Genomic DNA, 57,671 nt, shown 5'->3' with positions numbered 1-57,671 from the left:
GCTTAGATGCTTCTGGTGCTTCTGGTGCTTCTGATGTAATTGTTGCCGTTACTTTTTTAGCATTTGATACAACTGTATCTGCTACTGTCTCTGCTACTTTCTTTGCGTTCGATGCTACTTCTTTCGCAGCATCTTTAGCAGCATCTTTGGCTTCGTCCAATTCCATGAAGTAGCCGTTGCTTTTCTTCTTCCCTGGTAACAGTCCGGTAATGAAACCAAGAATACCCGAAATTAACTTTTTGATAAAATCCATTACAATTACTCCTGCCTTTTACCTTTTATATTTGAAACTCGACCGTAATTGTTAAAAATTACGACAAAATGTTACATTTTCTAGTTTGTGCCACCCCATTGTGGTGACAACCCTTATAGGTTTGTGCTTAATCAACATTTTAGTAAAACCACAAGGCAAATGTTTTTTTTGCAAGCACTTGCACCTGTATACACCGAGAACTAATTATTAAATTTTACTGTAACTAAGAGCAAGATTCTAAAAGCAGGCTTTACAAAAATTAACATTTCTTTGTTTTAAAATTGCTGATTGAAGAAAACAACCACTGAGGAGAGTGTCATAGACTGTTAGCAAATAGTGCTATCTATAAGTTAAATTTTATACAATCTCTCTTTGGGAGCATTTCAGTTTTGCAAAAATGTCTTTTAACAGTAAACCAAAAAGCAACAGCTTCAGTTTGTAAAGTAGTATGTACCTACAAAAGTGAAATACACCCCTTAATTTAGCCAGATTTTGTAAATGAACATTGAAAATCAACAACGTAATCCCGTTTTGTTAATACATGGGATTGACGACACAGAGGCAGTTTTCTATAAAATGGCGGCTCAGTTAAGATTACAGGGTTGGTCTGTATATTCCCTGGATCTCGTACCTAATAATGGTAATGTGGGTCTTGATGAGTTGGCAAAGCAAGTAGCAGATTATGTTAAAGCCACCTTTGCACCAGAACAACATCTGGATTTAGTAGGCTTCAGCATGGGAGGAATTGTTAGCCGTTACTATGTCCAGCGACTGGGAGGAATTAACCGCGTTCAGAGGTTTATCACAATATCTTCGCCCCATCATGGAACTGTGGTTGCTTATGGTTCCTGGCGTCCTGGTTGCTTACAAATGCGCCCTGAGAGCGTTTTTCTCAAGGATTTAAATTCTGATGCTGTAATGTTGGGGCAGCTAAATTTTACATCTATCTGGACACCTTATGATTTGATGATTGTCCCAGCCAATAGTTCACAAATGTCTGTAGGAAGCGAAGTCATAGTACCAGTTGCTCTACACCCTTGGATGCTGACAGACCCCAGGAGTTTAGCAGTAGTAAAAGCAGCTTTAACAGAGCCTATTAAGTTACCATTACTGAATAAAAAATCCAGTCAGTAGCTAGTACTGTAAGGCAAAAGTCACGCATTCACCCATTCAAAAGTTGAAAGAATTGTATTCCAAGCTCTTGCGCCATTTGAAATGGTATGTTTATTTCCACGTTCGCTCTACTATAGGACTAATATTTAATTTCTCAAAAAGCTCGGTACAACTCGAAAAGCCTAATTTCCTATTTCCTACTCTCTACTGCTGCCTCTAGTGCTTGCGTTGTGCTTCTGTGCGAGACGCTTCTCTTTGCAGAGAGGCTTGTCTGCGACACGCTACTTGCGTTCGCCAACGCGAACGCGCACCACATAAATAATTTCAAAAATCAAATACAATTCTTATAGAATGCTTGCCACGCTCGATTCATCTTTAATTACAAATTACGAATTTTTCAAGTCCTATCCCCAATTTGCGTATGTTCATAACTCCCAAAAATCGCCTCTGGGTGACGATAATACTTGAACTCCATGAGGTTATAAAAAGGATCTTCTAAAAAGAAAGTGCGATGCTCAAGAGGAGAACTAACAAAGCGGTTTTTAGTTTCCTCACGAAAAAGTAGCTCTTGTTGTTGTGCCCTTTCTAGTAAGTCTTGCCAGTCACGTTCTTGGGTAAAAATTAGCCCAAAGTGTCTAGGATATATACTGTGTTGCAGTGTCAAGGGTTCTTTGGTGACGTGAGCCACTAATTGATGACCGTAGAGATTCAGAATCAGGGCGTGATGGTTTTCACGACCAGGAATACAGCCCAAGCCATCCACATAATATGCTTTTGTTTGGGCAATGTCAGTTACAGGGAAAGCAAGATGGAATAAAGTTTTGCTCATAGGTTGTCTGGAAAAGACTAGTAGTTGATGCTATCTACAATTTCTGCTGTTAAATCTTCATTATGGTCAACTTGAACACAGTTTTAATTGACATTAACTTATATTCTTTATCTTTATGACTAAGATTGGAGACTGAGTACCACTTTAGCTCCTGCACCCTGCACCTGTAGAATTTGCCCTGCATCTAGATAATTTACACTTAATTATTTAGTCTTGTGCAGCTATACTAATTTAGATTTGCATGGGTACAGACTTAGGAACGTAGATTTAATAACTTACGACTTTCGCTACGTTGTATTCATTTTAATTTTTGACTTCCGCCTTGGGGTACTAGGGGTAACAAATTAGTTATTCTGTTGATATTCAGACAAAATTACTCATTGATTAATTGCTGATGTCATCCTTAATTGATTCTGTTAATCCGTGGTTGGTGGCGGTAGTATTAAACACAATTCTATTGGGTTTAGCTTGGATTGCTCCGAAAAAGCTGCTTACCCCTGTTGGATTATTCCATGCCTGGTTTTTGGCCATCCTAATTTGGGTAACTTTAGGCTGGCAAGGATATGCAGTCGTAATGTTCTATTTTCTTGTTGGTTCTGGCGTTACCCGCATCGGAATGGCGCAGAAGGAGGCTGAAGGAATTGCCGAAAAACGTTCTGGGGCAAGAGGCCCAGAAAATGTTTGGGGTTCGGCTTTGACTGGGGCGCTGTGTGCTTTGGGAGTAGGGATAATAAATTCGGGATTTATTGTATTTAATCCACAATCTGTAGTACCCAATACTTCGGTTTTGCTCAGTACAAGTCCCCAGTCCCTATTGTTGTTAGCCTATGTAGCGAGTTTCAGTACCAAGCTGGCTGACACCACTGCTAGTGAAGTCGGTAAAGCCTATGGTAAAAGCACCTTTTTAATTACCACACTCCAACCAGTGCCTCGCGGTACAGAAGGAGCGGTAAGCTTGGAAGGGACTTTAGCTGGGATTGTCGCTTCTGTAGCGATCGCATTTGTTAGTTGGAGAGTTGGTTTAATTGATCTATTGGGAGTAACTTGGTGTGTACTAGCAGCATTTATTGCCACTAACTTAGAAAGCGTGATTGGGGCAACATTGCAATCTAAGTATACTTGGCTGACCAATGAAGTCGTAAATATTTTTAATACGTTAATCGGTGCGATCACAGCTGTTCTACTTGCCTGGACATGGATAAGTATAATTCAGTAGACAGGTGAGAATAAAAGATTACTTATTAAGATTACGCCCTTAGCTGATACAACTTTGGTTATGTTAAGCAACTGACAAGAAACAATTCTTAATATGTTTTACTCTATTTTCACCTATCTAAACTAATCATCATTCATTTTTCTAGAACGATTAGCTTCTGGTGAGTTAGCGCGGTGTTCTCCCAAAGGCAGAGGCTAGCGCCAAGGGGTTTTCCCCCCATGAACGATTAACTGTCTTCGCAGCATAAAGCCTTCTCTACGAGAGGCAACGAACGCCTCCGGCATAGCAACTCTTAGAGACGCTACGCGTAGCTTGCTTCTTTGTTCGCGCAGCGTCTCGTAGGCAAAAAGTACGCTTAGAGCGACAGCGCAGCGTTAGGGACTTCCAATTAAAAAAATAATCAATCGCTGTGTAGGCAGAGGAGCAGGGAGCTATTAGCTGGGGGAAAATAAAAATATCATCTGAATAAATTGAGTATTTTATTCTCTGGAAGTCCCTTAGCGATAGCGCAGCATCGGTAGGAGCGTCACTTAAAGGGTAAATGGCTCTAACCCTGCTTTTATGCAACTTAAATGTCATTAGCTGATCTACCTGATTATTTCTCTGAATTTATAAAGATTTGGTTATACAACTGGTTTTGCCTTATAACTGATATTTTAAATCCTGTTCTGTCCCCGCTAGACCGTAAAAGTAATTATGAGAAATTATTTTATTTACTAGGTATATGATTTTTTGCTCATTTAGATGTAATTAGTTTATAAAATCTTTATCATATTTAATCCTCAATAACCAAATAATTTTTATATGATTTAATTTAAAAGTCTTATAAGTTCTTAATCATTTTTACATAGCTAGTTCATGGAATCTTTATCATTTTTGACAATCAATGACAAAATAATTTCTATTGAGTCAGCAGTAAAATACCTGCAAGCCTCTGGAAAATTGGGACAGTTCATTGGCGATATTCTCCGTCAGTACGTAATTGAAGAAGAAATTCAAACACGAGACGATATTGAGGTTGGTACAGCAATAACTGAACAGGCAATTATTGACTTTAGGTTAAAAAACCAACTGATTGACCCCCAAAGTTTTCAAGAATGGTTAAAGGTCAACAACACAGATTACACTACCTTTCAGACATCGGTGGCTTTTGGTTACAAGTTAGAAAAGCTAAAAACTGTAGTGACGGAAGCAAAAGTCCCAGAATATTTTATTGAACGCAAAATTTTTTTAGATCGGGTGGTACTTTCTCGGATCGTTGTTGATAATCGAGAATTGGCAGACGAACTACACACCCAAATTGAAGAAGGAGGTAGTTTTGAGCAACTAGCTAAAGAGTATTCCCTTTCAGATGACCGAATTGTGAACGGCATGATGGGAATAGTCAGTCGAGGAACTATGCCGGATATATTACGGGCAGCTATTGATGTGGCCAGTCCTGGACAATTGATCGGGCCAATAGAAATCGTTGGCAAAGACTCTCCCCAAGGAGAAGGACCTTATGGTTTGTTTCGAGTAGAACAATTTCTGCCAGCGTCTTTAGAAGATACTCAACTAAAACAAGCACTACAAAATGAGTTATTTGAGAAATGGCTAGCAGAGAAAATTCAAAAACTGACAGTCAAATTACAAGTGAGTTAAATATTCTGGATAATGAATCTTTACGATTAAAAGTGCTAGCTTCTTTGCCTTGGCATCAGCCACCATTATGCTGGCTGACTCCCGAACAACAATCCCGATTAGAAAAGGAGTCCGAAACTCGTCAGTATCGTCTTGGAGAGAAAATCTGGTCAAACGATGTTGGCGGTTACCAATTCTTAATTGTGGCTGGGAAAGTCCGCTTACGAGAGGATAGTCGCTACAAGTCGGCAAAGCCGTCCAACGCGCTGTCTCAAGAGGGAGTTGGTAAATCTTTAGCAGCCCTACTAGATGTAGGGGATTGGTTTGGTGACTTCCAAAAGCTATCTGCGGATTTTAAAGCTGTAGCTGCTAGTAAAGAAGTAGTAATAGTATGTTGGCACACAGCGCTGTGGGCAGAATTTTCTAACCCACAAATTCAGGAATTCTGGCAAGTGTTACCAGTAGACATGGAGAGAAAGAAAGACACATTTTCCTTCTCTTCTACTTCTTCACTGGCACCAGCCTCAGAGGGAACTTCCAGCCCCCACAGCCTCCAACCCCAAAGAGGACTTCCAACCACCAATCAGATCGTCTCAAGTTATCCCTTTGTTGCTAGCTGGAATACTGCTGCTGCTTGTTTAACAATGGTGGCGCAACAGTTAGAAAATTCTGTGCAACTGGAATGGGTGCAGCGCCAACTCAGAGGACAACACCCAAAACAGGTTGTGGAAGCAGGAGAAAAGTTAGGGTTAGTGTTGCGGCGGTTACAAGTGAGTTGGGGTGAGTTGCGACAGTTGTCATTCCCAGCTTTACTACTGTGGAATTCTGATTCACCCCAGAGTCCTTCTTGGGTGGTAGCTTATGGAGTTAAAGGCGATCGCCTGATTATCGCTAACCCTCTAAATCCCGATCGCATTTGTGAAAGCTTACCGCAGTCGATAGTTGAGGCATCTTGGGATGGACGATTGTGGCAAGTAGAACTCATATCCCAGCAAGAAAAATTTAACCTTAGTTGGTTCACCCCAGCAGTTTGGAAGTATAAGGAATTGCTCACAGAAGTACTGGTAGCATCTTTTACCTTGCAGCTTTTGGGTTTAACAACACCACTAATTACACAAGTTGTCATTGATAAAGTAATGGTGCAAGAGAGTTTGCCGACTCTCGATGTCATGGCGATCGCACTTTTTTGCGTAGCCATATTTGAGTCCATACTTGGCATTCTGCGCCTATTCATCTTTACCCATACAGCTCGTCGTCTGGATTTAAGTTTATCAGCACAGCTATTTCGTCATCTGATGCGACTGCCATTAGCTTATTTTGAGTCGCGGCGCGTTGGAGACACAGTAGCACGAGTTCAGGAACTCGAACAAATACGTCAGTTTCTCACAGGTACAGCATTAACTGTGATTCTAGATAGCATCTTTGCTGTGGTATACCTAGCATTGATGTTTTACTATAATATTCCACTTACCTTTGTCGCCTTAGCAGTACTGCCGCTATTTGCGACTTTAACAATAGTTGCAACACCAATTCTGCGTAACTGGCTCAACGAGACTTTTAACCGGAGTGCCGATAGTCAATCGTTTCTAGTAGAGACAATCACCGGAATTCACTCCGTTAAAGCCCATGCAGCAGAACCAGTAGCCCGCGATCGCTGGGAAGGTTTATTTGCTCGCTTCATTCGCACAGGTTTTAAAGCTTCTACCACTTCCAATATCAGTAGCAATATTGGTGACTTTCTCACCAATTTTTCCACGATGCTGATTCTCTGGTATGGAGCCAAATTAGTCATCGAACAAAAGCTCACAGTCGGACAGCTTGTTGCCTTTCAAATGCTGTCTGGTAGAGTCACAGGCCCACTTTTGCGCTTAGTACAGTTGTGGCAAACCCTCCAACAAGTGCTACTTTCTGTAGATCGCATTGGTGATATTCTCAACGTCTCCCCTGAAGCTGAACTGGGAACTGGTTTAGTTTTACCACCCCTGAAAGGACAAGTCACCTTCGAGCAAGTCTTTTTCCGCTATCAGCCGAACTTTGAAGCAATTCTGCGGGGAATATCTTTCAATGCCGAACCAGGGCAATTTGTTGGCATTGTCGGACGTAGCGGTTCTGGGAAAAGTACCCTGTCTAAACTATTGCAACGCCTCTATCAAATTGAATCAGGACGCATCCTCATTGATGGTTTTGATGTAAAAAGTGCCGATTTAGCTTCATTGCGACAACAAGTTAGTGTAGTTCTCCAAGAAGACTTTTTATTTAACGGTTCCATTCTAGAAAATATTACTCTCGGTAGTCCCGACATTACCGCAGAGCAAGTAGTAGAGGCGGCAAGATTAGCAGTAGCACACGATTTTATCAGTCAATTACCCTACGGTTACGAAACCAATGTTGGCGAACGCGGTACCGCTTTATCTGGTGGACAGAGACAACGTATTGCCCTGGCAAGGTTATTTCTTTCCCAAGCACCAATTTTAGTTTTGGATGAAGCTACCAGCGCTTTGGATAGTGAAACCGAACAACAAGTACTGCAAAACCTACAAAAAATTTCTGCTAATCGTACCGTGTTCTTAATTGCTCACCGCTTTGCCCCTCTCAAACGTGCTGATTTGATTTTGGTGTTGGAGCAAGGCGTAATTGCCGAACGTGGTACTCACTCCCAATTGTTGCAACAAAAGGGTTTGTATTGGTCATTATATCAACGGCAGCAGGCAAATATTTAACTAACTCAATGCTTCTAGTTACATAAAAGATAAACGTCTGGAAAGCCTCTTAATAATAGTTTTTGGCGAATTGAGCTATACTCAATTCGCCATTTTAATTTTTAGCAATCATTTTAATAATTATACCGATTGGAAAAATAATTAATACAGATGGATTAATTTAACTCGCAAATAGAAAGCGATTTCCAATCAAAAATCTAAAATATAAAATCCAAAATTGTCTTACCCTCGCTTGCAATACGGTTTGGTTAGCTTGTTTATCGAGTGATTATCTTTAGCCTATTAGCCTTGCTCCAGTTTGAGTAGCGTAAATACTTTTATAGGTAGCGATCGCAGTAGTTTGAATATTAGTAACATTCATAACATTTTTATCATTGCATTAGTCTCAATTAATACATTTAAAATATCTAAGATTCATTTGAGAAATTTACTCTTAATAAAAACCATAGTTTTCAGAAGGTTTTTTGGTAATAAACTTAGCATTTTATTAGAAAATTTCATAGTAATTATGACAATAGAGCTTATTCACATATTGAATTTTTCTGAGCGATATTTTAAGCTTCAAACTGTCAATAAACGATTGCTATCTTTTAAAAGAAATACTTATGCTCATAGATGATGTTAAGAACAGTATGTTATCAAATCAACAGCTAAATGTCACTTCAATTTCCTCATTAGATAGCTTTAAAACGAAAGATAACCATAGCCTCAACTTCAGCAGACCTAGTAGCTATAATTCAGGTGATGCTGATGTGCAGTTGCTAAATCACGGTGACTTTGAAAATAGTAATAATGCTACTGCTAATACTTTTAGCGCTCAAAATTATAACTCCACTAATGGCTATGGCTTAATTAATGGAGCGGCAGCAGTGGCTAGAGCTATTAATCAGAATACCTTTGCTGATGTTCCTGATCTTGGTGGCAATAACTGGGGAGCAGACCTGGTTAAAGCACCGGAAGTCTGGGCACATGGATACACGGGTAAAGGTGTAGTTGTTGCTGTTGTAGATACTGGGGTTGACTATAACCACGAGGATTTAAAAAACAATATCTGGACAAATACCAAGGAAATTGCAGGTAACGGTATAGATGATGATGGCAATGGCTATATTGATGATACTTACGGCTGGAACTTTGCTGATAAAAATAACAACACCTTAGATGACAACGGTCATGGCACTCATGTTTCTGGCACGATCGCAGGAGAAAATAATAACTATGGAGTCACTGGTATTGCCTATGATGCCAAGATTATGCCTGTCAAAGCTTTAGATAGCTCTGGCTCTGGTTCCTATAGTTCCATTGCTAAGGGCATTCGCTACGCTGTGGATAATGGAGCTAATGTGATTAACCTGAGTTTAGGAGGCACATCTTCTAATCGCACTGTAGAGTCAGCTATTGACTATGCCAGCAGTAAAGGAGTAATTGTCGTTATGGCAGCAGGCAATGATGGTGGCTCATCACCAGAATATCCCGCCCGCTATGCATCCAAGTCAGGAATTGCTGTTGGAGCAGTAGATAAGAATAATAATTTAGCTGACTTCTCTAACCGCTCTGGAACAAATGAAATCGCTTACGTCACAGCTCCAGGAGTCAAGATTTATTCATCAGTTCCGAATAATCAGTATGCAACTTATAGCGGCACATCTATGGCTACTCCCCATGTTGCTGGTATCGTTGCTCTGATGCTTAGTGCTAATCCCAACTTGACTGATGCCCAAGTCCGTCAGATTGTCACAGAAACCGCAGGAAATAGTACACAAAGTACAACCTCTAATTTGAATATTTCTCATGTCAGTTCTCTGTCGAGTCAGACGATTACAAAAACAGGAGAATATTTTACAGCACAAGGTATTTCTAGTTACAATAATTTCGATTTTGGTTCTACAACAAATCAGGTAATTACACCAAATGCAAAATATTTGACACCAACGACTATTTCTAGTTTAAATAATTTAGATGTTGCTTCTGTAATTGGTCAGAAAATTACAGAAACAACAAAATATCTAACATCATCTGAAGGTAATGATACATTAGTTAATCCAGAATTATGGTCTTCACCTCTAGACTACAATAGGATATTCAGTGGCATCAATATCGATAGTAGTGAGAATAATCTTGATTTTGACAACCTAAGAGAGCAAATCCAAAAACAATTAAAACAATTAGAACAGGTTAGAAAATATTTGGGTCTCGGTTGAAAATTATAGTGATTTAACGTGAGTTTGACAAACTTCTCCCTTAGAGCAAACGCATTTAAATATTGACAAGCCTGAATCAGGAGGAATAGTTAAATTCGATACAGATACAATAGTATCCAATACTACATAGGTTTTGAAAATTTGTAGGTTGGGTTGCAATACTGCTCGCTTAAGGGACTTCCAACAAATAAATTATCCAATCTTGTGGGGTGGACATCTTGTCACTGGTGTCAACTTAAGAAAAAATCTGCTTTGCGAGGGCGTTTTGCCCTCATCCCCTAACCCCTTCTCCCAACTTGGGAGAAGGGGAACTAAAGAATTTGCTTCCCTCTAGTAAAATTGCCAGAGCAGAGGAGCATACTTCGACACTTCGGTAAGCTCAGTGCATCGCTGCGCTCAGTAACCGGGGGAGCAGGGGAGGAAGAATCTAAAGATCGTTTTTGTTATCAAAATTGGATAATTTATTTTCTGGAAGTCCTTAATACAAAACTACCTGACTGAAAATGCCTCACTGAACCGCCGTGTCACAGGCTCAGTGATGAATGTCAAAATCGACTTTTTCCGAGTGACAATTTCACCTGTAGCAGACATACCTGGCGTAAATTCTACTTCTTGACCCCGAACATTAACTGAGTGTTTATTTAGCTTAATTCTGGTGGGAAAAACTAAGCCTAATTCTTTATCAACAATTGCATTCGGACTGACTTGCATAACTTCTCCATTCACAGTGCCAAATTCCTGGAAGGGGAAAGTTGCCATTTTTACTTTTGCCTTCATTCCTTGACGAATAAACCCAATATCGCGGTTGAGAACTTTCACCTCTAGGAGCATTTCTTCCCCTTCTGGCAAAATTGACAGCAATTCTTCACCTGATTGCACTGGTCCCTTGGTGGCTTTAACTCTGTAAATTGTACCGGCAACAGGAGCCTCAATCGTTTCTAAAGCTTGCTGCTTCCTCGCCTGCTCTAATTGACCTTGAATAGTTGTTAGTTCTTCTTTACGCTTGTTGTACTGGGTCAAAATTTCACTTTGGCGTTCTGATGCTACACGCTGGGCCTGGCTGCGTGCAGCATTGTAAGCTTGTTCTGCTTGGCGAATTTCTTGGACTTGGGCAGCAACATCTTTTTCTAATGATGTAACTTTATCTTGAGCCTCTGTTATTTTATTTTGGGCGTTAGTCACTTCATCTTGCGATTTAGTGATTTCTGTCTTTGCACGAGTTAATCTTTCTTGGGCATCCAAGTAATCGACACGAGGTACAGCGCCAGGAGTAATTAGGGTGCGTAGGCTTTTTTCCCTTTCTTGGGCAAGTGCCAAATTACTTTCAATTTTAACTCGGATGCTATCTGCGTTGGCAAGGTTGGTTTTGGCATTGACAACGCTGCTTTTGGCATTAACTAAGTTGTCTTGCAACCGAGTCAAACGGACTTTAGCTTGATCTATGAGTGCTTGTTGGCGATTTGCTTCTGCTTCTGCTGCTGCTTGACGCGCTTGGAAGTCTTGCAGACGGGAGCTTAAAAGTTCATCTTGCAGTTTCGTCCCAGCAGTTTTGCCTCCGGTGCGTTCTGCATCTAAACGTTGCAAATCGTCCTGAATCAATCTACTAGATTTGGCTAGGCGGGATACATCAGTTATTTGCAAGTCTGGATCTTTTTGAATCAGAACTTGACCTTTAGTAACGCGATCGCCTTCTCTGACTTTAACACCAACAATTGACCCCCCACCCAAGGATGTCACCGGTCTTACCTGTGTGGAAGCAATTAATTCCCCTGGAGCTGTTGCTACTTCATCGATTTGCGAAAAGTACGCCCAGGCGAGCGTTCCAAATACAATGACGCTTATCGTTCCTGCTAATAATCTTGTATACAGGGGTGGCAATTCCTGTACTGCTTTCCCCAACTCATAAGTAAGTTGTTCCTCTGGTTGGGCGAATCGCTCTTTTGTTTGACGTGCTTGAGCAGCATTTACCATATATTTTTTGTCCTTTGTGCTTTGTCATTTGTCATTTGTCATTTGTTCTTAGTTATTGACTAACGACCAATATTTCTCTACCAGAGGCTACGCCAATGACTACGCTCAGTACAAGTGACTAATGACTAATGACTATTCAAACTGCTAGATAACGCCGCAAAAAACCTTCTAATGTTTCCAACTGGAAGTTATAAGTTGCTTCTAAATTGGCAATTTCATCTTTTGTACAGAAAAATTCATTTGCTAGCAATGTGCGATAAGTTCCCAAAGCTTTTTGGATTTGGGGATTAATTAAACCTAATGCATTCTGTAACCCATCAATAGCAAATAGTGGTGAGTTAATTATTACTGGCTGTTTGTTGAAGATCCGACCAAAAATCCGGGGAATATCTTCTCGTAATAAAATGTCTGGCCCTCCCACTGGTAAAATCTGGTTACGAGCGCCTTCAACTGTCACAGAATCTACTACTATCCTTGCCAAATCATCGGTACTGACAATTGAGGTACGGTTTTTGCGATCGCCAATGAGCAAATACAATCCCGTTTCCCGAAATTGTTCTACTAGTGGCAGCAAGTTAGATGCTAATCCAGATGGGCGTAAAATAGTGTAATTTAAGCCACTAGCTGACAAATATCGCTCTACTGCTCGTTTGGCTTTGAACACAGGAGCATCTTCATATCCGCGCTCGGCTCCTAGTACGGAAATGAAGACAAAATGCTCTACACCATTGGCTTTCGCCTGGTCGATGAGTTCAATATTAGCGCGGTAATCTAAAGATAAGGCATCACTATCAGAACCGTGGGCGCTGATAATATACTTGACACCCCGACTAGCTTTCTGGATATCTTTTTCTTCTAGCAAGTCACCGATAAAGATTTCTGCACCCCGGTGTTCTAACTCGCTGTAGCGCGATGTCAGGCGGACAAATGCCCTCACAGACTGTTCTCTTTGTCGTAGGAGTCGCACAACTCTGCGACCAATTCCTCCCGTTGCACCAGTTACCAGAAACATATAAATACCTAGATTGAATAGTTACAGGGTTTATATAGCGATGTCTACGATGGGCTACGCCTACGCTCGTTTGTATGCAATACACTTTGACCTCACTTCCATTCCTCTCTCGTAAAAGGAGAGAGGCTTTGAATCTTACTCCTCTTCCCTGGTAGGGAAGCGGTTGGGGGTTAGGTCTTTATTAGCCAATAAGTCACACCTTATTTATCTTAATCTCAAAAAATTATCCCCTACATCTTTGTAGATGCAGGGGATGGGGTAATGGGATTAGTTTTACTGGCTCAATAAGTCAACAGCTTGTTCAAGCGACATCTTAGCCTTGTGCAAATTTAGCAGGTTTTCTTGGTCGTATCGGTCAGGATAACTCATTTTCCTGCCCTCAAGCGTTATCCGAATTAGTGCTGCTTGCTCATCTGTGGGTGAATTCATCTCATCTATAGCACAATTGATTACCTGGATAGCGTTAAAGTTAGGGAATTTTAACCCTTTACCTTGGTTCATTTGTTGCAGGGCTAAAAGTGGAAATGCCATTAGAGTTACCATGTACGAGGTTTTGTATTCTGCATTCCCAGTTTGTTTGATGCCGTATCTACGACACAAGTCGCGTAATTCCTTAATAGTTTTGATTTCAAGTTCGGAACGCGTGAACATAAAATCGTAGTGTCCATTTTTGAAATTGGATATTAGTGGTTGTACTTCCGGCAAGTTGGAGTAAGTCAAATGCCATTTTGCTTATTAAATTCGACTCCACACGTCCGCCTCAGAATAAATTCTGCGGCTCATAGCGAAAGTCATCTGAAGCTGACTGAAATTCTTGTTTTACCTGCATTTCCTGCCAGAGCCTAGAAAGGAGTCTGGAAAAAGCTTTTCCAATTTAAAATCCCCCCACATTTTTGTAAATGTAGAGGGAGTATTAACAATTCAAAATGACGCTAGCAGACTCGCTCTAAGCGTTGACGCAGCCTCTGGTAGAGAAGCTATGTTGAAGGCTTTACGCTGTACTAACAAAATTCAAAATTGTTTCAGATGGGGATTTAAATGCTTTGTACAAGCAGCCCATCTCAAAACTATTCAGAAGCTTTGTTATTAGCTCTATTAGCACGCGCCTCAGCCGAAGCCATTACCTCTTCCATATTCTCCAGCACTTCGCCAGGGAAGTTTTCCAAAACTCTAGTAGAAAGAGCAACCCGCCCTTTACCTTCATCCAAGTCAATAATTACAGCTTTAATTGGCTGACCAACTTGAAATACCTTTTCTAATGAGTCGATGAATTTTTGGCTTACCTGCTTGATATGAAGCAAAGCCCCTATACCATTTACATCAACAAACACACCGAAAGGTTTGATACCAGTAACTCTACCTTCCACCAGTTGACCTAGTTCTAATAAGCTGAAATTGCTAGAACGAGTTGCTAATCGCTGGGAAAGGATGAGTTTGTTGGTGCTTTTATTAATTTCTAAAAAGCCTACAGTCAGATTTTGACCTTTAAGTGCTTCTAAATTATCACGCTCTGCCAGGTGCGATCGCGGAATAAATCCCCGCAAGGAGAGGATATCAACGGTGATACCACCTTTGTTCACACCCATAACCTTTACTTGCACAGTCTGAGCATTTTCCTGCATTTCGGCTAGTCGTTCCCAGATGTGCTGAATTTCCAACTGCTTTCGAGAAAGGGTGACTTGACCTTCTGCATCCTGATCTCGGATAATCAAAAACTGCATTTCCTCTTGTAATGGCAGCACCTCCGATAAATCGGTAACTGCTCTCAAAGAAGCCTCATCGCGCGGTAGAAAAGCTGACGACTTGCCGCCAATATCGACATAAGCTCCATCATGGTCAAGTTGGAACACTTTGCCATGTACAACCTGTCCCTTTTGAAACTGGTAGTCGTGTTTTTCTAGTGCTTTGGCAAAATCATCCATCGTAAACGACGAATTGGCTGTTTGAGAAAGTTTCGATTCGGAATTCATGACTTTTGAAGATTAATTGTTATTTGATATGGTGCAACTGGAGTTTAGATTGTCATTTGTCACTTGTCATTTGTCATTCGTCAGTTGTCCTTTATTATTCACTAATGACTAATGACTAATGACAAACTTGATTGTGTATCCTTCAGTTCAGTTGACCAAAGAGTTGTTTTACCTGCTCCCAAGCATCAGCAGCAGCTTTAGGATTATAACTGCCACGATGGTCACAGAAAAATCCGTGGTCAGCTCCATCGTAGCGAAACACACGATGAGGAATTTTATATTTTTCTAACTCTGCTTCAATTTCCTTTACTTGTTCGGGTGGAATGCTAGCATCTTCTTTGCCAAAGAAGGCATAGAGAGTGCCTGGAATTTCTTTAGTGCGGGTAACAGTGGGAGCGCCACCTCCTGGTGTGCGAGTGGTAATTCCAGCGCCGTAGAAGGAAGCCGTAGCTTTAATATCTGGCAAGGTGGCTGCAAGATATGCAACGTGACCACCAAAACAGAAACCAATACAGCCAAAACTATCTTTTTTTACTTGGGGCAGATTTTTGAGGTAGTCAATTGCTAATTGAATATCACTCAATAACTCTGAGGCTTTAGTTTGCATAGCGTAGCCTCTGCCCGTTTCAATATCTTCGGGTGTGTATCCGGTTTCAAAGCCAGGAGCAGTCCGTTGAAAAAGTGCAGGTGCAATCGCTACATACCCAAGTTTGGCAATTCGTTCTGTAACATCCCGAATGTGAACGTTGATACCAAAAATCTCTTGTAATACTACCACTCCAGGATAAGATCCAGCTTCTTTTGGCTCTGCCAGATAAGCGGAAATTTGAATATTATCTTGCAAAAGATTAACTGTTGTGGTAATTATTGCTTGCTCTGTCATAATAATTTTTACCAGTGCTGTATGATTAGCCGTGTGTTTATTTGATATAACTATGCCAGTATGACCAGGTTATTTCCATTGAAATTATCAATTGTCAATAGGAGCGCATTAGAAATTTGTACCAGAAAAACTTTATATGTAAATAAAATATTTGACATGTAGCAAATGCAGCTGGTCAGTAAAAGAGTGTTGAGTTAAAAGTGCTGAGTAGGAAAGCAACACTTAAATACTCCCCACTCCTTACAGATGCGATCAATCGCGTCTCTCCCCACTCAGTATTCAGGAGGTTTGCTGATGATTCAATTCCGTATTCAGCCAGACAGCGAAATTCCCGCATCAACTCAGCTGTTTAATCAAATCCGGTTTGCGATCGCTTCTCGACAATATCCCCCTGCTTACAAATTGCCAAGCACAAGGGCATTAGCAATGCAAACTGGGTTACACCGTAACACCATTAGCAAAGTTTACCGTCAACTAGAAGAAGACGGATTTGTTGAAAGTATGGCTGGTTCAGGAATTTATGTTCGTGCCCAAGGTCATGAGGGCGGTAGCAGGCTACAATCACCAATACTCAAACAAAATCCTGATGCATATCAAGTAGTCCAGAAAGCACTTGACGAGTTGCTTTCGCAAGGATGTTCGCTCAATCAAGCCAGAGAGCTATTTTTAGCAGAAATTGACTGGCGCTTGCGTTGTAGTGCGCGGGTACTGGTTGCAGTTCCATCTTATGATATGGGTGCTGGTGAGTTGATGGTGTATGAATTAGAGCGATCGCTAAAAATCCCAGTCCAGTTGGTAGCAATGGAAGAATTAACAGCAGTGTTAGATAAAACTACCTCTGCGACAGTAGTTACAAGTCGATATTTTATCAGTAATGTAGAAGCGATCGCAGCTCCTAAAGCTGCACGGGTAATTCCTCTGGATATCTACGACTACAGCAAAGAACTCAGCCTTTTGAAAACCCTACCAAAAGAAAACTGTGTAGGTATAGTTAGTCTCAGTTCCGGGATTGCACGAGCAGCAGAAGTCATCCTGCACGGTCTGCGAGGAGATGAACTATTAGTGATGACTTCACAACCAAAAGATGCTTATAAACTTCAAGCAATGGTTAAACGGGCTGAGGTAATCATCAGCGATCAAGCCAGTTTTGCAGCAGTGCAAGCAGCCGTGCAAGCATCTGATGAAGATATTATTCGTCCACCAAAGCTGATTAAGGTTGAAAATTATATCGGCACTAACTCGATTAACTTGCTAAAACGAGAACTGGGTTTGGGTTAATCCAAAGATAATTCAACCAAGATTTATAAAGGAGGGATGGGATAGTGCAGATTGTGATTGTAGGCGCAGGCCCAACAGGTGTAACCCTTGCCCTGCTTCTTACAAAACGTGGTATTCCTGTTACGTTAATTGAAGCAGCAAAAGACTTTCATCGTGTTTTTCGCGGTGAAGGATTAATGCCCAGTGGGTTAGATGCACTAGAGCAAATGGGTCTATCGGGATTGTTAGAGCATATTCCCCATCGACAACTCGACGCCTGGGAATTTATTCTGGGTGAAAAGCAGTTGTTTCGAGTTGATGAACCAATGGGAGCAACCCGACCCTGTACCCTGGTTTCACAACCACCGCTACTCAATGCACTGATTTTGGAAGCTCAAACCAGTGATGGGTTTGAATTTATCCAGGGTGTTCCAGTCAAAGATTTACGCTGGAGTAATCAACGTGTCGCAGGTGTAGTACTAAGCGATGGCAGAGAACTAACTGCTGACTTAGTGATTGGGGCAGATGGTCGAAATTCTCTTGTGCGACAACGTATAGGATTGGAATTGGTCCGCCAGCCCAAAAATATTGATATTCTCTGGTTTAAACTTGCCGCCAGTCCTGAGTTTGCAGGCGATAATGTATTTCGTACTATTGTAAATGGCGATCGTGTATTTACCATCTTTCATGGAGCAGAGTCAGGAAAACTGCATCTGGCTTGGGTGATATCCGCAACCGAAAACACCGACTTCAAGCAAGCCAATTGGGCAGAGATTTTTGCCTCACTATCACCCTCATGGCTAGCAGAGCATTTCCGTAATCATGCAGAAACCATCGAATCCCCCATTCGGCTTTCTGTTGTGGTTGGTTATTGCCCACAATGGCACGCACCAGGGGTACTGCTTCTGGGTGACGCTGCACACCCAATGTCTCCTGTCCGCGTTCAAGGAATTAATCTCGCATTCCGTGATGTGATTGTTGCTGCTAATCATCTTGTGCCACTATTGCACAAAAAAACTGGACACCAGGATATTGATATGGCACTATCGCACATCCAAGCAGAACGTGAGCCAGAAATTATCCGCGCCCAGCAACTCCAGTTAGAAGAAGCTAAACAAGGCGAACTACTGCGAAAAAATACACTGCTGCGATCGCTGTTGATTCAACTTGCTCCTTTGCTTGGTAAAATAATTAAAAAGTCTTGGTTAAAGCGACAATATAAAATGCGTCAAGGCATCACACAGGTACACTTAACTGTTTAAACAACCGCTATCAGTTATCCTACTTGTGATTTTGGTGTGTTAATTTGCAAAAACTCTTGTACCCGTTGCAAATAAGTTGGTGCATCTTCCAACATTGGGAAATGCGCTGTGTTGGGAATCATCACAAATTCCACTTTGTCATTCAGTGACGCTGCTTGACGCCCCATCTCGGCTGGAATAATCTTGTCATACTCCCCCGCGACGAGCAGAGTTGGCACTGTCAGCTTGGCAAACTCTTGCGGCATCACTTCAGATTGAGCCTTGCTGACTGAAGTAAAAATTGTCCCTAAAGCCGCATCGTAATCTGCTTCGAGAAAATCTTCCAAAAAAGCTTGTCGCTCAGAATTTGGTATGGAAGTATGCAGAAATCTGGCCATAAACATCCGGTCAACAAATGGAATTTTGCTTAACCACTTAGGACGGAATTTAACTACATAGCCACCAAATTTATGAAAAGCACTAAAGGATTTTTCGTCGTACTCAAAAATGCCGCTACAGGTTAAAATTCCTCGTTCCACTCGTTGGGGGTAGCGGTTAAAAAATAAAGTAGCAACAGATGCGCCCATTGAGTGAGCATTGATATAAACACGCTGAAGATGCAACCCATCTAACAAAGCTGCCAAATCATCAGCGTATTCCTCTAACTCATAGGTTAACTCTCTGATTGCCTCTAATTCTTCCTGAACGGATTCAGATTCAGCAACAGCTTCACTTGCTTCAGCTATGGTTGGCTTCCCCCCAGAACGGCCAAATCCCCGCAAATCGTAGAGTAAACAATCAAATTGCTCTGATAAAGCATTAGCGGTATTTTGCCAATATCTAGCCGAACCAGCCCAACCATGCATGAAAATCATCACTGGTTTTACCAAAGAACCAGATGGTTTTTTCACCCATTCGTAATAATGCTCAACGCCACGAACTTTAATATAAGGCATTAGTCATTAATCCTCTCTTACAAAGTTCTTATCGGAGGAAACCTCCGCTCAGACTTTGCGCTTTGTCAGTTGTCATTAGTCATTTGTCCTTGGTACATAGTTATTATTCCTTAGTTTTTGCCCAATGACTAATGACCAATGACTAATGACTATTAGGCTGATTCTGGCTTCGGTAGTGAAGATGGATGTATTATCAGTTCGGCAGTTGATCGCTTCTCAACCATCTCCCGTGTTACTGTACAGCGTGTCACATCCTTACGGGATGGTAACTCATACATTACATCAAGCATCAATTCTTCGACAATGCCCCTTAATGCTCTGGCACCAGTTTTACGACGGTAGGCTTCTTGAGCGATCGCTCGTAAAGCATCTGGTTTAAAATCTAACTGGACATTATCCATCTTCAGCAGTTTTTGGTACTGCTTGACTAAGGCGCTGCGTGGTTGGGTGAGAATCGCCATCAACGCTTCTTCATCTAGCGGATCTACTACTGCTACCATTGGCACGCGCCCAATAAATTCGGGAATCATGCCAAATTTTACTAGATCGTCCGGCGCTAAATGGCGAAGAGTATCTGCCGCCCGTTTTTCTTTCGATTGGCCTTCTCCAGGTTGCACAAAGCCTATTGCTTTTTTACCAACTCTCTGATCCACAACCTTTTCTAGGCCTACGAAAGCACCACCACAAACGAACAAAATATTACTTGTATCAATCTGGATGCAGTCTTGATAAGGATGCTTACGCCCTCCTTGGGGTGGTACATTGGCGATCGTTCCCTCTAACATTTTCAGTAAGGCTTGCTGTACGCCTTCGCCAGAAACATCGCGGGTAATTGACGGGTTCTCACTTTTGCGAGCAATTTTGTCAATTTCATCAATGTAAATAATTCCTCGTTGCGCTTCCTCTATATCTAAATCTGCCACTTGTAATAGTCGCAGCAAGATATTTTCCACATCTTCTCCCACATACCCAGCTTCTGTCAGCGTCGTAGCATCAGCGACGGCAAAGGGTACATCCAGGATTTTCGCTAGGGTTTGCGCTAAGAGAGTTTTGCCGCAACCAGTTGGACCAATTAACAAAATGTTGGACTTTTGCAGTTCTACAGCATCATCTGCCGCAGCTTTGCCACTGGTTTTAGACTGAATAACCGCCAACCGCTTATAGTGATTGTAAACGGCTACTGACAGCACTTTTTTGGCTTCGTCTTGACCAATAACGTGTTCGTCTAGATACTTTTTAATCTCTCTTGGCTTGGGTATTTGATTAAATGAAATACTAGAAGATTGAGTACGCCGTTTTTGAGGTGGTTCTGCTCTTGGTGTCGGTTGTGCTGCCGCACCATTGGTATCGAGTAACTCCTCGTCTAGTATTTCATTACACAAGTCAACGCATTCATCGCAGATGTAGACTCCCGGCCCCGCGATTAATTTACGCACCTGCTCTTGAGACTTGCCGCAAAATGAACATTTTAAATGGGAGTCGTACTTAGACATACCAGCCTCTTATTTCAGAATGGTGACGTTTTCCCCTGCTGTGGGAAGATTTTGCCTGGAAATGACCTGATCAATCAAACCGTAGTTCTTGGCTTCTTCTGCTGACATGAAAAAGTCGCGCTCAGTATCTGCTTCAATTCTTTCTATGGGTTGACCAGTATGATGAGCCATTAACTGATTCAACTTAGCCTTAATGTAAAGAATTTCTCTGGCTTGAATTTCAATGTCAATGGCTTGACCTTGAGCGCCACCAAGTGGTTGGTGAATCATAATTCGGGAGTCAGGCAGAGACATTCGCTTACCGGCAGCCCCTGCTGTCAACAAAAATGCCCCCATGCTCGCGGCTAATCCAAAACAGATGGTAACAACATCAGGGCGAATTTGTTGTATTGTATCATAGATTGCCATCCCTGCGTAGACTGAGCCGCCGGGAGAATTAACATACAATTGGATGTCTTTTTCTGAGTCTTCGGCGTCTAGGAATAACAACTGAGCCACAATTGAGTTGGCTACAGTATCATCTATTGGCGTTCCCAAAAAGATAATCCGCTCTCGCAGCAGGCGGGAGTAGATGTCGAAAGCCCTTTCTCCCATGCCAGACTGTTCCACCACCATCGGCACGATGTTGCTAGGGCTGTTTAACTGGGAGTTAATCTTGATTCGACTTTGGTTGCTGATGGGGTTATTTCCCGACTGCGATACAAGCATACAAGCTTTCTTTGACGATAATTTTAGGACAAATGTTTCAGCAGCAAATGCTGCCTTTTCGACGAATGGGATTTTTATAGGTACGTGTTAACCATTATGCCTCATATAATTTCCTCTCGTGTAACACAGTATCAAGCTCAGGCGATAACATCTGTCACAATTTGCTGAAAATTTATTCATTCTTTAATTATTCTGCCTTTATCCCTAAGTTTTCAAGAGTTAAGAGTTATAGGGCATTGGGCAGTTGTTTGTACTGAGCGACTTGCCTTGAGCGATTTGTACTGAGCAGCTTGTGCCAAACGTTGCCGAGGTAAGTCGAAGTAAGTCGAAAGCAGCCGAAGTATTGAGCATTTGGGCATTGGGCATTGGACAATAAATAGTTCTTCTCCTGCTTCTCCTGCTCCCTCATCTCCCCCTGCTCCCTGCTCTCTCATCTCTTTTAACTTACCCATTTCACCAGTACTTTAACTCAGAACTGGTGAACTTATGGCTGTGGGATTTTTAATTATCCTTCTGTGACTTCTGTCGAAGCAACGCTTGTTTCTTGCTCTGTCTGAGGTGCATCAGCATCAGCATCCACAACTGCTGCTTCTTTTTCTTCTGCAAGACTTAAGGAACCTTCGGGTACAAGTTCAACTGAGGAGTGTTCTAATAACCAATTAATGGTCTTTTCGGTTAATAGTTCGTTTTCCACGATTGAGCGCAGTCTATCTTCATCAACGTCTTGCTCCTCTGGGTACTGTTCCAAAAGTTCTGTGACTCTGGCTGCGATTTCTTCTGGTGTTACCTCGATAGATTCGCGTTTACCGACTTCGCGCAACGACAAGGAACGTTTGATACGTTCAATTGCCTCAGTGCGCGATCGCTCCCGCAATTGAGGAATAATATCTTGAGTAAACAACTTCCTCACATCCAATCCTTGCTGAGACAGCCGCATTGCTGTTTGCGTTAGCATTGCATCCACTTCTTGCTCAATCATGGTTGCTGGTAAGTCAACTTCTACGTGCTTGAGCAGTTCCGTTAACAACGCTTCCTGTTTATTTGTTTTTGTTTTGTCATCCGCCTCTTTTTGATATTGCTCTACCAAAGAAGCGCGTAACTCCTCTAAGGTTTCAAAATCGCTGATTTCTTGGGCGAAATCGTCATTTACTTCTGGTAATTCCTTTTCCTTCAATTCTTTGAGCGTCACTGTGAAAGTTGCCGCTTTTCCAGCTAAATCTTCATTAGCATAAGGATCTGGGAACTGTGCCGCAATTTCTCTGGTTTCTTCTGGATTCATCCCTACTATTCCCGAAATAAAGCCTGGAATAAACTTATCTTCCTGCAACTCAACTTGAAAATCAGTTGCTTCGGCTCCGGGAATCGGTTCTAGTTCAGCTGTTTCGTCTTGGCCCTCAGTTATGGCGAATGAACCTTTAAAATCGACTACGGCAACATCACCGATTTGGGCTGCACGTCCTTCCACAGGAATCAATGTTGCTAATTCTTGACGTTCTTTATCAAGGGTAGCGTCCACTCGTTCTGGCTCGTACTTGACTTCTTCAGCTTTAGCTTGCAAATCAGTGTACTGAACTAGATTCACTTCTGGTTCTACATCGACAGCAGCCGAAATCGTCAGAGGTTTTCCAGGTTCATAATTCTTAATTAAATCCTCAAAAGAGGAGCGCAATTGTGGCTGGCCTATTGCCGGGATAGCTTCTTGTTTAACCGCTTGCTCAATACCGTCTTGAATTAGTTCTTCCAGCGCTGCTGCCTTGATACGAGTTGTACCCAGCCGTTGTAGCAATATCGGCCGAGGTACCTTGCCTTTACGAAACCCAGGAATATTGGCAGTACTCGCTAAGTTTTTAATGACCTGTTCGTAAGTTTGCTTGGTAATTTCTGGCGTAATCTCTATTTCCAGGCCAATTTGGCTGGCGGGAAGTTTTTCCTGGGTAACTTTCATGCTTCGTCTCTAGTTTTCTGGTATTTTATACTCTAAGTACACACAAGATGCAATAATAATTGTTTGCATTTATGGCTTGATGTGTCTTATAGGAAATGGGATGCCAAAAGGCTTTATGACATCCAAGGATGGATGTTTGTCCTGGGGCAAAGATCCAGTTTACTGCCAATCACTAAGGACTTGACATTTTCCCTTTATAACAATTTAGTTAATGGGGGCATTGGGCATTGAGCATTGAAAAGAGGAGAGGGACGGGACGCTACTCTTGCTGAAGGGAAAATTCTCCCCTGCTCCCCTGCTTTCTGCCTCCCCAGCTCCTTGCCTCCCCACTCCCTCTGAAACTTAGGAATTAATTATTCAGTGGGCTAACATCGTGATATCCTGGTTCTCAGCGACTAGTTAGTACTCCTAAGTTAAAGTTCTAGTGTTGAGTCTAGCTATTATTAAGTTGTGGGACAAGAGCGCATTTATTACTTAACCGTATAGCTCAGTTTTATGCTGTGCTAATTTTATCCACTTTGAGCGTAGTATATTGATAATTTTGGTCAGCAACTTTGAAACTAAGACGTTCAGTCACATTACAAGTGAGATGCCTATGAAACGCCTGAGTGCAGATATCTCCAGTTTTCTGTTGAATGGCTGTTTGTTGTATAATAATATATAGTTGAAATCGATGTAGAAAAGGGATAACCATTGTTGGATAGTGCAACATAACTTAATGTTTCAAATAACCAAGAAAATAAATATATAAAATAATATTTATAAATCAACAAATTATAGACTAAATTACAGAAAAATCTAAATTTATTCAAAATGCATTTAAAGAGTGCGATCGCTATTGAAATATAAGTAAATCTTCAACTGTTCCAAATTGCAAAAAACCTCTTAAAGGAGGAAGTGAGTTTGTCTAAATCCTATCGTGTAGCTATTTTAGGAGCGACTGGTGCCGTTGGTACAGAGTTGCTGGAATTATTAGAAATCCGTAATTTTCCGATTTCTGATTTGAAGCTATTGGCATCAGAGCAAAGTGTCGGACGCTCGCTACGGTTTAAAGGAGAAAATATACCAGTAGAGGCAGTGAGCGATCGCACCTTTGAAAATGTGGATATAGTACTAGCTAGTGCAGGTGGTTCCACATCCAAAGCTTGGGCAGCAATTGCTGTCGAAAAGGGCGCAGTGGTAATTGACAACTCCAGTGCCTTTCGAATGAACCCGGAAGTTCCCTTAGTAGTGCCAGAAGTGAATCCACAAGCAGTAGCCAATCACCAAGGCATTATTGCCAACCCCAATTGCACGACAATTTTAATGAGTGTGGCAGTATGGCCATTGCATAAAATTAAGCCAGTGCAACGCATCGTAGCCTCAACGTACCAATCTGCTAGTGGTGCTGGTGCCAGGGCAATGGCAGAAGTCAAAAGGCAAACAAGCGCTATACTACAAGGACAGCCGCCAGTCGCTGAAATATTGCCTTACCCACTGGCATTTAATTTATTCCCTCATAACTCACCATTAAACGATTTGGGTTATTGTGAGGAAGAAATGAAAATGGTTAACGAAACCCGAAAAATATTTGGTAGGCAGCAAATCAGAATTACTGCAACCTGTATACGGGTTCCTGTACTACGCGCCCATTCAGAAGCCATTAATTTAGAATTTGAGACTCCTTTTAGTGCAGAAGAAGCCAGGAAAATTTTAAATTCCTCCCCTGGAGTGAAGTTGGTAGAAGATTGGAAAACTAACTATTTTCCGATGCCAATTGAAGCAACTGGTAAAGACGAAGTTTTAGTGGGAAGGATTCGGGAAGATATTTCTCATCCCTGTGGCTTGGAATTATGGTTGTCTGGTGACCAAATCCGCAAAGGTGCAGCATTGAATGCAGTACAAATCGCTGAATTGCTAGTAGAAAAAAATCTACTCAAACCTGCTAAAACTTACGTTTCAAGCTAGTCATTAGTAGAAATAAACAACTAATGAAAAAGAGCAAATGTGCAAATCACTGTTGAAAGTAATTTGCATATAGGTTATTACAATAGAGACCACCAAGATATAAAAACATGGGTAATCAGGAGTGAAAAAAGGGTGGGAGATTTTGGCAATGTTTTAACCGCTATGATTACGCCGTTTAAAGCAGACGGTAGTGTAGATTATGATGTAGCGGCAAAACTGGCAGCACATCTAGCTAACAACGGAACAGATACATTGGTGGTGTGCGGCACAACCGGAGAATCCCCTACTTTAACTTGGGATGAGGAATACCAGCTATTTGTTGAAGTATTGCACTCCGTAGCAGGAAAAGCCAAGGTGATCGCAGGTTGTGGTTCAAATTCCACCAAAGAAGCGATTGCAGCCACCCAAAAAGCGTTTAAAATAGGAGTACATGGTTCCTTACAAGTTGTTCCTTATTACAACAAACCGCCACAAGCGGGATTGGAAGCGCACTTTCAGGCTATAGCACAAGCCTGTCCCGACTTACCTTTGTTGTTATATAATGTCCCCGGTCGTACCGGACAAAACCTTCAGCCAGAAACAGTTGCCCGGTTAGCTGAGGTTAGCAATATTGTTGGAATTAAAGAATCCACTGGTAGTGTAGATCAGGCAAGTGAAATTCGTCGCTTGACACCAAAAGAATTCCACATCTATTCTGGTGATGATTACATGACTTTGCCCTTGTTAGCAATCGGAGCAAAGGGCGTGGTAAGTGTGGCTTCTCATCTGGTAGGAAACCAACTACAGCAGATGATCCAAGCTTTTAGTGCGGGGAAAATCGAGGTAGCCAGCAATATTCATCTCCAACTCTTCCCGTTATTTAAAGCTTTATTTCTCACTTCAAATCCCATTCCAGTGAAAAAAGCACTGAAACTTCAAGGTTGGCAAGTTGGTTCAACTCGTCCACCCCTATGTGAACCTGATTTAGAAGTAAGTCAAAAGTTAGAAGCGGTTCTGAAAGAACTTAGTTTAATCTAACCACCATCCGATTAAGCGCTGTTAATCTGTTGCTTTCTAATGATACATATAAACAATGATCATAATTGTTCATAAGTTGCAATTTAAAAATCTGTGTTAGGACTGATAAACATACTATAAATTCTTCAGTGTACAGTCGATTTTATTTAATAAAAAATTGAAATCTTCAATTAAAACTTGATTGCTTTGGGACTGGATTAAGACACAAATGATGTTGTCTTAAATAAAGTTCGTTAACTATCAACTAAATTAACCACAAGTAACAATCTAAGGAGAAAATGGCTAAAAACGAAGCTAATAATTCCGCCTTAAAAATTATTCCTTTGGGCGGTTTGCACGAAATTGGGAAAAATACCTGTCTTTTTGAGTATGACGATGAAATTATCCTGTTAGATGCAGGATTGGCTTTTCCCACAGAGGCGATGCATGGAGTAAATATTGTTCTGCCAGATACGACCTATCTGCGGGAAAATCGCCATAAAATTAAAGGGATGATCGTTACTCACGGTCATGAAGACCATATTGGCGGGATTGCTTTCCATCTCAAGCAATTTGATGTCCCGGTGATTTATGGGCCCAGACTAGCAATGGCAATGCTAGAGGGTAAATTAGAAGAAGCAGGAGTCCGCGATCGCACAGAAATCAGAACAGTTCTACCACGCGATGTGGTGCGGATTGGCAAAAACTTTTTAGTTGAATATATCCGAAACACCCACTCCATTGCTGATAGTTTTACTGTTGCCATTCATACTCCCCTTGGTGTAGTCATTCACACAGGGGATTTTAAAATTGACCATACCCCAGTGGATGGTGAAAAGTTTGACTTGCAACGGTTAGCAGAACATGGTGAAAAAGGCGTTCTTTGCCTGCTAAGTGATTCTACTAACGCTGAAGTACCAGGGTTTACACCTTCTGAACGTTCAGTTTATCCCAATTTGGAGAGAGTATTTAATCAAGCCACTGGACGATTATTTGTCACTACCTTTGCTTCTAGCGTGCATCGCATCAACATGATTTTGGATATTGCGAAGAAGCAGAATCGTGTAGTGACAGTTGTGGGGCGTTCGATGCTGAACTTGATTGCTCATGCCCGCAATTTAGGTTACATCAAGTGTGAAGACAATCTGCTGCAACCATTGCACGCAGTCCGCAATCTGCCTGATGAGAGAGTTTTAATTTTAACTACAGGCTCTCAGGGTGAATCGATGGCAGCAATGACCCGCATTGCCAACAAAGAACATCCTCACATCAAAATCCGCCAAGGAGATACAGTAGTATTCTCTGCTAACCCAATTCCTGGAAATACGATCGCAGTAGTCAACACCATTGATAAATTGATGATTCAGGGGGCAAAAGTGGTCTATGGGCGGGATAAAGGAATTCACGTCTCCGGTCACGGCTGTCAGGAAGAACAAAAGCTGATGATTGCCTTAACTCGACCCAAATTCTTTGTGCCATTTCACGGCGAACATCGGATGCTGGTGAAGCACGCAGAAACGGCTCAGAGTATGGGCATTCCCGCAGAAAACACGATAATTATTGAGAATGGTGATATTATCGAACTGACTGAAGATGCCATTTGCGTCGCTGGTAAAGTGCCATCTGGTATCGAATTGGTGGATACGACTAGTTCGGGTATGGTAAGTGCCAAAGTGCTGCAAGAACGGCAACGCATGGCTTCTGAAGGCATTATTACGATCGCAGCTGCCATTGATTGGAATGGTAAACTGTTGGCAAAACCAGAAATTCACCTCCGGGGTGTAGTGACAAGTGTAGAGCGATCGCTGCTACAAACCTGGGTAAAACAACGAATTGAAGAAATCCTCACTGTGCGCTGGACAGAATTTGCTCCTGGCGAAGGTCAAGCAGCAGATATAGACTGGGGTGGATTGCAAGGAACTTTAGAACGAGAATTGCAACGTTCCATCCGTCGGGAATTGCAATGTCAGCCATCTGTGACTTTGTTGATGCAAATCCCTGATGAGCCACCTGTGAAAGTTGCTGATGGGAGAAGACGGCGGACTCGGACTGCTGCTCAGGTAGCATCATAGAGAATTTAAAATAAAAATCTCACGCTAAAGCGCAGAGACGCAGAGTTTTTCTGAACGTCTTTGCGCTTTGGCGTGAGATATAGTCTTTTATTATGGGTATAGAAATCACAGTAAATAGTACTTGCCTATAGTTAGTTCTTGGAGGCGATCACTATGACTAAAACACCAATAAAAATTAGTACTCTTGAGGAATACATCAATTTTGATGATGGCACAGACAAGCGCTATGAAATTGAGGATGAGGTACTGGTAGAAATGCCTCCTGGTACTGGCAAACATGAGGCGATTATCACCCTACTGTTAGTTCGCTTTTTTTTAGAAATTCAAAAAATGGGACTGCCTTTACAACCGCGCCCTAACGGTACTGAGGTGCTGACCAATAAACAACTTAGAAGACCTGATATTTGTGTGATTACCAACGAACAGGCAAAAAGTATTGAGAGTACTTCGGCTATCCTCAAAACTGCTCCACCTCTTTTAGTTGAAGTGGTAAGCCCTGAATCTATTGACCGGGACTATAATCAAAAAACCTCTGAGTATGCAGCTATGGGTGTGGTCGAATATTGGATTGTTGACCCTCTGGAAAATAAAGTAACTGTGTGTTTGCTAAATCAAGGCAGTTACAAACAATTTGTGTTTGCTGGAAACCAACAGATTGTTTCTCAAATATTTCCAGAATTAAGCCTGGCTGTTCAGCAGATACTTTTAGCTTAATTAATATTTTTCATAAATCTCTCAGTTTTTTATACCTGCGTATACAGAAACGAAAAAATACATTTGAGGTATAAACTTATGTAAATAATTAGCAGATTTAGCGTCAAACCACGTGTTAAAGCTGAATAATATCATGTGTTAGCTTGACGAACACTAATTCTTTTTCATAAGAGGAGAAAATATGTACAACCGACTGACTTATTGGGGTTCTATGTTTTCTGCGTTTCTTTTTTATACCGGACTTACCTTGAATATTCCGATAGCAAATGCACAACTAAAGCAAAATCCATATTCATTGAGAATAACAAATTATTCATCGGTAATCAAAGCGATAGCTCCGGTGAGCGAAGTGCCTTGCTCAACATTTTTCCAACCCTACTTTGATTGGGAAAGGGGAAGTTTTCTCAATTTTGTAACCGCCTCTGTAGTTTTTAACAACGCAGCAAACAATCTAGTTACTTACACCACCGGAACGCTCAATCTAAATGGCAACAACCTCACAGGTGATTTTACACAACTGTTGAGTAACCGATTTCTTAGTTTGCCAGGAGGAGGGCCTCTTGGTGGGCCTTTTCAACCCTTCTCCATCAATCAACCAGCTTCCATCGGTATAACGCTTGCAGCCGATGGTTCAGTAACCTGGGTTGAGCAAAGCAATAATACGAGTTCTAATTACAGGGCAGTTTGTTATTCAAATGATACTGCAATCTTATTGCCTTTATTTAGTGCAGACACTTCATCTGGAGTCATAACGTTTGGAAAGGGGACAGGCCCAAAGTAAACTAGAGTTAGCAACATACACTGAGATAATTTGATTTCGTGACTCACCTTAGTAATTAGAGCGATCGCCCTCAATGAACCCAGAGGTATACTAGAACTAAAGTACACATTGTTAACGGCGCTCCAAAGCGCAAATGTTCCCAAAAAGTTAGCTTGTAACCTAAATTAGTAGCAGCTTCTACAACTATCAAGTTAGCGACTGAACCAAACAAAGTCAAATTACCAGCCAAAGTTGATCCAGCAGCCAACAATAGCCAATACTTAGTGTCACGTGAAGAAACCAGGGGATGCAGCAGAAGTACAGCAGGCACATTAGAAATTAAGTTAGATAAAATAACAGTTACACCCAAAAAACTCGCAGCAGAATTGATTGCATGGGTAAATGGCTCGAGCAAATTCAACTTTTGTGTGACTCGCGTCAGGATAAACAATCCAGAAAACATTACCAGCAAGTTCCAATCGACCTTTTGCAAAATGCGTTGCGGTTTAACCCGGCGAGTGATTAGTAATAAGCTAGCAGCAACTAAAGCAGACTCCGCTAAAGGTAAGCCGATAGTAAATGCAATCAGCAGACTAATTGTGATGACTAATGTTTTTTTTAATAAGGGTTTAAAAATCCGTTGGTTGCTAACTGTTACCTGTTGGCAAGGTTTATCTGAGCGCACATCTGGGTAAAATAGCCACAGTAATATTACCTGAATTACCAAGCCTACTAGGGCAACTGGGGTCAATACACGCAGAAAATCTAGATAGGAGATGCCTGAAAAGGAGCCAATCAGGATATTTTGGGGATTACCGCTCAAAGTTGCTACCGAACCTATATTAGTTGCACCTGCGATCGCTAGTAAATAAGGAATCGGATTTAAGCCCAAAGCTTGAGTCAGGCTCAAAGTTAAAGGTGTGAAAATCAACGCTATAGTGTCATTGAGAAAAAAGGCGGAGAGAATACCACTACCAAAAGTTAAGGCAATTAACAAACCTAGAGGACTGCGAGTGATACTCAATATCACTGATAGCGATCGCCTAAAAAACCCTGCATAGGATAGGTTGGCATTAACTACCATCATGCTCAAGAGAAATACGATGGTATTGGCATCAATAGCCTGCCATGCTTCCTGTAAATTCAGAACACCTAAAGCAATTAAAAAGGCAGAACCGACCAAAGCGATGGTGGCGCGGTTCATGCGTAAACCAGGAATATAGCCGAATGCTAACCCCAGATAAGTTAGCCCTAAGACGCTATAGATTGCAAATTGGAGAAGAATCACTTTCTTTACCAAAACTTTGCGACGACGAAGAAGTAGGGGGAGGAGGACAAGGGGAAAGACTTGTTGCAAGTTCTCATCTCTTGTCCCCTTGTCTCCCCTGCCCCCTTCCTCTTTTTAAATAGACTTTTCTCTGCTTCTACGCCATTGAGCCATTAATAAATAAGGATGCTCTTACCTGGGGAAGTGGGAATACAGGGGTAAAAGACGCCTGTTAGGGTATTACTGATATTTTTACTTAGCAAAAATGCTTTAAAAAATATCTAAGATTAAGTTCTGTAAATGTTACACTAAAACCTATCCAATGATGGATGTCTTTATTAAAATTTAAACTATATCAAGTTATGAACAAGATCGTAATATTACACTACCGATCCCCAAAAAATTGAGATTAACTTGACGTAGTAATCAAGCAGATTCTGACCCAAGTGGCTAATCAGGTATTACATTATATCGTAGTCAGAATGCGATTTTTCCGGGAAATTTCGTTGCCACATTGTATATATTCATCAAAAAGATGAATAGCCTCAATAACACAGAGGATTAACCATGAAGGTATTCGACAATACCACCAAAAAGATTTTTCTAGCAAGCTGGGTATCAATCAATCAAGCAGAGACTATTGACCCTAAAGTAACCCAGCTAAACCCTTCTGTTTCCAAATCTTACTGGAACATTCTCCAACCTCTACGGCAGAGGGTAGAAAACATTCAAGTACGCGATCGCCAACTAGCTCATCGCTTGTGCAAGCTGATTCCATCTCAGTGTCCCTTTGAGCGAGATGTCAAATTATTTGGGAAAACCTTGTTTCACATTCCGCCAATGTGCAAGCTTAACCCCTTATATGAAGAAGTGGTTGGTTTACGTTTCCGAGCGCTGTGCTATCTAGCCGACGAATGCGGCGAAGATATATCGCAGTACTGCTGAGTAGTGAGGAAAAAGTGGAGAGTGAGAAGTGATGAGTGAGGAATTAAAACTTCTAACTTTTAACTCCTAACTCCTAACTATTTATTGGCTATTTTTTCTGCCATTTTTGAATAGCATCTTGAGCATCTTCGTAAGCACCTGTCTCTTCTGGCACTAAAGCAGCAGTCGCAATTGCAGCATTAAGTTCTCCTTCGGCGGCGCGACGCTTGGCCATATCTAAAATTTTCTCACTCCAGTTATTGATCGATTTTTGGGCAGTATCGAAGCCTGGTTGACCCGATGGTACTTTCTTCGCAACTTCGATCGCACGATTGTAGGTAGATGCCTGTCCAGACTTGATTAAGGCATTGGCTGCATCTAAAAGAGTTTTGTTACTTACATACTGTTTACCCTCTAACCGCCACAGGTTAATTGCTGCTTGTGCTTTGGCATAGGAAGCTTCATCTTTGGTGATTAATCGAGCGGCAGCAATAGCGCCAGCATACTGTCTTTGTTTAGCACGTCCTTCTGCTAAATCTAAAATCATTTGGCTCCAAATCTTAATATTCTCCTGAGCTTGATCGTAGAGTGGTTCACCAGGTTGAATTTTCCGAGCTGTAGCAATCGCCATGCTCAAATCGCTAGCCTGAGTTTGTCTGAGCGACATTTTCGCCAGGTCTAATACTGCTTGATTGCGATTTTTTGACTCGGAACTAGAAGTTATTTGGGCGCTAGATTGATTTTTAAGTTTAACTGGTAGAGTGGGATCGCTTGGTAAATTCTGGATAACCTGGCGATCGCTGGCAGCAGCATTGGGTGATGTACTTGATATTTGCTTAATTTTAAAAGTTTCTTGATTACGGAGAAAAACTACGGCGATTAAACCTGCTATTAGCAGGCTGCCTCCACCCCATAAAATAAATTGTTTCCAAAAAGAGATACTTGGCTGATTCGATGGCAATCGAGAGACGTAACCTTTAGAGGAATTGGGGATAAATCTTCCGCTTGGATTCACTCCTAAAGAAGTTTCCGCCATTGGCTGAGAAACTAAGCCTGTGGCTGATTCCTTTCCTTGTTGATTTTTAGATTTTTCGACCTTATTAGCCTTCACCTGTTGGGAGGAGTTCACAGTAGTTTCTCCCCATTTGCCCTGTTCTGCTGAAGTTTTAGAGTAATCATCGAGGGGAGGAGCGGCACGGGCAATAGCAAAAGATTCTTCGGGATAAATCACCGGTTCTGATTGCAAGTCGCTTTCTATTGCCAATTTTGGTAAGATTACCTGCTGCCTTGATGGGATAATAGTGGCAGGGTTTTGCACAGGACGCCAGTGATGGTGACATAATTTTGGCATGAGCAGACTTAGATAGTTTTCTAAATCTGCCAAGTTGTTGCCATTACCAGAACGCAAAGCTTCTAACAAGGCTGCTGTAAAAAATCCGTGACCTAATTCGCTACTTTCATGGGAAAATTGCTCTGGTTGACAAGAAAGAATTGTCGCCAGTTGTAGTTCTTGGGCTAATTCTATTGTTTCTTCACCAACGGGAGCATCCGCTTGAGTGCCAAAAGCGCGGTTGATATCGAGTAGTAGCAATACATTTAGTTCAGCAAGTTGCAGACTTTGCATTAGTGATCGCAATTCTATGCCAGTCTCTTGCACCAGCTCGGGGTTGCCCTCTGCTGGCATTAAGTAATCTTTGCCCTTGTAGTTGACCCCATAACCGCTAAAAAATAACCACAGATAATCTTCTGGTTGCCAACTTGTCGCTGCCAAATCTTCAAGCAGCAACAAAATATTCTCTTTAGTCGGATAAGTTGATCTATCCCCAATCGGCGGGGAGGTATCCGTCATTAGCAGACAGTGTTTGGCGAGAAAACCTGCCTCTGTCACCAAAAAATCCTCTACTGCCTCAGCATCTGCTTGGGCACAACTTAAAGGTTGAAATAACTGATATTGATTGATGCCAATCGCGATCACCCAGTAATTTGCCATCCCGGTATTTGTCAGTTATTGTTTGCTGGTCTTAAAATTGCGGTTGGCTTTGTCCAAAAAACAAAGCTAACCTATGTCTTATAGTCTAGGTGATTCTGATCGAATCTTCAGTTATGATGTAATTTTTATTACGTTATTAAACCGGAAAATACCTTTTACGTAATTTCAATAAAAGATTATTACTAAGGAGATAGAAGGTTATGAGCAAAATTTCTGCTCACCTACCATCATCGATCACTCCCTTTTCAGTTATTAGCCAAATTGCCAGAAGAATCCGGATAATTCCTTTAGTAGTTTTGCTCATATCTACTGTTCCTGCGTGGTTTTTGATGGAAGCGATCGCACCTCAGGTTGTGCGAGCTTACACCGCCAGAGTTGATCTAGCTATTGACCGCCTGCCAAATGAAAACTATGAAACCGTTCTCAGAAGGGCGGAAGCAGCCGCTAGAGCATCTGCTCAACGGAGTTTTGATCAAGATATCTTGGTGACAGATATTTCAATCATTGTCTCCGTACAAAATAATGGAGCGATCGCACCAGTTTTGGCATTAGATGTCAGTCGTCCCCAATGGCGATCGCGTCCCGATGCTCAAATTTGGGCGACTTACTTCAAAACGGCGCAATCACTACTTTTCTTGGAAAATAGCCAGGACTTACCCAAAAAATAGTCGAAACCCTTATTTTCAGTAAGAGCAATTCATGTAGACGCTGCATCGGTGAGGGGGTCGGAGTCTTCTCCCAAGGGGAGACGCTAAGACCGATAGCGCAGCGTTAGCGAGTCCGCGAGCGTCTGGCGGTTCCCGTCGTTAGTGCAGCGTAAAGCCTACGGCATAGCTTCTCTACGAGACGCTACGCGAACGCTTAGAGAGCGTCTTGCGATAGTGAAGCGTAAAGCCTTCAGCATAGCTTCTCTACGAGAGAGACACTACGCGAACGCTTGCGAGTCTTCGAGCATCACCTTGAACCCGGAGGGCTTTTTGCAGAGTATTGCCCTTACTGTTGTCCTTGGCGTCAGTGGATGGCCTAGAATAGTAAGGTTGTCAAGAATTGCGATATCTGCTGACATGGCTGTTCCTAAGAAGAAAACTTCAAAATCAAAACGAGATAAACGTCGAGCTACTTGGAGGCATAAAGCTGTCGTCGAAGCTCAGAAAGCCCTGTCTCTGGGCAAATCAATTTTGACTGGACGTTCTACATTTGTATATCCAGCTGCTGAAGAAGAGGAAGAAGAATCATAATTTCTTAGTTAGGAAAAGCGTGAACAGCACTGATAGATTTGATTGCCAAAGTCACCAATCAAACTTCTTACCACTGGATAAATGCTTTTTTTAGCTTTCCTAATTGCATTATGAATCTTAGATACTCTACACAAGCTCATTAGAGCGAAAAAATTGGTAGTGAGTAATTGAGAATATCTATTACCCATTACCTATCATTTACAAGTAACGATCAAGTAATCATATAAAGAGTTAAACATCTAGGTTCTGTTAACAACTCAGCAAAAAAGCTTGTAAACATTTTGAGAAAACTTATTTTTCTCTAAACTATGCTAGGAAAATTTTTTCAGAAACCAGGGAAGGAAGAGAGCGAACGTGTCCCTCCTGGTCAACACTTAGCTAAAGGTTTCCCCGTATTAACTTACGGTGCAACTCCCGAAGTCAGTATTGAACAATGGGAATTTCGAGTTTGGGGTTTGGCAAAACCTGCTACCTTTTGTTGGTCAGACTTTATGGGGTTGCCTCAACACGAATTTACGGCAGACTTTCACTGTGTAACGCGCTGGTCTAAACTGGATGTCAAATGGACTGGCATAAAAGTTACGGATTTCATGGGTCTGATTGAGCTAGACCCCAAAGTAGCCTACATTATGGAACACTGCTACGGCGGCTACACTACCAATATTTCTATAGAAGATTTTATGCGCGAAGAAAACTTCTTTGCTTTTAAAGTCTTTGGTGAAGACCTTCCATCTGAACACGGTGGCCCGATGCGGCTAGTTGTTCCCCACCTCTACGCTTGGAAAAGTGCTAAGTGGATTAATGGTTTGGAATTTTTAGCTGCTGAAGAACTTGGTTTTTGGGAGCGCAATGGCTACCATCGCCGTGGTGAACCTTGGGCTGAGGAGCGTTACAGCAACGCTTTTGGATTTTAATAATTAATAGTTAAGAGTAGAAACGCGATTAATCGCGTCTGTACAGGAGTTAAGAATTTAGAGTTAAAAATTCATAACTCATAACTCTTAACTCTTAACTCGTAACTTTTTTAACCAAGAAATTTCTTGATTAGAGGCAATTTGCCCTGATATGGAGCGTATCGCCATTTTAAATCGAGCCAGAAAGAGTTTTGCAATACACTTTTGTTATGGGAAAATGTATCAAAACTGGCTTTGCCGTGATAGTTGCCAATACCGCTATCTCCCACCCCACCAAATGGTAAAGAAGAGACACCAAACTGCATCATTGTATCGTTGATACAGACTCCACCAGATGAAGTTTCCTGCAAAACTCGCTTTTGCAGGTTTTTGTTTTGAGAAAATAAGTATAATGCCAAGGGTTTAGGTTTAGAGTTAATCAAAGCGATTGCTTCTGCAATGTCAGTATATTCAATAATAGGTAGAATAGGCCCGAAAATTTCTTCCTGCATTATAGAATATTTTAAGGAAACATTATCAATCACTGTAGGGGCGATATAACGCTCTGAAGGTTGAGTTTCTCCACCAATGAGAACTTCACCATCTTTGAGAAGGTTAACTAATCTATCAAAGTGTTTTTGACTGACAATCCTGGCATAATCAGGACTGTTTACAGGATTATCGCCATAAAATTCTTTTACGCATTTTTCCAGCCCATCTATTAAATCTTTTTTAATTTTTTTATTAACTAAAAGATAGTCAGGGGCAATACAAGTTTGTCCAGCATTAATAAATTTGCCCCAAGTAATTCGTCTGATAGTGTGTTCAAGATTAATGTCACTATCTACTATACAAGGACTTTTACCACCCAATTCTAAAGTAACTGGCGTGAGATATTTTGCTGCTGCTACCATAACGCTTTTGCCGACGGCTGTGCCACCAGTAAAAAAGATATGGTCAAATTTTTCTGCTAGTAGTTTTTGACTTGCATCCACGCCTCCTTCAACTACTGCAAGATAAGCAGGGTCAAAATGTTTGGCAATAATGTTAGCAATGATATCAGACGTATGAGAAGCAATTTCTGAAGGTTTGATAATTGCACAATTTCCAGCTGCGATCGCACCTATTAACGGTGAGATAATTAAGTTAAATGGATAGTTCCAAGGGCCGATAATTAAAACAACCCCCAACGGTTCTGGATGAATTCTAGCTGAGTAAGAAAAAAAATCAAAGGAAACGGCTGCTTTTTTGGGCTTAGTCCAGGTTTTGAGATGTTTTATGGCATAATTTATTTCTTTGATGACACCGATTTCTGTAAGGTAAGTCTCCATTTCTGGTTTATGTAAATCTGCTTGTAATGCCTCGACTATTGACTGTTCATGCTCAATAATTGCTTGCCTAAGATTTTTCAGTTGTTCAATGCGAAAAGTAACATCTTTAGTTTTACCACTATTAAAAAAATCACGCTGATTCTGGATAATATCGCCAACATTAGATAATTCAGTGGTAATCATTATTTTGTCTCCTAAAAAAATAATTATTTTATGTTAACGTTGCTAAATAAGTATATTTTATTTATAATTTTTTAGTATTTAACTTTATTGCTTTAATATTTATTTAAACATTTAGTTAAAGATGAATAAATTTATAAATTATGAATTATCATATCTGCTAAAACTTTTGATAATTCATAATTTATAATTGCTAATTTTCTCATTTTTTAGTGGGTAGAATGACAATAAATACACTCCCTTTGCCCAACTCAGAATTTAGCAAAATAATGCCTTGATGCGCCTCGACAATTCGGCGAGCAAGGTAGAGTCCTAAGCCACTACCAGAACTCTTGTGGCTACCTTGACGAAACCGTTCAAATATGGTTGTTTGTTCTTCAGCAGGAATACCTGGGCCGGTATCCGCTATCTCAATACTAATATATTCAACAAAATTGGATTTTCCTGAGAATTGAGATTGACTATTTTTATCAAACTGGGGTTGAGAAGTTAAACGAATAGTAACAGACCCAGAGTCGGTAAATTTGATCGCATTCCCTATAAGATTGGTGAATAGACGATGCAATTCTAAGCGATCGCCCATCACTGTTTTTGTACTTGACTCCTCAGTAAAGTCTAAATTTAGGGACAGTGTTTTGTCTTGAGCTAGAGGTGCTAATTCTCCAGTCACTTCGTTTAGCAATTGACCCAGATTAACTGGTTGAAATGCCAAACTTTTACGACCTGCTTCAAAACGATAAACTTCCAATAAAGTATTCACCATAGAAAGCAGGTTGATATTGCTACGGGCCATGATGGCGATTACTTCCTGCATTTGCGTTGATAATGTTCCCAATGCACCTTGCTGAAATAGCATTAACATCCGATCGGCGGCTACCAAGGGAGTGCGTAAGTCGTGAGTGAGGCGGGAGACAAAATCTTCTCGCTGGCGGGCAATTTCATCACGTTCATCCATACTATGCTTCAAGCGCAGGAGCGATCGCACTCGTGCCAGCAATTCATCTACTGTTACAGGTTTGCGGATAAAATCATCAGCACCCAAATCTAAACCGTGGGCGACGTTGGGCGCATCGTGGGCAGTTATCAGCAATATGGGGATATATTGCGGCAATTTCATTTCACCGCGAATGTGCTTAGTAACTTCGTACCCATCCATATCTGGCATCATCAGATCCAGTAGAACTAAGTCGCAAGGGGATGCTTTCAATTCTGCCAAGGCGGAAATCCCATTTTCTGCGGTGCTAATGGTGTAACCTTCTTCCTCCAAAATAGTTTTGATCAAAAACACGTTATCAGGAGAGTCATCGACAACCAGAATTTTGTCAGAGCGAGAAGATTGTGAAGTCATATAGATGCAAGGTACGGGGTAAAAGTAAATTTTTGTAAGACTAGCTGTATTTGTAACAATTTGTCTGCCAAGTTTTTTAGTAAGTCTCCCTACCTAAAAAGTCTTTTTTACTATTAAATTATGGCTGGTAAAATTTTAGCTTTGGATACAGCAGATGGTGGAATGACTTATGTTGCCTTTGATGTACCGATTTTCGTAAGTAACTGAAGATATAATTACGTAGGCGATCGCCCAAGAGTTAAGAATGCCTTCTGAGTTATTTAGGACAATATACTTCTTATGGTAGAGCGAACTTTCCCGTATTTAGGATAAGTCCTGTTCAGCATTCTGCACAATTTGTTTTCAAAATTAGAGCATAGAGGAAACTGTTGCCTCCTTCACAACTAGCCACTTGTGTCTGAATTGTTCTCTTTTGCTAGCTCCGGCAGAGATTTTAGAGATGTTTTGATCAAAATCCAATCCAAAGAGAGTACAAAAATCTGCATTTTCAGAAAGTGGTTAAGGCGTTGGAAGCTTTTATCCGTCAACAACCATGCCCAAATTTTTTCCAGTAGTAGTTTTAGGATGACTTCAATAAACTTGTTGATAACGAGGGGGATTAGTGTTTCTAGCATTGCGTTGCGATCGCCTCAGTTGCTTGATTGAGTTCAATGTCGCAATTTTGTTTTGTAGTTATTTATTTGACTTGTAATGACTTAGATTGACTTGTCTTGACATATCTCTATTAGCCGCCAATCTCTGGAAACGCAAGCTAAACTGAACTTTAAGGCAATTTCACATTAGGTATATGTCGTTACCAAGGGACTTCCTGACACAACTAGAGCAATACAGCGAATTGTCAAACCGAGAAAAGGCGGTCTTTTTGGAAATCTTTGGTAATGGCAAGAGTCGAGTTCAAGTTACACAAGTACTAAACATTTCTGACAGCAATCTCAGCAGTTGTCTAACGGGGATTTACAAGAAATTCTGTATCAATGGCAGTGGGCCTGTGAAAGAAACCTGCTTGCGAGAGTATCTCGAAAAGCGATATATACAGCAGAAACCTTGTGGTAACTCAACGGCTGATTTTGCAGAGGATGGTATTGATGTTCTAGTTCAAGAAATCCGCGAAAAGGTCAAATCCAGCATTAAAGAAAAGTGTGGAACGATGCGCGTGCTGGATATGGATCAGCCTATTGAGTTAACCGGAGAGCGAGGCATCTATACTAACGTTAACATTCTGGAGAAAACAACAAAACGCAGGCGACAGAAAATTGAGGAACTGCTGCAAAAGTTTGATCTAGAGGACTTTGATCGTTTTGGACTCAATGGAGCTACTGAAAAGCGAGTGCCAGGACTGGAAGCAGTGCAGCGTCACAAGAAACTAATGGTTTTGGGTAAACCAGGTGCGGGAAAGACCACATTTTTGAAGTATGTGGCGATGCAGTGCATTGAGGGGCAGTTTTTGACAAACCGAGTTCCCGTATTTATCATCTTTAAGGACTTCGCACAAGACCCTAAACAGCTAGATATTTTCCAGTACATTACTCAACAATTATTTATCTGTGGTATCCACAATAGCAGCGTGAAAACTGAGCAATTGTTGAGACAGGGTAAAGTTTTGGTTTTACTGGATGGTCTGGATGAAGTTAGGGAAGAAGATATAAAGCGTATTTTATGGCAAACTCGGGAGATTTCCGAACAGTTCCACACCAATCAATTTGTTATAAGCTGTCGGATAGCTGCTAAAAAATACACATTTGAACAGTTTACTGAAGTGGAAGTGGCAGATTTTGACGAAGAACAGATTGCTATTTTTGCTCACAACTGGTTCCGCTTAAACTACCAACTGAAAGCTGAAATATTTATTGAAAAACTACAAGCTAACAAACGGATTTTTGAACTAGCAACTAATCCATTATTGCTAACCTTGCTGTGTTTGGTATTTGAAGAAAATGCAGATTTTCCAGAAAATCGTTCAGAACTTTATAAAGAAGGGTTAGATATATTGCTTAAGAAGTGGGATGCCAAACGTAGTATTGAGCGCCATCAAGTTTATAAAAATTTATCATTGTACTGTAAAGAAGATTTACTTAGTGAAATTGCTTTTACTACCTTTGAGCAGAAAAACTATTTTTTTAAACAAAAAAATGTAGAGGCATATATCGCCGAGTTTCTCAGTAATTTACAAGATGCTAATTTAGATGCAGAGGTTTTGAGATTTGATAGCGAAGACGTTTTGAAATCTATTGAAGCCCAGCATGGGTTATTGGTGGAAAGAGCAAAAGGAATTTATTCTTTTTCACATCTTACTTTTCAAGAGTATTTCTGTGCTAAAAAAATTGTAGCAATTTTAGCATATGAAACTTTAGTGCAACATATCAATGATAAACGCTGGCAGGAGGTATTTTTGCTAACGTTTGAAATTATGGTAAATGTAGATAATTTAGTATTATTAATGAAACGAGCAATTGATAATTTAACGTTGTCGGATGAAAAATTACAGCATTTTTTAGAATGGCTCGATTGTAAATCTAGTTCATTTGAATATTTTTACAAGCCAGCTGCTATAAGAGCATTATATTTTGAAATGACTTTAGATAGCGAGCAAAATAAATTAGATAATGCTTTAGGATGGGATTCAAAAAGTACTTTATATGGTTTAGATAATGCTTTGGGATGGGATTCAGAAGACACTTTAGATGATATAGAGATAGATTGGTTACTCAATAATGCTCTCACAAATACTCTTGTTCTTAGTGATGACTTAGCTAGCGCTTTTTTTCAAGGTCTTAATGCTACTGATATTCTTGATGAAACTATTGATAAATCATCCCGTGGACAAGCGTTAGTTGCTCGAGATGATGCTTGGTGTAATATAGCTGATCTTGATGATTTTCTTATAAATGCTACAGGTTTAGCTTCTTCTTTTCAATCAGAATTAAAAACCGCATTGCAGTTACTAAGAGATAAACTAAATGAGGCAATACCAGAATGGGAAAACCTATTTGAAAAATTATAAGAATTTGGAGAATGGTGGCAGGAAAATAGTCAAACTTGGACGGAGCAATTAATAGCTTTGATGATTGAACATCGTAATATTGGTCATAAGTGGCAGTTTAGTTCTAGACAAGCTCAACTACTACAACAGTATTATAATAGTAACAAGCTTTTGGTAAACTGCTTAAACAGCGATTGTAATATTAGCGAGAAACTTCGACAAGAGATTGAGCATAACTTGCTATTACCAATAAGTAAATTAGAAACGGCAAATAACAAAGAAATTTTCTAATTTTGCATTTTAAACCTTTATCCATATTTTGCTTATGAAAGGGAGTGTGCAATTCGATAATCCCTTATTGGTAACTTCTGACTTCAGTAAATTAGTTTTTGATGAATTAAAACAAAAAGTACCTCTGTGCCATTGGTAAAACTGTCGCAGGTTCACAAATGAGCAACTCACCATCTGCTCTGACTTGATATGTTTCTGGATCAACTTCAATATGGGGTAGTGCATCATTCAGCTTCATATCTCGCTTACTCAATTGGCGTGTTCCAGAAACTGCAACTGCTGTCTTTTGTAAACCTAACTGGCTGGGAATTTCTTTCTCTAAAGCTGCTTGCGAAACAAAAGTTAATGATGTAGCATGACGCGCCCCTGCAAAACTACCAAACATTGGTCGCATATACACTGGTTGCGGTGTGGGAATACTGGCGTTGGCATCGCCCATTTGCGACCATGCAATCATTCCGCCTTTAATTACTATCTCTGGCTTGACGCCAAAAAATGCCGGACGCCACAAACATAAATCTGCTAGTTTTCCCTCTTCCACTGAACCCACATATTGAGCAATTCCGTGAGCGATCGCTGGGTTAATCGTATACTTAGCAACATATCTTTTTGCTCTAAAATTGTCTGCTTTTTCCTCAGTTCCTTGTGGGTTCAAAGTTCCCCGTTGTACCTTCATTTTATGAGATGTCTGCCAGGTGCGAATTATTACCTCGCCTACTCGTCCCATTGCCTGGGAATCAGAAGAAATCATGCTAAATGCGCCTAAGTCGTGCAAAATGTCTTCAGCAGCAATGGTTTCTCGGCGAATGCGGGACTCAGCAAAAGCGACATCTTCGGCGATCGCAGGGTCGAGGTGATGGCATACCATCAACATATCCAGGTGTTCGTCTAAGGTGTTGAGGGTGTAAGGACGTGTAGGGTTGGTGGAAGATGGCAGAACATTGGCTTGGCTGCAAACTTTGATGATATCTGGTGCGTGTCCGCCGCCTGCACCCTCAGTGTGGTAGGTGTGGATGACACGATTCTTGAAAGCAGCGATCGTATCTTCGACAAATCCGGCTTCGTTCAGGGTATCAGTATGAATCGCTACTTGCACATCATATTCATCCGCAACACTAAGACAAGTATCAATTGCTGCGGGTGTGGTTCCCCAGTCTTCATGTAGTTTTAACCCCATTGCACCGGCGGCTACTTGTTCTACAAGTCCTTGGGGTTGACTAGCGTTACCTTTACCCAAAAATCCTAAGTTGACGGAAAAAGCATCAGCAGCTTGTAGCATTCGGTAAATATTCCAAGGGCCGGGGGTGCAGGTAGTGGCATTTGTACCTGTAGCTGGGCCAGTACCACCACCGATCATTGTGGTAATCCCAGAAGCGATCGCCACTTCAATCTGTTGAGGACAAATAAAATGAATATGAGCATCGATACCGCCAGCAGTGAGAATCATTCCTTCACCGGCTAAGGCTTCAGTTCCAGGGCCAATAATGATATCTACATTATTTTGAATATAAGGATTTCCAGCTTTACCAATTTTGAAAATCTTACCATCTTTAATGCCGATATCTGCTTTGACAATACCCCACCAATCGAGAATTAAGGCATTAGTAATCACTAAATCTACAGCACCATCGGAATTAGAAATGGGGGATTGTCCCATTCCGTCTCTGATAACTTTACCGCCACCAAATTTCACTTCATCGCCGTAGGTGGTGAAATCTTGTTCAACTTCAATAAATAATTCTGTGTCTGCAAGTCGGATGTGATCGCCTACTGTTGGACCGTAGGTTTCGCCGTAGGCGCGGCGATCCATTCTATAAGGCATATAAAATCCTTTTTTTAAACGCAAAGGTACGCGAAGGTTTTTAGAGATTTCCGTTAATTTGGGCGTTGAAGCCGTAGACTTGACGAGTACCAACCAGGGGAATTAAAGTTATTTCTTTTTCATCGCCTGGTTCAAAGCGGACTGCAGTTCCGGCGGGGATATCGAGGCGCATTCCTCTGGCTTGTTCTCTGTCAAAGTTTAAGGCGGTGTTGACTTCATGAAAGTGATAGTGGGAACCGACTTGTATGGGGCGATCGCCTGCATTTGATACTTGTAATTTTATAGTTGGACGACCAACATTTAGTTCAATTTCACCTGCTGGTGTGATAATTTCTCCAGGAATCATAATAAATTTCAAATTTCCAAACTAACGAATTGGATTATGTACTGTTACTAACTTTGTGCCATCAGGAAAAGTTGCTTCTACCTGCACTTCATGCACCATTTCTGATATCCCTTCCATGACATCATCCCGCGTTAAGAGAGTTGTACCATAACTCATCAATTCAGCTACAGTTTGCCCATCTCTCGCCCCTTCTAAAATGGCAGCAGAAATATAAGCGATCGCTTCGGGATAATTCAGTTTTAAACCCCTTGCTTTACGTCTTTCTGCTAATAAAGCAGCTGTAAAAATTAATAGCTTATCTTTTTCCTGCGGTGTAAGTTGCATTCGTACCTCCTCTGTGGTTCGTTCAAACCTGCCACACTCTTGGTATACAATTACCACGATTCAAAAAAGAAACTCGAAGCAACTGCCAAACATCAATAAACCAGTTTCTCACCTCAGATGTAGAAATACCACGATATCGACACAATAATCCATGTTGTAACCTAGTAACACCTGCTTCTCCTTCCCCATGCCATAAATTTCGCGTTTTTTCCACAATTTCTGCGGAAACTGCACTACTAACCCAAACTAGACTACCTACTATTGGTTTTCCAGCCAAGCCGTGAGGACTGTGAAAAATATCTTCACTAGCTGGTAAATATTGGCGATCGATCCACAAAGGAATACCTTGCTGCCATATTTCCGTGTGCGATCGCCATTCTCCAAGGTAAAATTTTTCTCCTCTAGCACTGCGACCAAATCGGGTAATTTCCCAGCCTAACCAACTAGCCCCGGTTGCTAATTCTACCCGTAAATCTTGCCGATAAATCGCGTCGTTAAATAAAATTGTCTCTTGGGGCAACCATTCTAAACAAGCACCAGCATCAACTTGCATCTGGATGGTTTGTCTAGCTTGTAAGCCATTACTACGATATATCTTGCTTGCAGCAGCTGTAGTGATTAAGGCTTGGGTTTGAGGTTGGAGGTGGATGATAGAGGATAAGCGATCGCCTCCCACCATTCCCCCTGCCGTGTGTAAAATTACGCTATGACAAATTTCCCCTTCTGGATAAAATGGGCGTTGTACCTTCAGGGGCGCTTGTTGGTGGTTATAAATTAATTGGGTTTTACCCTGGCGATCGGCATAGACTAAATTAAGTTTGCCATGCCAACCTTCTGCTATTTGTGAATTGCAGATCATTTATAGATTCAAGGTTAAAGTTCAGATATTTTATATTTTTTTAATGCATTCTTTGCTCTTTACTTGCAATTTATTATGACTTTTTCGCCAATATTACATAATCATCTAATGTATAGTGTAACTGATGCTTATGACCAAAATACTTTTTGAGTATTGGACTCATGTACAGTTGTTTTGGTAACTTTTCTCGAGCAAATTTACCAAATTCGGCAATGGGCAAAGGTGTTCTTAAACCTGTTGAGGTTAGATATCTATACCAGACCAACTCTAATCCCAATTCTGCCAGAAATTTATCCACTACGTTTTTTTCTTTTTCTTGATTTTCAACTTGGTGAACATCGTAAATTTTGAATAGCTTCTTATCTTGCACAATCAGCAGAATATAACCTGAGTTTTTTAAGCTTGTGGCAAATATTTGCTTGTAAGTATTATTAGCTTCAACCCTCTTAGCTTTATCTATAAAGAAGCAGTGGGAAATTACGATAAAGTCGAAAAAATCTTTGGGTAGATTATTATATTGAGTTTTCCAATTAAAAATATCAGTAGTAACAAAACGGAAATAAGCATTTACTGCGGTTAGGCGCGACTCTATATATCGTCGCCAAAACTGAAGTCCCCGAAACTGAAAGGCATCTTGTTTTTCTAAAGAGTAATAGGATATGTGCATTTGTGGTATATCAAAAAAACCGCTACTACTTTGGAGAAATAAAGCTAAACCATAAGCAACTGTTCCTGGGCCTGCTGCAATATCAAGGATATTAACCTTACTTGGTAGTAAAGCAGCCTGGTAAATGAGAAACCAAGCTAAATATATACAATATACATTTTCTAAAAAATACTTCATAAAATAGACATGAGGAGTTAGACTAAAACGATAGTCTGGATCTTGTCCATTTTTTAAGTTATTAATATCCTCAAGAGCGTCTTCTAACTTGATAAATAACTGTTTATCAGGAATTTTACTAAATTCTTCATTGAGATATTCAACTAGCCTTGATTCAAAATCATCAAATATCCGTTCATCAATACCAGTAGATTGTAGTTTATATTCATCATGCTGGATTAAATTAAAAACTTTATAGATATATTTAATAAATTCTTCATCTGGCTTTAAGATGAAATTATCTTTTTGTTGAGACGTTTCTGTTAATTGTCTAGTTAAAGTTTCTGTTTGTCGTTTGTATTCTTGGGAATAACGTTCAAGTTGAAGTTTATCCCTAAATAGTTTTTCTAACCATGAGAATTTTGCACCTGATTTTTGAATCTCTTGCAAGAGCTGCACTGCACGTCGGACATCTCCACGTTTTAAAGATAATTTGAACTGTTGACTTTGCCACCAATTAACGATAAGATTATTCATAACCAAATCCCTGTTTACCTTCCATAATTTCTACACCTGGAAGCTGAGAAACTAACTTTTCCTTAAATTTCATATAGCTTAATTTATCATTTTCATACCACCAAGCGTATTTTTGCTTAATTTCTTCAGCTTCTTGACGAGTTGATGCGATGAGAGAACGACTATCGCTAGGATGAAAAGCTTGAATTACAACTCTATTGGCGAGCGCTAGTTTATCAATAAAAGCAGCTTCATCTATTGGTAAAGTAGGAAGTAAAGGGGTAATTGTGATAGAAATTTTAGGAAGAAAACCTTTATAATAATCAATACTTTGTTTAATTTTAGTGATGGCATTTAGTCTGGCTTTAATACTGGGCGATCGCGGTTCAAAATCTTTTCTCACTAATTCACTACCAGTGGGAATGCTCATATTAATTCGCAATCGCTTAAATCGCTGTAAAAAATCAATATCTCTAATAATAATTGGGCTACGAGTTTGAATCACCAAAGTTGGTGTTGGATAACCGTCAATTCCCACATCTAGCATTACCTCCAACAACCGACGAGTCAATTGATGTTTAGACTCAAGTGGTTGATAAGGATCGGTAACGCTACTCATGTATATGCTAGGAGAAATCTGGGGATTTTTTTCATACCATTTTTTTAATTCTTTCGCTAAAATATCAGCAGAATTTTCCTTAAAAATTACCCATTTACCCCAATCTTCGCGCATTTGAGCATTAGGACTAAATGCAGCAGCATAGCAATAACTACAACCGTATTGACATCCCCTATAAGGATTTAGAGTAAAATCATAATTACCAATAAAACCAGTAGCTTTTGTTAAAAGTGATTTAGCATTTTGTGCATAAACATTGGCATCTCCAAACTTTTCTCTGATTAATTTGGTAGGAATGCATTCGCAATAACCTTGATATTTTGGTTGTGCCATGTAACTCTTGATATTTATTGAGAGTGAATTAACGCACCCTACTTTTTATGATTCCCATTTTTATTTTAAAATTGCTTCACCAAGGTGTACGCTAGTGCAATAGACCATATAGACAAAACCATTTTCATCACGAAAGCGCTGATATAATTCTTGAAATTTATCAATAAGCTGTTCGTATGCCCAACCTTCATGTGGGAGGTAAGAAACACTCATTGCTCTACCAATAAGTCCAGTTAAATCCAACTGTTGTTTATGAGTAAAAATATATTCTTGAATGTTAATAAAATAAGGAGTTACTAACAGTGGCTCTACCGACTGCATTCGAGATTCTGCTGGGTGATTATTAGATGCTTCGCGGACTATTCGGCTATATTCTGTAGTTAACGCATCTTCTTGATCGCGATTATTCCACACTACAGCCAAGCGTGCTGATGGTTTTAAAATACGGTGAAATTCCAATAAAGTCAGTTCAGGATTGAACCAGTGGAAAGCTTGAAAACAAGTAACTAAATCAACTGAATTATCAGGTAGTTGGGTAAATTCTGCTGTTCCATCACGAAACTTAATCAAAGGATGTGCTTGGGCGGCTTCTCGCATTGCTGCATTTGGTTCTATGGCGATGACATTAACTCCGCGTTCGGCTAACAATCTTGAAGCAATTCCTGTACCTGCACCAATATCTGCTGCTACGAGTTGTGAATTTTCACATAATCCTTCCAAGATAATATTAATTGCATCTGCGGGATAGCTTGGTCGATATTTCACATAATCTTCTGCTCTGTCAGAAAATCGATTGAGTGGGTTTAAGGTATGTAAGGGGGTTGTTTCAGGATTAATTTGGCTCATGGGTTTTGGTGTAAAAGTAGAAGTGCGTAGGCGTGTACTTTTTTGCCTAATCGTGCAAGCGCATCTTTGAAATTCCATGTAATAATTGTTTTGCCAACACCGCCTTTATTGTTAAAAATTGAAATTACTTTAGTTTTATTGCTACTCATCTCTTCCAATCTAGTGTTTTTTTACGTGATTATACTTATTATATTAATGATGTGTCAATTTATCCAAAACGCCGATTTAATAGACCAAAGCACGCGAGGAAATTACTTGAGTTTATAAAAATTAAAAAAGCGGCTAGTTTAAAAAAACTAGCTGCTTTTACAAATAAAAAATATTAATAAATATGCTATTTAAGCGTCTAAAAATCGCACAAAAATAAGGTATTAATATCCAAGAATCTTGCCCAATTTTGGATAGATATGTCTAACAATCGTATTCTTATTTCCACTTCGGGATGTATATAAGGACTTATTGACAATTGCTGTCTAAACTTACTTACAATAGATGTTAATTCCCAAGCATAAGCATATTTTAAAAAATCGAGCTGCTCTTTTATATCTAGACTTAGGCTTTTATCATTATTAACTGCATTAATAAAATCTTCTAGTCTTTGCTCAATATTTTTTCTAGCATAACTTGCTTGTATTTCTATGTAATTCATGGTTAATGTCATTAAATATTTATATTATAACTGTTATTTTCATACTGTTCATTCATTAGCAGAATATTTGTACTACTATTTTGCGCTTCTAGCCTCCGGCAACAGCTTCATCAAAGACAGTTCAAACAAAAAAACAGCCGCCTCCATAAAGGAAGCAGCTGTTTTACAAATTATGTAACTACAAAGTATTTAGTAATCGAAGTCGCCGCCACCAGCGCCAGCGCCAGCAGGAGCGCTATCTTTAGGCTCAGGCTTGTCAACTATGATACATTCGGTTGTCAATACCATACCAGCGATCGAAGCAGCGTTTTGCAGAGCAGAACGAGTCACTTTCGCAGGGTCAACAATACCAGCAGCTAACAAATCGACAAATTCGTTTGTTGCAGCGTTGTAGCCAACGTTGAATTCTTTTTCTTTCACGCGTTCAGCGATTACAGCACCATTCTGACCGGCGTTTTCAGCAATCCGCTTTAGAGGTGCAGGTAAGGCGCGAACGACAATCAACGCACCAATCAACTCTTCATCCTGAAGATTGCTCTTTGCCCAAGTTTCCAAGTCGGGAGCTAGGTGAGCCAAACTTGTACCACCGCCAGGAACGATACCTTCTTCTACAGCAGCTTTAGTAGCGTTGATAGCGTCTTCTAGGCGTAACTTCTTGTCTTTCATTTCGGTTTCGGTCGCTGCACCCACTTTCACGACAGCGACACCACCAGAGAGTTTAGCAAGACGCTCTTGCAGTTTCTCTTTGTCGTAAGAAGATTCGGTTTCATCGATTTGACGACGAATCTGTTCGACACGAGCTTTAACAGCAACTTCGTTACCTTCAGCAACAATTGTGGTGTTGTCCTTGGTGATAGTGATCCGGCGAGCTTTACCCAGGCTATCCAGCTTGGTGTTATCTAGCTTCAAACCAGCATCTTCAGTAATTAGTTGACCACCAGTTAAAACAGCAATGTCTTCTAGCATAGCTTTGCGGCGATCGCCAAAGCCAGGAGCCTTAACAGCAGCCACGTTGAGTACACCGCGCAAACGGTTTACTACCAAGGTTGCTAAAGCTTCTTTTTCAATATCTTCGGCGATAATCACCAAAGGACGACCAGCACGAGCTACTTGCTCTAATACTGGTACAAGGTCTTGTACCAAAGCGATTTTTTTGTCAGTTAGCAGTAGGAAAGGCTCATCAAAAACCGCTTCCATCCGTTCAGCATCGGTAGCGAAATAGGGAGAGATGTAGCCTTTATCAAAGCGCATCCCTTCAGTGATTTCCAACTCGGTGAACATAGATTTCCCTTCTTCTAGGGAAATTACGCCTTCTTTGCCCACCTTGTCCATTGCTTGGGCAATCATCTGACCAACTTCTTCGTCATTACCAGCCGAAATCGCACCAACTTGGGCAATGGCTTTGGAATCTTCCACTGGACGGGCGTGTTCAGCAATTTTGTCTACGAGGAAGCCAGTAGCTTTGTCAATACCACGCTTGAGGGAAATTGCGTTAGCACCAGCTGCAACGTTCCGTAAGCCTTCTTTGACGATCGCATGAGCTAAAACGGTAGCAGTTGTAGTGCCATCGCCCGCAGCATCATTGGTCTTAGAAGCAGCTTGACGAATCAGAGCTACGCCAGTATTTTCAATGTGGTCTTCTAATTCGATTTCTTTAGCGATCGTTACACCGTCATTAACGATTTGCGGTGCGCCAAATTTCTTTTCTAGAACTACGTTACGACCTTTAGGGCCAAGGGTAACAGCTACAGACTCAGCCAAGATGTCAATGCCTCGTTCTAGAGCGCGACGGGCGTTTTCGTTGTAGATAATGCGCTTTGCCATAGGTGTCTAAATTCCGGGAGTAAGTCAATTTTTTCTTGAATTGGGCATTGGGCATTGGGCATTGGGCATTGTCTTCATTTTTGACATTTCCTCTTTCCCATTCCCTACTCCCCACTAGATAACGACTGCTAAAATATCTTTTTCGGAAAGCAGTACGTATTCTTCAGTTCCGAGTTTGATGTCAGTGCCAGCGTACTTAGAGTACAGCACCTTATCGCCGACTTTAATTTCCAATTCCTGACGGCTACCGTCGTCGTTACGCTTGCCAGGGCCAAGGGCGACTACTTCCCCGACTTGGGGCTTTTCCTTGGCAGTATCGGGTAAATACAGACCACCTGCGGTCTTTTCCTCAGAGGCGTTCACTTTTACGAAAACGCGATCGCCTAAAGGTTTAACTGTAGAAACGCTTAGAGATAAAGCTGCCATATTATTTCTTTCCCTTAGAGTTTAGCACTCTCAACTCCTGAGTGCTAATCTACCGAAAAGTAGCGTCCAATGGCAAGAATTCTTTGAGTACGGGTTCCCGCACTTAAAGATCGCGGGTGTACTGAAGTATAAATGCTTAATTATTTCTACCCTTCAGGTTTTGTTCCGTAAGTTACGAAGAGAGTAATGAGTGGAGAGTTAGGAGTTATAAGAATTCTTTTTCCATTCCTCATTTCCTACTCTCCTTCTGGATCAACTTTATTTGCAAAGCTTAGAAATTGTTATAGAACTGTAATCAGGGAGCCGCTCGATAAGTAACATTACAGTGATCCACTCTAGCCATCAAATCCCCAAAACCGCTAATTTACTAGAATATAAAGCCCTGAGTAATTGTTTAGAAATTTTAGGAGTTGCCGAAATTCAGCGACACATTTTTATTTGCGCTGACCAGACAATTGCTAACAACTGCTCAAAACGAGCTTGTCTGGAATCCTGGGAATACTTAAAAAAAGCGACTTATAGAGTTAAAATTTGATGAGCCGCAACAGAGTAATCACATTTGCGTCTATAGAACTAAAGCCAACAGCTTGCGCGTTTGTTGTTCTAGACCCATAATGGTGGTTTACCCTGATGGTGTCTGGTATCGTCAAGCAAGCCCGGAAGTTATTGAGCGGATCATCCAAGAACACTTAATAGGCAATAAGGTGGTAGAAGAATATTCGTTTTTAACCCATCCTTTGCCAGAAACTTCCCTAGTTTCTTGTGAACACCTCATAGAGGCTTAACAACCGAAGGATATGGTACAGTAGTAAGCTTTAAGAAAGTGCGGGTTGGTTTTGAGGTAGGGTCATCTTTAAGCCAATACTTACTTGTGAGTCAGAAGGATTATTATTTAATCAGTGTTTTTTCGCCCGTCACTTTCAATGCGATATATAATAGCGCATTATAGATACTACTGCTATACGTATCCTTGCTGGACTTTTGCTATCCAGCTATTAGTCTCTTGAAAGCGCTCGGCATTTTTGAGACTTCGAGACAGCAAAGGCAAGTTAAGTAGGAAAAAGGACAACATCTCAAAATAACCCACCATAGAGGATAAATATTCAAGACTTTGATGGACCGAAGCGCAACAAGTGCCACTGCTATGAAAGAGCCCAGCATGAAAGATCACAAACGACTTCTATTGATTGATGATGACCCTAACCTCATCTTGCTGGTGAAGGATTACTTAGAGTTCCGGGGATATGAAGTCATCACCGCCGAAAATGGACGTGAAGCTCTGGAAATTTTAGAGCAAGATGTTCCAGACATGATTATCTGCGACGTGATGATGCCGGAAATGGACGGATATACTTTTGTGGAACAAGTCCGGCAAAACGAACGCACCAGCTGGATTCCGGTTCTTTTCCTTTCAGCTAAGGGACAAAGTGCAGACCGAGTTAAGGGTCTGAACAAAGGTGCTGATGTTTATATGGTCAAGCCCTTTGAACCAGAAGAACTTGTAGCGCAAGTTGAATCCTCGCTGAAACAAACTATCCGTTGGAAAGAACACCAAGCAAAAGGAGGCGAAAACGGTTCCCGTATTCAAGTTCCCTTCGATGTGCAATTAACCCCAACTGAATTGAAAGTAGTTCAGTTTGTTGCTAGGGGTTTAGCTAACCGAGAAATTGCTGAAGAACTCAATGTTAGTCAGCGCACGGTTGAAAGCCATGTGTCCAATATGTTGGGCAAAACTAATCTCCATAACCGCACTGAACTAGCGCGGTGGGCGATTGAAAATCAAATGGCTTAAACAAAGTTAAGAGTTAAAAGTTAGGAGTTATGAATTTTTTAACTTCTAACTTCTAACTCCTAACTAAGATTTACCAACCATCTTCTTCAGGGCTGGATTGGTGCAAAACTTCTAAATCCAGTTCATCCAGGTAAGTTAGGGCGCTTTCAATCTAAGAAACAGTGCCCCGTAGTTCCAAATCGAAGCAGCTATCTTGTGGCACGTTTGCGCTTACCTGAGCATCAGCAATAATGACTGTGACCTGAAAGTGAGAAACCAGTCGTGAAATAACTGGTTCCTCATGCAAATCTTTAGGAATGCGAACTTGGATACAAGTTTGGGTGCGTCTATTATCTAAAATATCAGTATTAAATTTTACGTGTTTATTTGGAATTGCTATTGTAACTTCCTACTCGACTTCTTGGATGAGGGTTTTGCTTTGCACGATTTCTTTTAACACTAGCGTCACTTATCCTACACAGGCAAGCAAGAAAGTATTTGCCTTTGCAAACCATTAATTTAGATGTAGTAAATGTGAAGAATTGCTCTTAATCAGCTATTTACGAGGTTGATTGTCATTTTATAGTGGTTTTCGAGCAGATTTAATATAGCCAATCTGTAGGGTTACAACAATTGTTGTAACCCTAATTTATTGTGTATGAGATTTAATACTGAAGTCAAAACTGCTATATATGTTACTTTGTCAAAGTTTTAGGGAACTCTATTACTAGAACCTTGTAGATTTAGCCCTCTGTTTAAATATCAATAAAAATAGATTCTTTAGGATATTTACTTCTGTGTAATGACCTATTGTATAAATCCCAATTGTCCAAAACCTCTTGACCCAGCGAATGCAAACAACCTTATTTGCCGTAACTGTGGGTCAGAAATACTGTTGCAAGGTCGCTATCGGGTACTGAAACAACTAGGACAAGGTGGCTTTAGTAACACTTTTGAAGTTGACGAGTCTGGGAAAACTAAAGTCTTAAAAGTGCTGACTGACAAGAACCCCAAAGCTATTGAACTGTTTCAGCAGGAAGCAAAGGTTTTGAGTCAGCTAAACAGTGCGGGTATTCCCAACGTAGAACCAGATGGTTATTTTACTATTTTACCTAAAAATAGCTCTGTTCCATTGCACTGTTTAGCAATGGAGAAAATTGAAGGCGTAAATTTAGAGCAGTGGATGGAATTTCGTAATTATCAACGTATTTCTGAAACTCAAGCTCTCAATTGGCTTAAACAACTTGTAGAAATTCTCGCTTTAGTACATGCTCATCAATATTTTCACCGTGATATTAAACCTCAGAATATCATGTTGCGACCAAGCGGGCAACTTGTGTTAATTGATTTTGGCGCAGTGCGACAAATTACTACAACAATTTTGGCGGGAAATTCCCATACCAGGATTATTTCTCAAGGTTATTCACCACCAGAACAACAAAACGGTTATTCGGTGCAACAGTCAGACTTTTTTGCTTTGGGACGGACTTTTATATTTTTGCTTACAGGTAAAGAACCCCAAGATAAAGCTATTTATGATCCTCTGACTAATGAGTTGCATTGGCGAAACTATGCAGTTAATATTTCTCCTCTTTTAGCAGACTTAATCGACCATTTGATGGCTTATACTGCAAATCAGCGTCCTGAAAATACCGGAGTTATTTTACAGAAATTAAAGGACATTGAACAAGGGTTAAATCAAGTTCACATTTTCAAAAATACTACAAAGAGTCAATCTAAAAATAGTGCTTCTGGGACTGTTGCAGTTAGTCTAGGTAAACCAGTCACAACAACGGCTAAACAAACCCAAAAAAGGTTTAACTGGTGGACATTAATGATTAGTTTGTTTTTAGCTCCTTTTATTAATTCTGTATTAACTAAAAATGATAATCAAGATGTTTTGAAAAATGTAGATACAACACCTATTAGTCCTGGTGTTTCTAATTCATCACCAGTTATCCTCATTCCTGAATCTACACCAAAGACTAAACCACAAATTCAAACAAGTCGGGTAAATGTAGTTTCATCTGAAGATGTGGAAGCTGAAAAAGCGAGAAGGGAAGAAATAGAAAAGCAAAAACGGCAAGCTGCTTTAAAAGCTGAAGAATATAGACAAGCGGCTATAGAAAAACAACGTCAATTACAAGCAGCAGCTAAAGAAGCAGAAAAAAAACAAGAAGCAGAGAGACAGGAAAGAGAACTTGAGGCTGCTATATTGGCACAACTGAAAGAACAAGCTGCACTGCAAGATAAACAAACAAGACAAGCAGCAATACAAGCTGAAAATGCTAAACAAGCTTTGCGAAAAAAATCACAAACAACAATTGTGACAGTTCCAAAGAAACGACAATCATCTACTAAAGGAAAAGTTACAAGCAAGAAACCAGAAAATATACAACGTGCAAATAATAATGTAGTTAATGCTGCTAAAACTTGGGAAACTACATATCCTATTCCTAAAGCTTCCGATGAATTAGAACAAGTAATTAGAGAGGGAAATCAATGATAAAATTCACAGTCAAAGGTTTAATTGCTTTATTTGTGACTAGCTTGGCTTTGTTTTTAACGCCAATGAGAAGTGATGCACAGGTTAATATGAAGACACTAGCTGAGGTGGCTGAAAGTTGTCAGAAGGATGTGTCTTCTAAAAAATACTATCAACAAATGTTATTAAATGTCGCTCAGTGGTTTAATAGTGATTTAGAAGAATGTATCTACTCTCGATATCATTACTCCTTAATTTTGGATAAATTTACTGAACTCGCTTCAACAGGAGAAATACTGCCAGGTTATCCTGGTTCTGTAGCTGTTGGACAACTAGCAAGCACCTTTAGTCATTATGCTTACAAGAGGCAGTTGTTAGACTGTATTATTTCTAATAATCCCTCTAGTGACGTATGCAACATGAGCAGAATGATTTCTAACTACACAAATAGTAAATATAGGTCTGATTGGTATTCAAGATCACACTACTTACCATATGTTTGCCCTTCTTGTGTTGTAGCTCATGACGAAGTATCAGGTTCACAAGAGACAATTTTAAAAGCTTTTATCGAATGGTTTATTAAACTTGATAAACCACAAAGAAGAGAAGTGATTTCTCTTTTAGGGGATGACGATGAAGCAAGCCAATTGATACGGTCACTAAATAATGACTCTGAAAAAGCAGTAGAAGAATATCGGGAAGCACGTGCAAGGGTTCAGCAACAGGAACAGGAACGACGTAGACAAGAATTACTTGGTAATTAGGTTTTTGTAATTTAGTAGTAGGTTGGGTTGGTGCAAGAAAACCCAAGATTTTCAAGTTCCTGCTGGGTTTCTCTAGTAACCTACTTAAAGCACAACTCTTGATGATGATCAAAAAGGTTCATCATCAGGACTATCATCAGGGTAATTATCAGGTTCATCATCAGGACTATCATCAGGTTCGTCGTCAGGATCGATATCATCATCATAGTCATTATCTTCATAGCTATCAAATGCAATATCAGGATCAATATTACGAAATATTACATTTCCCAACTCATCTATAACTGCTTCTGCTTCTCCATTTATAGTATCTGCAAGATAGCCGCTATCTTCATCCTGTTCTCCTTTAATTTCAAAGGTCAATCCTAAAGTACAGCTATCTTCTTCCAAGTTTGGCTCAGATATTTTGAAATCAACGACTTCCCAACTACTATAATCAACGCCTGGTAGTTCATTGCGTATAGAAATCACTATTTCGTCATCTAGAATTTGTTGTATTACGTCACCTATCTTATTGTTAACTTCTTGTTCAAGCTCGAATGAAGACAGATTTTGGAGATATGTAATATAGTTTTCTTCAGGCATAGCTTTCAGTAATATTTGAACCTTCAAACAATATAATATAGTAAAACATTTGGGTTGACGCAAGGAAACCCAACCAAAGCATAATTAAAAATCCCTAATTTCTCTTCAAAAGCCATTCAATAAATTTGTGTCTACTCATTAAAAAAGATTATAGCAAATTATGTATGTAGTTAGATACATCATTTAGATACATCAGTTCTAGTAATCATTAGAATTGTGAGTAACCATAGTAATACTAAGTTGAACAACCTACATAAAAATATGGTAATCCTCTATATGAATAAATTGTAGGCTGGAGAACCCGGTAATAATTAAAAGGAAACCAAAGATAGTAGTAAATTTATTAAACATATTTTAGTA

At 40.5% G+C, this 57,671-nt stretch carries 50 protein-coding genes and 1 pseudogene (1 of these 51 cut by a window edge); 22 read left to right on the top strand and 29 right to left on the bottom strand.

Annotation, left to right across the window (positions count from 1 at the left end; all coding sequences use genetic code 11):
- Positions 1 to 253, bottom strand: the start of a protein-coding gene (locus V7L20_RS30370) for a hypothetical protein (protein WP_334747635.1). It extends 299 nt beyond the left edge of the window; the window shows 253 of its 552 coding nt (coding positions 1-253); it begins with the start codon at positions 251 to 253; its stop codon lies beyond the left edge, outside the window.
- 498 nt (positions 254 to 751) lie between these two features.
- Between V7L20_RS30370 and V7L20_RS30365 the strand changes: the two genes are divergently transcribed.
- The gene (locus V7L20_RS30365) at positions 752 to 1,387 is read left to right on the top strand and encodes an esterase/lipase family protein (RefSeq protein WP_334747634.1); all 636 of its coding nucleotides are present in this window, start codon (positions 752 to 754) and stop codon (positions 1,385 to 1,387) included.
- 376 nt (positions 1,388 to 1,763) lie between these two features.
- Here the strand turns inward: V7L20_RS30365 and V7L20_RS30360 are convergent, their stop codons facing one another.
- Entirely contained in the window at positions 1,764 to 2,195 is a 432-nt protein-coding gene (locus V7L20_RS30360) for a VOC family protein (RefSeq protein ID WP_334747633.1), read from the bottom strand.
- 394 nt (positions 2,196 to 2,589) lie between these two features.
- Between V7L20_RS30360 and V7L20_RS30355 the strand changes: the two genes are divergently transcribed.
- The 4 genes from V7L20_RS30355 to V7L20_RS30340 all read left to right on the top strand — a co-directional run bounded on the left by V7L20_RS30355 (position 2,590) and on the right by V7L20_RS30340 (position 9,952).
- Positions 2,590 to 3,411 (top strand): DUF92 domain-containing protein, encoded by an 822-nt coding sequence (locus tag V7L20_RS30355; RefSeq protein ID WP_334747632.1) that lies wholly within the window; start codon positions 2,590 to 2,592, stop codon positions 3,409 to 3,411.
- Between the two features lie 858 nt (positions 3,412 to 4,269).
- On the top strand, positions 4,270 to 5,052 hold the full coding sequence (locus V7L20_RS30350; protein ID WP_334747631.1) for a peptidylprolyl isomerase: 783 nt from the start codon (positions 4,270 to 4,272) through the stop codon (positions 5,050 to 5,052).
- A complete protein-coding gene (locus tag V7L20_RS30345) occupies positions 5,001 to 7,751 on the top strand; it encodes a peptidase domain-containing ABC transporter (protein WP_334747630.1) in 2,751 nt (916 codons plus the stop codon). Before V7L20_RS30350 ends, V7L20_RS30345 begins: the two co-directional genes overlap by 52 nt.
- Positions 7,752 to 8,356: 605 nt before the next feature.
- Positions 8,357 to 9,952, top strand: a complete 1,596-nt coding sequence (locus V7L20_RS30340) for a S8 family peptidase (protein WP_334747629.1) — start codon at positions 8,357 to 8,359, stop codon at positions 9,950 to 9,952.
- 489 nt (positions 9,953 to 10,441) lie between these two features.
- Here V7L20_RS30340 and V7L20_RS30335 read toward each other — a convergent pair whose 3' ends face one another.
- From V7L20_RS30335 to V7L20_RS30315, 5 genes are all read right to left on the bottom strand, one after another.
- Entirely contained in the window at positions 10,442 to 11,923 is a 1,482-nt protein-coding gene (locus V7L20_RS30335; RefSeq protein WP_334747628.1) for an HlyD family efflux transporter periplasmic adaptor subunit, read from the bottom strand.
- Between the two features lie 136 nt (positions 11,924 to 12,059).
- A complete protein-coding gene (locus V7L20_RS30330) occupies positions 12,060 to 12,935 on the bottom strand; it encodes an SDR family oxidoreductase (protein WP_334747627.1) in 876 nt (291 codons plus the stop codon).
- A gap of 273 nt (positions 12,936 to 13,208) precedes the next feature.
- Positions 13,209 to 13,586, bottom strand: a complete 378-nt coding sequence (locus V7L20_RS30325; protein ID WP_334747697.1) for a hypothetical protein — start codon at positions 13,584 to 13,586, stop codon at positions 13,209 to 13,211.
- 416 nt (positions 13,587 to 14,002) lie between these two features.
- Complete coding sequence (locus V7L20_RS30320) at positions 14,003 to 14,905, bottom strand: S1 RNA-binding domain-containing protein (protein WP_334747626.1); 903 nt, start codon at positions 14,903 to 14,905, stop codon at positions 14,003 to 14,005.
- Positions 14,906 to 15,047: 142 nt separating this feature from the next.
- Positions 15,048 to 15,788 carry a dienelactone hydrolase family protein gene (locus V7L20_RS30315; RefSeq protein WP_334747625.1) on the bottom strand — a complete coding sequence of 247 codons (741 nt, stop codon included), beginning with the start codon at positions 15,786 to 15,788 and terminating at the stop codon, positions 15,048 to 15,050.
- A 294-nt stretch (positions 15,789 to 16,082) separates the two neighbouring features.
- On the opposite strand from V7L20_RS30315, the gene V7L20_RS30310 reads away from it, so the two are divergent.
- Positions 16,083 to 17,066 carry a GntR family transcriptional regulator gene (locus V7L20_RS30310; protein WP_334747624.1) on the top strand — a complete coding sequence of 328 codons (984 nt, stop codon included), beginning with the start codon at positions 16,083 to 16,085 and terminating at the stop codon, positions 17,064 to 17,066.
- Positions 17,067 to 17,107: 41 nt separating this feature from the next.
- Positions 17,108 to 18,307: an FAD-dependent monooxygenase gene (locus tag V7L20_RS30305; RefSeq protein WP_334747696.1), complete on the top strand. Its 1,200-nt coding sequence runs from the start codon at positions 17,108 to 17,110 to the stop codon at positions 18,305 to 18,307.
- A 14-nt stretch (positions 18,308 to 18,321) separates the two neighbouring features.
- Here the strand turns inward: V7L20_RS30305 and V7L20_RS30300 are convergent, their stop codons facing one another.
- From V7L20_RS30300 to tig, 5 genes are all read right to left on the bottom strand, one after another.
- Positions 18,322 to 19,242 carry an alpha/beta fold hydrolase gene (locus tag V7L20_RS30300; protein ID WP_334747623.1) on the bottom strand — a complete coding sequence of 307 codons (921 nt, stop codon included), beginning with the start codon at positions 19,240 to 19,242 and terminating at the stop codon, positions 18,322 to 18,324.
- Positions 19,243 to 19,394: 152 nt separating this feature from the next.
- On the bottom strand, positions 19,395 to 20,735 hold the full coding sequence (gene clpX, locus V7L20_RS30295) for an ATP-dependent protease ATP-binding subunit ClpX (RefSeq protein WP_334747622.1): 1,341 nt from the start codon (positions 20,733 to 20,735) through the stop codon (positions 19,395 to 19,397).
- Positions 20,736 to 20,744: 9 nt separating this feature from the next.
- On the bottom strand, positions 20,745 to 21,443 hold the full coding sequence (gene clpP, locus V7L20_RS30290) for an ATP-dependent Clp endopeptidase proteolytic subunit ClpP (RefSeq protein WP_334747621.1): 699 nt from the start codon (positions 21,441 to 21,443) through the stop codon (positions 20,745 to 20,747).
- 212 nt (positions 21,444 to 21,655) lie between these two features.
- Positions 21,656 to 21,895: a hypothetical protein gene (locus V7L20_RS30285; protein WP_334747620.1), complete on the bottom strand. Its 240-nt coding sequence runs from the start codon at positions 21,893 to 21,895 to the stop codon at positions 21,656 to 21,658.
- Positions 21,896 to 21,948: 53 nt separating this feature from the next.
- Complete coding sequence (gene tig / locus V7L20_RS30280; protein ID WP_334747619.1) at positions 21,949 to 23,388, bottom strand: trigger factor; 1,440 nt, start codon at positions 23,386 to 23,388, stop codon at positions 21,949 to 21,951.
- Between the two features lie 903 nt (positions 23,389 to 24,291).
- On the opposite strand from tig, the gene V7L20_RS30275 reads away from it, so the two are divergent.
- From V7L20_RS30275 to V7L20_RS30255, 5 genes are all read left to right on the top strand, one after another.
- Entirely contained in the window at positions 24,292 to 25,335 is a 1,044-nt protein-coding gene (locus tag V7L20_RS30275) for an aspartate-semialdehyde dehydrogenase (protein ID WP_334747618.1), read from the top strand.
- Positions 25,336 to 25,467: 132 nt separating this feature from the next.
- Complete coding sequence (gene dapA, locus V7L20_RS30270; protein WP_334747695.1) at positions 25,468 to 26,352, top strand: 4-hydroxy-tetrahydrodipicolinate synthase; 885 nt, start codon at positions 25,468 to 25,470, stop codon at positions 26,350 to 26,352.
- Between the two features lie 278 nt (positions 26,353 to 26,630).
- The gene (locus V7L20_RS30265; protein WP_334747617.1) at positions 26,631 to 28,403 is read left to right on the top strand and encodes a ribonuclease J; all 1,773 of its coding nucleotides are present in this window, start codon (positions 26,631 to 26,633) and stop codon (positions 28,401 to 28,403) included.
- Between the two features lie 153 nt (positions 28,404 to 28,556).
- Positions 28,557 to 29,117: a Uma2 family endonuclease gene (locus V7L20_RS30260; RefSeq protein ID WP_334747616.1), complete on the top strand. Its 561-nt coding sequence runs from the start codon at positions 28,557 to 28,559 to the stop codon at positions 29,115 to 29,117.
- 181 nt (positions 29,118 to 29,298) lie between these two features.
- Positions 29,299 to 29,898 carry a hypothetical protein gene (locus V7L20_RS30255; RefSeq protein ID WP_334747615.1) on the top strand — a complete coding sequence of 200 codons (600 nt, stop codon included), beginning with the start codon at positions 29,299 to 29,301 and terminating at the stop codon, positions 29,896 to 29,898.
- Between the two features lie 70 nt (positions 29,899 to 29,968).
- Here the strand turns inward: V7L20_RS30255 and V7L20_RS30250 are convergent, their stop codons facing one another.
- Positions 29,969 to 31,165 carry an anion transporter gene (locus V7L20_RS30250; RefSeq protein ID WP_334747694.1) on the bottom strand — a complete coding sequence of 399 codons (1,197 nt, stop codon included), beginning with the start codon at positions 31,163 to 31,165 and terminating at the stop codon, positions 29,969 to 29,971.
- 546 nt (positions 31,166 to 31,711) lie between these two features.
- Between V7L20_RS30250 and V7L20_RS30245 the strand changes: the two genes are divergently transcribed.
- Positions 31,712 to 32,089, top strand: a complete 378-nt coding sequence (locus tag V7L20_RS30245; protein ID WP_334747614.1) for a Mo-dependent nitrogenase C-terminal domain-containing protein — start codon at positions 31,712 to 31,714, stop codon at positions 32,087 to 32,089.
- An 88-nt stretch (positions 32,090 to 32,177) separates the two neighbouring features.
- On the opposite strand, the gene V7L20_RS30240 is transcribed toward V7L20_RS30245, so the two are convergent.
- Complete coding sequence (locus V7L20_RS30240) at positions 32,178 to 34,058, bottom strand: caspase family protein (protein WP_334747613.1); 1,881 nt, start codon at positions 34,056 to 34,058, stop codon at positions 32,178 to 32,180.
- A gap of 200 nt (positions 34,059 to 34,258) precedes the next feature.
- Here V7L20_RS30240 and V7L20_RS30235 point away from each other — a divergent pair, with 200 nt between their 5' ends.
- From V7L20_RS30235 to V7L20_RS30225, 3 genes are all read left to right on the top strand, one after another.
- Positions 34,259 to 34,726 (top strand): hypothetical protein, encoded by a 468-nt coding sequence (locus V7L20_RS30235; RefSeq protein ID WP_334747612.1) that lies wholly within the window; start codon positions 34,259 to 34,261, stop codon positions 34,724 to 34,726.
- 396 nt (positions 34,727 to 35,122) lie between these two features.
- Positions 35,123 to 35,296: a 50S ribosomal protein L32 gene (gene rpmF / locus V7L20_RS30230; RefSeq protein ID WP_094328804.1), complete on the top strand. Its 174-nt coding sequence runs from the start codon at positions 35,123 to 35,125 to the stop codon at positions 35,294 to 35,296.
- Positions 35,297 to 35,604: 308 nt separating this feature from the next.
- Positions 35,605 to 36,210: a sulfite oxidase-like oxidoreductase gene (locus tag V7L20_RS30225; RefSeq protein WP_334747611.1), complete on the top strand. Its 606-nt coding sequence runs from the start codon at positions 35,605 to 35,607 to the stop codon at positions 36,208 to 36,210.
- 110 nt (positions 36,211 to 36,320) lie between these two features.
- Here the strand turns inward: V7L20_RS30225 and V7L20_RS30220 are convergent, their stop codons facing one another.
- Both V7L20_RS30220 and V7L20_RS30215 read right to left on the bottom strand, forming a co-directional pair.
- On the bottom strand, positions 36,321 to 37,703 hold the full coding sequence (locus V7L20_RS30220; RefSeq protein WP_334747610.1) for an aldehyde dehydrogenase: 1,383 nt from the start codon (positions 37,701 to 37,703) through the stop codon (positions 36,321 to 36,323).
- Between the two features lie 199 nt (positions 37,704 to 37,902).
- Positions 37,903 to 39,048 (bottom strand): hybrid sensor histidine kinase/response regulator, encoded by a 1,146-nt coding sequence (locus V7L20_RS30215; RefSeq protein ID WP_334747609.1) that lies wholly within the window; start codon positions 39,046 to 39,048, stop codon positions 37,903 to 37,905.
- Positions 39,049 to 39,910: 862 nt separating this feature from the next.
- Here V7L20_RS30215 and V7L20_RS30210 point away from each other — a divergent pair.
- Complete coding sequence (locus V7L20_RS30210; RefSeq protein ID WP_334747608.1) at positions 39,911 to 42,049, top strand: NACHT domain-containing protein; 2,139 nt, start codon at positions 39,911 to 39,913, stop codon at positions 42,047 to 42,049.
- Positions 42,050 to 42,064: 15 nt separating this feature from the next.
- Positions 42,065 to 42,319 (top strand): annotated as a pseudogene (locus tag V7L20_RS32915) (NACHT C-terminal helical domain 2-containing protein); the annotation flags it as partial.
- A 106-nt stretch (positions 42,320 to 42,425) separates the two neighbouring features.
- On the opposite strand, the gene ureC reads toward V7L20_RS32915, so the two are convergent.
- The 11 genes from ureC to groES all read right to left on the bottom strand — a co-directional run bounded on the left by ureC (position 42,426) and on the right by groES (position 51,706).
- Positions 42,426 to 44,141: an urease subunit alpha gene (gene ureC / locus V7L20_RS30205; RefSeq protein ID WP_334747607.1), complete on the bottom strand. Its 1,716-nt coding sequence runs from the start codon at positions 44,139 to 44,141 to the stop codon at positions 42,426 to 42,428.
- A 40-nt stretch (positions 44,142 to 44,181) separates the two neighbouring features.
- On the bottom strand, positions 44,182 to 44,487 hold the full coding sequence (locus V7L20_RS30200) for an urease subunit beta (protein ID WP_334747606.1): 306 nt from the start codon (positions 44,485 to 44,487) through the stop codon (positions 44,182 to 44,184).
- A gap of 21 nt (positions 44,488 to 44,508) precedes the next feature.
- Complete coding sequence (gene ureA / locus V7L20_RS30195) at positions 44,509 to 44,811, bottom strand: urease subunit gamma (protein ID WP_334747605.1); 303 nt, start codon at positions 44,809 to 44,811, stop codon at positions 44,509 to 44,511.
- A 22-nt stretch (positions 44,812 to 44,833) separates the two neighbouring features.
- The gene (locus V7L20_RS30190; RefSeq protein ID WP_334747604.1) at positions 44,834 to 45,670 is read right to left on the bottom strand and encodes an urease accessory protein UreD; all 837 of its coding nucleotides are present in this window, start codon (positions 45,668 to 45,670) and stop codon (positions 44,834 to 44,836) included.
- 73 nt (positions 45,671 to 45,743) lie between these two features.
- Positions 45,744 to 47,030: a photosystem II assembly protein gene (locus V7L20_RS30185; RefSeq protein ID WP_334747603.1), complete on the bottom strand. Its 1,287-nt coding sequence runs from the start codon at positions 47,028 to 47,030 to the stop codon at positions 45,744 to 45,746.
- Positions 47,023 to 47,961, bottom strand: a complete 939-nt coding sequence (locus tag V7L20_RS30180) for an SPL family radical SAM protein (protein ID WP_334747602.1) — start codon at positions 47,959 to 47,961, stop codon at positions 47,023 to 47,025. Before V7L20_RS30180 ends, V7L20_RS30185 begins: the two co-directional genes overlap by 8 nt.
- Positions 47,962 to 48,021: 60 nt before the next feature.
- Complete coding sequence (locus V7L20_RS30175; RefSeq protein WP_334747601.1) at positions 48,022 to 48,807, bottom strand: class I SAM-dependent methyltransferase; 786 nt, start codon at positions 48,805 to 48,807, stop codon at positions 48,022 to 48,024.
- Positions 48,804 to 48,956 carry a ParA family protein gene (locus V7L20_RS30170; RefSeq protein ID WP_334747600.1) on the bottom strand — a complete coding sequence of 51 codons (153 nt, stop codon included), beginning with the start codon at positions 48,954 to 48,956 and terminating at the stop codon, positions 48,804 to 48,806. Before V7L20_RS30170 ends, V7L20_RS30175 begins: the two co-directional genes overlap by 4 nt.
- Before the next feature lie 197 nt (positions 48,957 to 49,153).
- Complete coding sequence (locus tag V7L20_RS30165; RefSeq protein WP_334747599.1) at positions 49,154 to 49,456, bottom strand: hypothetical protein; 303 nt, start codon at positions 49,454 to 49,456, stop codon at positions 49,154 to 49,156.
- Between the two features lie 189 nt (positions 49,457 to 49,645).
- The gene (groL, locus tag V7L20_RS30160) at positions 49,646 to 51,280 is read right to left on the bottom strand and encodes a chaperonin GroEL (protein WP_334747598.1); all 1,635 of its coding nucleotides are present in this window, start codon (positions 51,278 to 51,280) and stop codon (positions 49,646 to 49,648) included.
- 114 nt (positions 51,281 to 51,394) lie between these two features.
- Positions 51,395 to 51,706 carry a co-chaperone GroES gene (groES, locus tag V7L20_RS30155; RefSeq protein ID WP_229451592.1) on the bottom strand — a complete coding sequence of 104 codons (312 nt, stop codon included), beginning with the start codon at positions 51,704 to 51,706 and terminating at the stop codon, positions 51,395 to 51,397.
- Between the two features lie 614 nt (positions 51,707 to 52,320).
- Between groES and V7L20_RS30150 the strand changes: the two genes are divergently transcribed.
- On the top strand, positions 52,321 to 52,491 hold the full coding sequence (locus V7L20_RS30150; RefSeq protein WP_334747597.1) for a (2Fe-2S) ferredoxin domain-containing protein: 171 nt from the start codon (positions 52,321 to 52,323) through the stop codon (positions 52,489 to 52,491).
- 329 nt (positions 52,492 to 52,820) lie between these two features.
- Complete coding sequence (locus tag V7L20_RS30145; protein WP_012407592.1) at positions 52,821 to 53,498, top strand: response regulator transcription factor; 678 nt, start codon at positions 52,821 to 52,823, stop codon at positions 53,496 to 53,498.
- A 151-nt stretch (positions 53,499 to 53,649) separates the two neighbouring features.
- Here V7L20_RS30145 and V7L20_RS30140 read toward each other — a convergent pair whose 3' ends face one another.
- Complete coding sequence (locus tag V7L20_RS30140) at positions 53,650 to 53,808, bottom strand: NIL domain-containing protein (RefSeq protein WP_334747693.1); 159 nt, start codon at positions 53,806 to 53,808, stop codon at positions 53,650 to 53,652.
- Between the two features lie 471 nt (positions 53,809 to 54,279).
- Here V7L20_RS30140 and V7L20_RS30135 point away from each other — a divergent pair, with 471 nt between their 5' ends.
- Complete coding sequence (locus tag V7L20_RS30135) at positions 54,280 to 55,983, top strand: protein kinase domain-containing protein (RefSeq protein ID WP_334747596.1); 1,704 nt, start codon at positions 54,280 to 54,282, stop codon at positions 55,981 to 55,983.
- On the top strand, positions 55,980 to 56,726 hold the full coding sequence (locus tag V7L20_RS30130) for a hypothetical protein (protein WP_334747595.1): 747 nt from the start codon (positions 55,980 to 55,982) through the stop codon (positions 56,724 to 56,726). Before V7L20_RS30135 ends, V7L20_RS30130 begins: the two co-directional genes overlap by 4 nt.
- 108 nt (positions 56,727 to 56,834) lie before the next feature.
- On the opposite strand, the gene V7L20_RS30125 is transcribed toward V7L20_RS30130, so the two are convergent.
- Entirely contained in the window at positions 56,835 to 57,197 is a 363-nt protein-coding gene (locus V7L20_RS30125) for a hypothetical protein (protein WP_334747594.1), read from the bottom strand.
- Positions 57,198 to 57,671 lie beyond the last annotated feature (474 nt).

It is taken from the genome of Nostoc sp. (assembly GCF_036916735.1).
Lineage (GTDB): Bacteria > Cyanobacteriota > Cyanobacteriia > Cyanobacteriales > Nostocaceae > Nostoc.
Note: the sequence above shows the minus strand (reverse complement) of the source record. Positions and strands in the feature narration are given on the sequence as shown.

Coding starts and splice junctions, on each gene's coding strand:
- V7L20_RS30330 (WP_334747627.1), bottom strand. CDS start 12,935: ATGTTTCTGGTAACTGGTGCAACGGGAGGAATTGGTCGCAGAGTTGTG.
- V7L20_RS30260 (WP_334747616.1), top strand. CDS start 28,557: ATGACTAAAACACCAATAAAAATTAGTACTCTTGAGGAATACATCAAT.
- V7L20_RS30365 (WP_334747634.1), top strand. CDS start 752: ATGAACATTGAAAATCAACAACGTAATCCCGTTTTGTTAATACATGGG.
- tig (WP_334747619.1), bottom strand. CDS start 23,388: ATGAAAGTTACCCAGGAAAAACTTCCCGCCAGCCAAATTGGCCTGGAA.
- V7L20_RS30200 (WP_334747606.1), bottom strand. CDS start 44,487: ATGATTCCTGGAGAAATTATCACACCAGCAGGTGAAATTGAACTAAAT.
- V7L20_RS30345 (WP_334747630.1), top strand. CDS start 5,001: ATGGCTAGCAGAGAAAATTCAAAAACTGACAGTCAAATTACAAGTGAG.
- V7L20_RS30340 (WP_334747629.1), top strand. CDS start 8,357: ATGCTCATAGATGATGTTAAGAACAGTATGTTATCAAATCAACAGCTA.
- clpP (WP_334747621.1), bottom strand. CDS start 21,443: ATGCTTGTATCGCAGTCGGGAAATAACCCCATCAGCAACCAAAGTCGA.
- V7L20_RS30150 (WP_334747597.1), top strand. CDS start 52,321: ATGGTGGTTTACCCTGATGGTGTCTGGTATCGTCAAGCAAGCCCGGAA.
- V7L20_RS30190 (WP_334747604.1), bottom strand. CDS start 45,670: ATGATCTGCAATTCACAAATAGCAGAAGGTTGGCATGGCAAACTTAAT.
- V7L20_RS30170 (WP_334747600.1), bottom strand. CDS start 48,956: ATGAGTAGCAATAAAACTAAAGTAATTTCAATTTTTAACAATAAAGGC.
- ureA (WP_334747605.1), bottom strand. CDS start 44,811: ATGCAACTTACACCGCAGGAAAAAGATAAGCTATTAATTTTTACAGCT.
- V7L20_RS30310 (WP_334747624.1), top strand. CDS start 16,083: ATGATTCAATTCCGTATTCAGCCAGACAGCGAAATTCCCGCATCAACT.
- V7L20_RS30175 (WP_334747601.1), bottom strand. CDS start 48,807: ATGAGCCAAATTAATCCTGAAACAACCCCCTTACATACCTTAAACCCA.
- V7L20_RS30355 (WP_334747632.1), top strand. CDS start 2,590: ATGTCATCCTTAATTGATTCTGTTAATCCGTGGTTGGTGGCGGTAGTA.
- V7L20_RS30240 (WP_334747613.1), bottom strand. CDS start 34,058: ATGGCAAATTACTGGGTGATCGCGATTGGCATCAATCAATATCAGTTA.
- V7L20_RS30300 (WP_334747623.1), bottom strand. CDS start 19,242: ATGCCTTATATTAAAGTTCGTGGCGTTGAGCATTATTACGAATGGGTG.
- V7L20_RS30320 (WP_334747626.1), bottom strand. CDS start 14,905: ATGAATTCCGAATCGAAACTTTCTCAAACAGCCAATTCGTCGTTTACG.
- V7L20_RS30235 (WP_334747612.1), top strand. CDS start 34,259: ATGAGCAAAATTTCTGCTCACCTACCATCATCGATCACTCCCTTTTCA.
- clpX (WP_334747622.1), bottom strand. CDS start 20,735: ATGTCTAAGTACGACTCCCATTTAAAATGTTCATTTTGCGGCAAGTCT.
- V7L20_RS30335 (WP_334747628.1), bottom strand. CDS start 11,923: ATGGTAAATGCTGCTCAAGCACGTCAAACAAAAGAGCGATTCGCCCAA.
- V7L20_RS30215 (WP_334747609.1), bottom strand. CDS start 39,048: ATGACTTCACAATCTTCTCGCTCTGACAAAATTCTGGTTGTCGATGAC.
- ureC (WP_334747607.1), bottom strand. CDS start 44,141: ATGCCTTATAGAATGGATCGCCGCGCCTACGGCGAAACCTACGGTCCA.
- V7L20_RS30325 (WP_334747697.1), bottom strand. CDS start 13,586: ATGTTCACGCGTTCCGAACTTGAAATCAAAACTATTAAGGAATTACGC.
- V7L20_RS30145 (WP_012407592.1), top strand. CDS start 52,821: ATGGACCGAAGCGCAACAAGTGCCACTGCTATGAAAGAGCCCAGCATG.
- V7L20_RS30245 (WP_334747614.1), top strand. CDS start 31,712: ATGAAGGTATTCGACAATACCACCAAAAAGATTTTTCTAGCAAGCTGG.
- groL (WP_334747598.1), bottom strand. CDS start 51,280: ATGGCAAAGCGCATTATCTACAACGAAAACGCCCGTCGCGCTCTAGAA.
- V7L20_RS30350 (WP_334747631.1), top strand. CDS start 4,270: ATGGAATCTTTATCATTTTTGACAATCAATGACAAAATAATTTCTATT.
- V7L20_RS30255 (WP_334747615.1), top strand. CDS start 29,299: ATGTACAACCGACTGACTTATTGGGGTTCTATGTTTTCTGCGTTTCTT.
- V7L20_RS30315 (WP_334747625.1), bottom strand. CDS start 15,788: ATGACAGAGCAAGCAATAATTACCACAACAGTTAATCTTTTGCAAGAT.
- V7L20_RS30180 (WP_334747602.1), bottom strand. CDS start 47,961: ATGGCACAACCAAAATATCAAGGTTATTGCGAATGCATTCCTACCAAA.
- V7L20_RS30130 (WP_334747595.1), top strand. CDS start 55,980: ATGATAAAATTCACAGTCAAAGGTTTAATTGCTTTATTTGTGACTAGC.
- V7L20_RS30265 (WP_334747617.1), top strand. CDS start 26,631: ATGGCTAAAAACGAAGCTAATAATTCCGCCTTAAAAATTATTCCTTTG.
- V7L20_RS30285 (WP_334747620.1), bottom strand. CDS start 21,895: ATGGGTAAGTTAAAAGAGATGAGAGAGCAGGGAGCAGGGGGAGATGAG.
- V7L20_RS30360 (WP_334747633.1), bottom strand. CDS start 2,195: ATGAGCAAAACTTTATTCCATCTTGCTTTCCCTGTAACTGACATTGCC.
- V7L20_RS30220 (WP_334747610.1), bottom strand. CDS start 37,703: ATGATTACCACTGAATTATCTAATGTTGGCGATATTATCCAGAATCAG.
- groES (WP_229451592.1), bottom strand. CDS start 51,706: ATGGCAGCTTTATCTCTAAGCGTTTCTACAGTTAAACCTTTAGGCGAT.
- rpmF (WP_094328804.1), top strand. CDS start 35,123: ATGGCTGTTCCTAAGAAGAAAACTTCAAAATCAAAACGAGATAAACGT.
- V7L20_RS30225 (WP_334747611.1), top strand. CDS start 35,605: ATGCTAGGAAAATTTTTTCAGAAACCAGGGAAGGAAGAGAGCGAACGT.
- V7L20_RS30165 (WP_334747599.1), bottom strand. CDS start 49,456: ATGAATTACATAGAAATACAAGCAAGTTATGCTAGAAAAAATATTGAG.
- V7L20_RS30135 (WP_334747596.1), top strand. CDS start 54,280: ATGACCTATTGTATAAATCCCAATTGTCCAAAACCTCTTGACCCAGCG.
- V7L20_RS30185 (WP_334747603.1), bottom strand. CDS start 47,030: ATGAATAATCTTATCGTTAATTGGTGGCAAAGTCAACAGTTCAAATTA.